48 protein-coding genes and 2 pseudogenes are annotated in these 48,531 nt (G+C 58.0%); 20 read left to right on the top strand and 30 right to left on the bottom strand.

The window, feature by feature from the left end; all coding sequences use genetic code 11:
* The first annotated feature begins 95 nt into the window (after positions 1-95).
* Positions 96-698 carry a DUF6088 family protein gene (locus tag IAE39_RS29670; RefSeq protein WP_328825612.1) on the top strand — a complete coding sequence of 201 codons (603 nt, stop codon included), beginning with the start codon at positions 96-98 and terminating at the stop codon, positions 696-698.
* A 380-nt stretch (positions 699-1,078) separates the two neighbouring features.
* On the opposite strand, the gene IAE39_RS13675 is transcribed toward IAE39_RS29670, so the two are convergent.
* The gene (locus IAE39_RS13675) at positions 1,079-2,173 is read right to left on the bottom strand and encodes an XRE family transcriptional regulator (RefSeq protein ID WP_236548558.1); all 1,095 of its coding nucleotides are present in this window, start codon (positions 2,171-2,173) and stop codon (positions 1,079-1,081) included.
* Positions 2,174-2,226: 53 nt separating this feature from the next.
* Positions 2,227-2,841, bottom strand: a complete 615-nt coding sequence (locus IAE39_RS13670) for a hypothetical protein (RefSeq protein ID WP_328825611.1) — start codon at positions 2,839-2,841, stop codon at positions 2,227-2,229.
* Between the two features lie 666 nt (positions 2,842-3,507).
* Between IAE39_RS13670 and IAE39_RS13665 the strand changes: the two genes are divergently transcribed.
* Positions 3,508-7,023, top strand: a complete 3,516-nt coding sequence (locus tag IAE39_RS13665) for an SIR2 family NAD-dependent protein deacylase (protein WP_201203182.1) — start codon at positions 3,508-3,510, stop codon at positions 7,021-7,023.
* A gap of 191 nt (positions 7,024-7,214) precedes the next feature.
* On the opposite strand, the gene IAE39_RS13660 is transcribed toward IAE39_RS13665, so the two are convergent.
* The 5 genes from IAE39_RS13660 to IAE39_RS13640 all read right to left on the bottom strand — a co-directional run bounded on the left by IAE39_RS13660 (position 7,215) and on the right by IAE39_RS13640 (position 12,423).
* Complete coding sequence (locus IAE39_RS13660; RefSeq protein ID WP_201203180.1) at positions 7,215-9,488, bottom strand: KAP family P-loop NTPase fold protein; 2,274 nt, start codon at positions 9,486-9,488, stop codon at positions 7,215-7,217.
* 67 nt (positions 9,489-9,555) lie between these two features.
* Complete coding sequence (locus IAE39_RS13655; protein WP_201203177.1) at positions 9,556-10,548, bottom strand: DNA-binding protein; 993 nt, start codon at positions 10,546-10,548, stop codon at positions 9,556-9,558.
* A 207-nt stretch (positions 10,549-10,755) separates the two neighbouring features.
* Positions 10,756-10,968 carry a DUF488 family protein gene (locus IAE39_RS30090; RefSeq protein WP_442968440.1) on the bottom strand — a complete coding sequence of 71 codons (213 nt, stop codon included), beginning with the start codon at positions 10,966-10,968 and terminating at the stop codon, positions 10,756-10,758.
* 339 nt (positions 10,969-11,307) lie between these two features.
* Positions 11,308-12,021 (bottom strand): DUF72 domain-containing protein, encoded by a 714-nt coding sequence (locus IAE39_RS13645; protein ID WP_201203194.1) that lies wholly within the window; start codon positions 12,019-12,021, stop codon positions 11,308-11,310.
* A 105-nt stretch (positions 12,022-12,126) separates the two neighbouring features.
* The gene (locus tag IAE39_RS13640; RefSeq protein ID WP_201203175.1) at positions 12,127-12,423 is read right to left on the bottom strand and encodes a hypothetical protein; all 297 of its coding nucleotides are present in this window, start codon (positions 12,421-12,423) and stop codon (positions 12,127-12,129) included.
* Positions 12,424-12,642: 219 nt separating this feature from the next.
* Here IAE39_RS13640 and cyoA point away from each other — a divergent pair, with 219 nt between their 5' ends.
* The 5 genes from cyoA (at position 12,643) to IAE39_RS13615 (ending at position 17,707) form a co-directional block, all read left to right on the top strand.
* On the top strand, positions 12,643-13,566 hold the full coding sequence (gene cyoA / locus IAE39_RS13635; RefSeq protein ID WP_442968439.1) for a ubiquinol oxidase subunit II: 924 nt from the start codon (positions 12,643-12,645) through the stop codon (positions 13,564-13,566).
* Between the two features lie 5 nt (positions 13,567-13,571).
* Positions 13,572-15,545, top strand: a complete 1,974-nt coding sequence (gene cyoB, locus IAE39_RS13630) for a cytochrome o ubiquinol oxidase subunit I (protein WP_201203174.1) — start codon at positions 13,572-13,574, stop codon at positions 15,543-15,545.
* 3 nt (positions 15,546-15,548) lie between these two features.
* Positions 15,549-16,160, top strand: coding sequence for a cytochrome o ubiquinol oxidase subunit III (gene cyoC / locus IAE39_RS13625; protein ID WP_201203173.1), 612 nt, complete (start codon positions 15,549-15,551; stop codon positions 16,158-16,160).
* Positions 16,160-16,480, top strand: coding sequence for a cytochrome o ubiquinol oxidase subunit IV (gene cyoD / locus IAE39_RS13620; protein WP_201203172.1), 321 nt, complete (start codon positions 16,160-16,162; stop codon positions 16,478-16,480). Before cyoC ends, cyoD begins: the two co-directional genes overlap by 1 nt.
* A gap of 102 nt (positions 16,481-16,582) precedes the next feature.
* Positions 16,583-17,707, top strand: a complete 1,125-nt coding sequence (locus IAE39_RS13615) for a mechanosensitive ion channel family protein (protein ID WP_201203170.1) — start codon at positions 16,583-16,585, stop codon at positions 17,705-17,707.
* Positions 17,708-17,863: 156 nt separating this feature from the next.
* Here IAE39_RS13615 and IAE39_RS13610 read toward each other — a convergent pair whose 3' ends face one another.
* Positions 17,864-18,388, bottom strand: a complete 525-nt coding sequence (locus tag IAE39_RS13610; protein ID WP_201203168.1) for a cupin domain-containing protein — start codon at positions 18,386-18,388, stop codon at positions 17,864-17,866.
* A gap of 144 nt (positions 18,389-18,532) precedes the next feature.
* On the opposite strand from IAE39_RS13610, the gene IAE39_RS13605 reads away from it, so the two are divergent.
* Positions 18,533-20,320, top strand: coding sequence for a thiamine pyrophosphate-requiring protein (locus IAE39_RS13605; protein WP_201203166.1), 1,788 nt, complete (start codon positions 18,533-18,535; stop codon positions 20,318-20,320).
* A gap of 51 nt (positions 20,321-20,371) precedes the next feature.
* On the opposite strand, the gene IAE39_RS29910 is transcribed toward IAE39_RS13605, so the two are convergent.
* The 7 genes and pseudogenes from IAE39_RS29910 to IAE39_RS29660 form a co-directional block, all read right to left on the bottom strand.
* Positions 20,372-20,500, bottom strand: coding sequence for a PSPA7_2676 family Cys-rich small protein (locus tag IAE39_RS29910; protein WP_268934150.1), 129 nt, complete (start codon positions 20,498-20,500; stop codon positions 20,372-20,374).
* A gap of 80 nt (positions 20,501-20,580) precedes the next feature.
* The gene (xth, locus tag IAE39_RS13600) at positions 20,581-21,378 is read right to left on the bottom strand and encodes an exodeoxyribonuclease III (RefSeq protein ID WP_201203163.1); all 798 of its coding nucleotides are present in this window, start codon (positions 21,376-21,378) and stop codon (positions 20,581-20,583) included.
* Positions 21,375-21,617: a hypothetical protein gene (locus IAE39_RS13595; RefSeq protein ID WP_201203161.1), complete on the bottom strand. Its 243-nt coding sequence runs from the start codon at positions 21,615-21,617 to the stop codon at positions 21,375-21,377. Before IAE39_RS13595 ends, xth begins: the two co-directional genes overlap by 4 nt.
* Before the next feature lie 292 nt (positions 21,618-21,909).
* Positions 21,910-22,182, bottom strand: coding sequence for a PepSY domain-containing protein (locus tag IAE39_RS13590; RefSeq protein ID WP_201203159.1), 273 nt, complete (start codon positions 22,180-22,182; stop codon positions 21,910-21,912).
* Positions 22,183-22,239: 57 nt separating this feature from the next.
* Positions 22,240-22,674: an NUDIX domain-containing protein gene (locus tag IAE39_RS13585; protein WP_201203157.1), complete on the bottom strand. Its 435-nt coding sequence runs from the start codon at positions 22,672-22,674 to the stop codon at positions 22,240-22,242.
* A gap of 222 nt (positions 22,675-22,896) precedes the next feature.
* Positions 22,897-23,127: pseudogene (locus IAE39_RS29665) on the bottom strand (hypothetical protein); the annotation flags it as partial.
* 554 nt (positions 23,128-23,681) lie between these two features.
* Positions 23,682-23,972 carry a hypothetical protein gene (locus IAE39_RS29660; protein WP_236548557.1) on the bottom strand — a complete coding sequence of 97 codons (291 nt, stop codon included), beginning with the start codon at positions 23,970-23,972 and terminating at the stop codon, positions 23,682-23,684.
* Between the two features lie 219 nt (positions 23,973-24,191).
* Between IAE39_RS29660 and IAE39_RS13580 the strand changes: the two genes are divergently transcribed.
* Positions 24,192-24,572: an NUDIX domain-containing protein gene (locus IAE39_RS13580; RefSeq protein WP_201203155.1), complete on the top strand. Its 381-nt coding sequence runs from the start codon at positions 24,192-24,194 to the stop codon at positions 24,570-24,572.
* A gap of 82 nt (positions 24,573-24,654) precedes the next feature.
* Here IAE39_RS13580 and IAE39_RS13575 read toward each other — a convergent pair whose 3' ends face one another.
* From IAE39_RS13575 to IAE39_RS13565, 3 genes are all read right to left on the bottom strand, one after another.
* Positions 24,655-28,797: a CheR family methyltransferase gene (locus IAE39_RS13575; protein ID WP_201203154.1), complete on the bottom strand. Its 4,143-nt coding sequence runs from the start codon at positions 28,795-28,797 to the stop codon at positions 24,655-24,657.
* A gap of 314 nt (positions 28,798-29,111) precedes the next feature.
* The gene (locus IAE39_RS13570; protein ID WP_201203153.1) at positions 29,112-30,209 is read right to left on the bottom strand and encodes a catalase family protein; all 1,098 of its coding nucleotides are present in this window, start codon (positions 30,207-30,209) and stop codon (positions 29,112-29,114) included.
* A gap of 76 nt (positions 30,210-30,285) precedes the next feature.
* Positions 30,286-31,368, bottom strand: a complete 1,083-nt coding sequence (locus tag IAE39_RS13565) for a M42 family peptidase (RefSeq protein ID WP_201203152.1) — start codon at positions 31,366-31,368, stop codon at positions 30,286-30,288.
* Between the two features lie 307 nt (positions 31,369-31,675).
* On the opposite strand from IAE39_RS13565, the gene IAE39_RS13560 reads away from it, so the two are divergent.
* Positions 31,676-31,885 carry a general stress protein gene (locus tag IAE39_RS13560; protein ID WP_051096970.1) on the top strand — a complete coding sequence of 70 codons (210 nt, stop codon included), beginning with the start codon at positions 31,676-31,678 and terminating at the stop codon, positions 31,883-31,885.
* Positions 31,886-31,983: 98 nt separating this feature from the next.
* Here IAE39_RS13560 and IAE39_RS13555 read toward each other — a convergent pair whose 3' ends face one another.
* Positions 31,984-33,327 carry a cation:proton antiporter gene (locus IAE39_RS13555; RefSeq protein WP_201203151.1) on the bottom strand — a complete coding sequence of 448 codons (1,344 nt, stop codon included), beginning with the start codon at positions 33,325-33,327 and terminating at the stop codon, positions 31,984-31,986.
* A gap of 167 nt (positions 33,328-33,494) precedes the next feature.
* Here IAE39_RS13555 and IAE39_RS13550 point away from each other — a divergent pair, with 167 nt between their 5' ends.
* Positions 33,495-33,911: a low affinity iron permease family protein gene (locus IAE39_RS13550; protein ID WP_201203143.1), complete on the top strand. Its 417-nt coding sequence runs from the start codon at positions 33,495-33,497 to the stop codon at positions 33,909-33,911.
* Here the strand turns inward: IAE39_RS13550 and IAE39_RS13545 are convergent.
* From IAE39_RS13545 to IAE39_RS13525, 5 genes are all read right to left on the bottom strand, one after another.
* Positions 33,908-34,345 carry a response regulator gene (locus IAE39_RS13545; protein WP_201203140.1) on the bottom strand — a complete coding sequence of 146 codons (438 nt, stop codon included), beginning with the start codon at positions 34,343-34,345 and terminating at the stop codon, positions 33,908-33,910. The two genes, IAE39_RS13550 and IAE39_RS13545, sit on opposite strands and share 4 nt — an antisense overlap.
* An 82-nt stretch (positions 34,346-34,427) precedes the next feature.
* Positions 34,428-34,868: a DNA methylase gene (locus tag IAE39_RS13540; RefSeq protein ID WP_201203139.1), complete on the bottom strand. Its 441-nt coding sequence runs from the start codon at positions 34,866-34,868 to the stop codon at positions 34,428-34,430.
* Positions 34,865-35,089 carry a DUF2188 domain-containing protein gene (locus IAE39_RS13535; protein ID WP_201203138.1) on the bottom strand — a complete coding sequence of 75 codons (225 nt, stop codon included), beginning with the start codon at positions 35,087-35,089 and terminating at the stop codon, positions 34,865-34,867. The genes IAE39_RS13540 and IAE39_RS13535 overlap by 4 nt, the downstream gene beginning before the upstream one ends.
* 16 nt (positions 35,090-35,105) lie before the next feature.
* Entirely contained in the window at positions 35,106-35,264 is a 159-nt protein-coding gene (locus IAE39_RS13530) for a hypothetical protein (protein WP_201203137.1), read from the bottom strand.
* A 37-nt stretch (positions 35,265-35,301) separates the two neighbouring features.
* Positions 35,302-35,595, bottom strand: coding sequence for a DUF6555 family protein (locus tag IAE39_RS13525; protein WP_201203136.1), 294 nt, complete (start codon positions 35,593-35,595; stop codon positions 35,302-35,304).
* Between the two features lie 201 nt (positions 35,596-35,796).
* Between IAE39_RS13525 and IAE39_RS13520 the strand changes: the two are divergent.
* Positions 35,797-36,076, top strand: a pseudogene (locus IAE39_RS13520) (SDR family oxidoreductase); the annotation flags it as partial.
* A gap of 254 nt (positions 36,077-36,330) precedes the next feature.
* Positions 36,331-36,870 carry a type 1 glutamine amidotransferase domain-containing protein gene (locus IAE39_RS13515; RefSeq protein WP_167057301.1) on the top strand — a complete coding sequence of 180 codons (540 nt, stop codon included), beginning with the start codon at positions 36,331-36,333 and terminating at the stop codon, positions 36,868-36,870.
* Between the two features lie 63 nt (positions 36,871-36,933).
* Here the strand turns inward: IAE39_RS13515 and IAE39_RS13510 are convergent, their stop codons facing one another.
* Positions 36,934-37,458: a hypothetical protein gene (locus tag IAE39_RS13510; RefSeq protein WP_201203190.1), complete on the bottom strand. Its 525-nt coding sequence runs from the start codon at positions 37,456-37,458 to the stop codon at positions 36,934-36,936.
* A gap of 196 nt (positions 37,459-37,654) precedes the next feature.
* Between IAE39_RS13510 and IAE39_RS13505 the strand changes: the two genes are divergently transcribed.
* Positions 37,655-38,512, top strand: a complete 858-nt coding sequence (locus IAE39_RS13505) for an SDR family oxidoreductase (protein ID WP_201203135.1) — start codon at positions 37,655-37,657, stop codon at positions 38,510-38,512.
* Between the two features lie 55 nt (positions 38,513-38,567).
* Here the strand turns inward: IAE39_RS13505 and IAE39_RS13500 are convergent, their stop codons facing one another.
* Both IAE39_RS13500 and IAE39_RS13495 read right to left on the bottom strand, forming a co-directional pair.
* Positions 38,568-38,729 carry a hypothetical protein gene (locus tag IAE39_RS13500; protein WP_201203134.1) on the bottom strand — a complete coding sequence of 54 codons (162 nt, stop codon included), beginning with the start codon at positions 38,727-38,729 and terminating at the stop codon, positions 38,568-38,570.
* 9 nt (positions 38,730-38,738) lie between these two features.
* A complete protein-coding gene (locus tag IAE39_RS13495; protein WP_201203133.1) occupies positions 38,739-38,972 on the bottom strand; it encodes a PLD nuclease N-terminal domain-containing protein in 234 nt (77 codons plus the stop codon).
* 196 nt (positions 38,973-39,168) lie between these two features.
* Between IAE39_RS13495 and IAE39_RS13490 the strand changes: the two genes are divergently transcribed.
* The 4 genes from IAE39_RS13490 (at position 39,169) to IAE39_RS13475 (ending at position 42,883) form a co-directional block, all read left to right on the top strand.
* Entirely contained in the window at positions 39,169-39,672 is a 504-nt protein-coding gene (locus IAE39_RS13490; protein WP_201203131.1) for a CinA family protein, read from the top strand.
* A gap of 12 nt (positions 39,673-39,684) precedes the next feature.
* The gene (locus IAE39_RS13485) at positions 39,685-40,191 is read left to right on the top strand and encodes a hypothetical protein (protein ID WP_201203129.1); all 507 of its coding nucleotides are present in this window, start codon (positions 39,685-39,687) and stop codon (positions 40,189-40,191) included.
* 9 nt (positions 40,192-40,200) lie between these two features.
* The gene (locus IAE39_RS13480) at positions 40,201-40,644 is read left to right on the top strand and encodes a DUF421 domain-containing protein (protein ID WP_201203127.1); all 444 of its coding nucleotides are present in this window, start codon (positions 40,201-40,203) and stop codon (positions 40,642-40,644) included.
* A gap of 421 nt (positions 40,645-41,065) precedes the next feature.
* Positions 41,066-42,883 carry a glycoside hydrolase family 15 protein gene (locus tag IAE39_RS13475; protein ID WP_236548556.1) on the top strand — a complete coding sequence of 606 codons (1,818 nt, stop codon included), beginning with the start codon at positions 41,066-41,068 and terminating at the stop codon, positions 42,881-42,883.
* Positions 42,884-42,940: 57 nt separating this feature from the next.
* On the opposite strand, the gene IAE39_RS13470 is transcribed toward IAE39_RS13475, so the two are convergent.
* The 3 genes from IAE39_RS13470 to IAE39_RS13460 form a co-directional block, all read right to left on the bottom strand.
* Positions 42,941-44,080: a glutathione-independent formaldehyde dehydrogenase gene (locus IAE39_RS13470; RefSeq protein ID WP_201203125.1), complete on the bottom strand. Its 1,140-nt coding sequence runs from the start codon at positions 44,078-44,080 to the stop codon at positions 42,941-42,943.
* Between the two features lie 107 nt (positions 44,081-44,187).
* On the bottom strand, positions 44,188-44,490 hold the full coding sequence (locus tag IAE39_RS13465; RefSeq protein WP_201203122.1) for a hypothetical protein: 303 nt from the start codon (positions 44,488-44,490) through the stop codon (positions 44,188-44,190).
* 90 nt (positions 44,491-44,580) lie between these two features.
* A complete protein-coding gene (locus IAE39_RS13460; RefSeq protein ID WP_201203121.1) occupies positions 44,581-46,179 on the bottom strand; it encodes a histidine kinase famiy protein in 1,599 nt (532 codons plus the stop codon).
* A gap of 195 nt (positions 46,180-46,374) precedes the next feature.
* On the opposite strand from IAE39_RS13460, the gene IAE39_RS13455 reads away from it, so the two are divergent.
* The gene (locus IAE39_RS13455; protein ID WP_201203120.1) at positions 46,375-47,187 is read left to right on the top strand and encodes an alpha/beta fold hydrolase; all 813 of its coding nucleotides are present in this window, start codon (positions 46,375-46,377) and stop codon (positions 47,185-47,187) included.
* A complete protein-coding gene (locus tag IAE39_RS13450; protein WP_201203119.1) occupies positions 47,180-48,364 on the top strand; it encodes a PAS domain-containing sensor histidine kinase in 1,185 nt (394 codons plus the stop codon). Before IAE39_RS13455 ends, IAE39_RS13450 begins: the two co-directional genes overlap by 8 nt.
* The last annotated feature ends 167 nt before the right edge of the window (positions 48,365-48,531 follow it).

Here is a 48,531-nt window from a genome sequence, read left to right as displayed (position 1 = left end):
ACCATCGCCCTTAAAGCTGGAGTTCGGAAGGTGAGTTCGCCGGACGCTTACTGAAGAAGCAGCTTAAAATCACTAGATGACATGAGGTGTCAGTCATATCTGTCTCAGAGTCTATTTCCAACCGTATCAAGTACATGCCTAAGGGTAAACCCTTTGTTGGCGCAGTTTTCGCGCCAGCCGGCTCCCGTTCTGCGGTTAACAAAGCGCTGGCTCGTATGGTCCTAAGTGGCTCCCTAGAGCGCGTTTTTCACGGCGTATACATGCGCCCCAGTAAGAGTGAGTACACTGGTAAACAGATACGAGCCAATCCGATTGCAGTTATGAAGGCGGTTGCAAGGGCTAGAGGCGAAACTATCCAGATCCATGGCGCAGAGGCCGTGCGCCGGCTTGGACTGAGCACACAAATGCAGGTTCAGCCGACTTATTACACCAGCGGATCGACGCGTGAGATCAAGGTCGGTAGCGCGGTGGTTCGGTTACGTCATGTGTCGCGGCAACGACTCCAGCTAGCTGGCACGCAAGTAGGAGTAGTACTGACTGCTTTATTTTATCTTGGGAAAACAGGGCTGACTGAGCAATCGGTAAGGAAGATGGCATACTCGCTTAGCCCTGAGGAACACAAGAAGCTCATGGCCTGCAAAATGCCTAAGTGGATGCGAGCTGCATGGACCAGCTCCGCTTTCGAGGGCGAGAGCTAAAATCGTACGCTCCCCCCTTTACCAAGCTGGTAACCGCGAAATCCAAAGCAACGATCTCTCTTGTAACCGCTTGCGAAGCCTCATAGATGATTGGTTCAGCTCACATGACTAGTGCGACAAATAGCGCGGACGGAGCCGTCATCGCCTTACAAGGATTCGACGCAGGGGTCGGTTGAGCGCAGCGAAGGAATTGATGACGCCGTCCAGGGGAAACGCGGCGACATAATCCATTGCGACTGAATGCTTTAATAGTTGCCAAACGGGGGCTGAGCTTTTCGTACAGGCTGGACACCTAGCGGCAGCGACCGCTGTCTGGGTATTCGACCCAAGGGACATGATCCTTCACAGGTTGAGGCATATTTGCCTAGCGACCAGAGCGCTTACCCTTTGACTAGACGCAGGTGAGCCGTGGAAGTCGGGCGCGAGATGTCGGCATCCCCGCCTTGCCCCTTCAAGACATTCAGCATCAGGCCAAAGGTCAACTCGTTGATCTCCTCAGGCGGAATGGCCAGCTGCGCGGCCACCGCCGATTTGCTCAGTCCCTCGGCCCGTAACGCCGCAAAAATCTTCTCGAGAACCACCGAGCGCTCATGTTGCATCGGCTGTGGCTCATTGGTGCGGTAGCCTTCCTGGGCGATCTGAATGCACAAGGTTCGATAGGTCCAATCCGAGCTGAGGCCCAGACTGTGCAAACGATAGTTCAATGCGGCAACCGAGACGGCCCATACCCGCTTGAACTTGATCAAGCTGTTCAAAGTAATCGAGCGCGGTGCACTCGCCAGTACGCTTGCGCGCGGCATCAGAAATGCCGACGCGAATGCGTTGGCTTCGCGCTCCAAATCGGGTCCCTGAGGATGGGCGTGTTGGTGCATAACCAGATGGCCCAATTCGTGGGCCGCATCAAACCGGCATCGTTCCGCTGACTTATAGGTGTTAAGGAACATGAACGGGCGCCCTCCGCTCCACATGGAGAACGCGTCGACCTCCTTGGCGTCGATGGCCAGGGAGTAGACTCTCACGCCCTTCGATTCAAGTAACAGAATGAGATTTTTAATCGGCTGCTCACCGAGCTGCCACTGCGCCCGCAACATTTCGGCAGCGACTTCCGGGGTTTGATCGGCCCCCGCCACTCCATCCACAAAGGTCTGTGCGCCGCGCTCGGTGCCCAAGTCAGGCACATTTACCGGTGGAAGATCGAAGCGTGATTCCAGCCACTCGTTGAGCAAAAGTGCAACCGCCCCGGCGCCTAGCGCACTGTCACGCAGGGCGGCTGACATTTTCGACAGCGAGCGAAAGCTGGCCACGTCAGGGGTGGGTATTTCCGGATCGTCTCCGAAGAAGAACGCTTCAGGAAAACCCAGTGCTTGGGCGATCCGCGCCATCGTGGCAGCTTCAGGTTCTTGTGTGCCACTTTCATAGCTCGATACCGAACGTTCGGTCACACCGATACGGGAGGCTAGCTCCCGTTTTTTCATACCGCGCCGCCGTCGGGCAAGCGCAAACCGCAGGGAGTTAAACATACAGGAAATCAGGCGTTCTTACGGCGGATGTCAATTTCGATTTCAGCACCGCTCGGCGTTGAGAGGGCAATGAAATCATCATTCAGGTCAATGGGAGACAACAGGATGCGTTCAAACCAGGCAGTAATTTTTCCGCCGCGGCCAATACTCGCTGGACGGGACAGCTCCAGGCGAATTTCATTTTTTACCGTGTCCGTGTGATGTAGCAAAATCCAGGTTTCGTGTCCGTCAGTGCCGTGGGTGCTGCTCAACTGCGGGAGCAGCTCGGCGAACATGTCCAATTGGCGGTTCTGCTGGACCGCATCGACGGTGCTCTTGCCCTTTTTCGAGCGATTGGTGGGCGTGCACGACGGATTCCCTACCCCGGCGTCAGCCGAGGCGACGGTGAGGGCAAGCAGAAGATCCGAGTGCACGGTCAGCGGATAATTGGCATTTTCGTGAGCCATCCAACCGAACGGGCGCAACTGATCACGAAGTGAGCTCACTATCCAGCCCCACATTTCCATACCCGGGAAAATCCCGGGGTGATTGGGGGTCAGCCTGACCCGGTGCAAGTGGCCTTGATAGACAGCTTCAGCGATCGCCTTGGCTGGCATGCGCAACTGGCCGAGACGGTCAGCCACTTCGACAACACCTTCGTAAACCTGACAAACCTGCATGCCAACTTCCTCCAGGGGACGCGCTTCCGGTTATCCTCCCTCATTTGAGGGATAAAAACAAGAAGTCCTGCGTAGCGCTGCTAGCCAGTACCACCATCTCAGCGCCGCCTTCACCAAAACCAAGGTCTGTACGTCCAGCTCACTTAACGCCTCCCCCGTTGCTGCACCCACTGCGTCCACAACCATACTCCCATCGATTGTGGCAGCTCACTCGCTACCATCAGCTTCGACGGGAAACGTCGTTGTCAGAAGTGACGTCAATGTAAAGGGTCGAGGGGCTTTGACCTGCGCTTCAGCCTGCCGAGCATTCACTGACCTGTTTGTGCGCCGCGATAGCGGTCTCGTATTTCGAGCAGAGCCGCATGCCTTGCTCATCAACCGCCCCATTGCCTACGCCGCAGCTGAACTTTCTCGGCAAGACATAGATGCTATTGCTGAGCGGATTGGATCCCAGAGTCGACGGTGGCACAATGCCTGCGGACGCCGCAGGGTTAGGCTGCCACAAGCATGAGCGCTTCGGTGGCGGATGACGTTGACGTGCTGCCGAGCAGTCTCGCGTAGCCACAAACAATATCTGGCACGGCAGCAGGCAGAAAACTTGGCCCGCTGGGAGCAATGGCACGAGGTGCAATGAACGTGGGTGTAAACCAATTGGCAGATTTCGCCGCGCTTAAGAAACTAGCTGCGGCGCTGTGGCAACAAGACGGCACATTCCACGGCGCTGCCATCATGGTCGGTGCGGGGTTTAGCCGGAGCGCCGCCATGAGCGGCAATCCAGCGCAAAAAATGCCCTTGTGGTTTGAGCTCTGCAAGCAAATGGGCGAGGAACTAGGGTCTTCGAGCTCCGACCCGCTACGCCTGGCGGAAGAGTATCAAGCGTTCTTTGGCCCCCAGTCGATGCATGACAACCTGAAAACGGCCGTCAATGACCAGGCATTCCAACCCGGCGCCCTGCATGATGACTTATTACGGCTGCCGTGGTCGGAGGTGTTGACCACCAATTGGGACACACTGTTGGAGCGCGCTGCAGCGGCGTTACCGGAAAGGGTCTATAACGTGGTGCGCAAGCAGGAGGACCTGGCAAGCGCCAGGTCTCCTCGCATCGTCAAACTGCATGGCACCATCGTGCTCGATAACCATCTGGTATTTACCCAGGAAGATTATCGGAGGTATCCCGCTCGGTATGCCGCTTTCGTCAACTACGCCCGGCAAGTGTTCATTGAAAACGAACTGTGTTTATTGGGTTTCTCCGGCGAAGATCCTAATTTCCTTGCCTGGGCGGGCTGGGTCCGCGATCACCTGGCTGGACATGCGCGTCGTATCTACCTGGTGGGCGCACTTGGGCTCAATGCGGCCAAGCGGAAATACCTCGAATCGATCAATATCGCTCCCATCGATTTGGCACCGCTGGTCGCCGATTATGATGATCGAGAGCTTGCTCATCGTGAGGCAACCAAGCTATTTCTCCAGGCCCTTGTTAGCCTCGAGCCGAAGGCCGAGAGCGCTTGGTCACCGGTTTATCTCAACCAGCCGATTCAACAGAACAAGCACATCGATGCGTTTCTGCGGGAACAGAATTACAAGTGGTTCGAAGACAGCCTTGCCACCTTGCAAGCGGACCGAAACAGCTACCCAGGGTGGTTAGTCTTGCCGTCCCGCCTACAAGACCGCGTTCTTGAACAGGCCAGTTTCCATGCTTTCTCAGCCAGTAATCTGCGGCGACTGCCGGAGCAACTGCGCGCCCGCCTGATCTACGAGCGTGTCTGGCGCGGATACCTGGCACACGATCCGCTCGATGCTGAGTTTTCCCAGCTGCTGCTGGACACCGTGCTCGACGAGCAAAGCACGCTTTCCAAACGAGAGCGCCTGGAGGGCGCGGTGTTGCTGCTGAAAAACCAGCGCTGGGCCGATGATATTTCCGACTCATGGAGTCGCGTGGAGGATTTCATTGAGTCCAATACCAAGCATTGGTCCGACGCGGCGAACGAGATGGCCTATTATCGGGCCATCCGTGCACGGGATGCGTTCGACTATGAAGCACTGCAGGTGCAATGTGACCGGATTTCCATCGACGAACCCTGGTGGAAGCTGCGCAAAGCCTCGCTGCTGGTAGAACTCGGCACGTTCAATGAAGCGAATCTGTTAGTCGCGCAGGCCTATCGCGAGCTTCTCGTACTTCATCACCAAAACCGGCGGTCACTGTTCCTGCTTTCTCGACTCGCCTGGGCCCACTGGCTTTATCATGTGCTGGACCTCGCAGGACACTCTTCGCCCTTCCCGTCCCTCTATCGGGAGCACCGGTGCGATCCTTGGGCGATCCTCGATGACTTGAGGGTCTGTATCGATGACGCGCTCGATCGGCAGCGCAAAGACAGCGCAGTAGTACCCAACTTTGCCCCCGGCAGCTACCGCGACGGATCCAGCCGCGTGACTTTCACCTCCGGTTTACATCCCCTGATCGTTATGACAGGGCTGTTGGACACGGTAGGCATTCCACTGCGCTGGCGACAGACAAACTTGTTTTGTCGCCAGGCGGAAAAGTTGGTCGAGTTGGACGGCGTGGACGGGCTCTACAGCTTCTCGCTTGCTGCGCGAGGGGCGAGTACAGAGACCGCTGAGATCATCAAGAAAACATTCAGCAGACTGCGAGTCGCCCGCTTTGCGTACTCGCAGGTCGAACACCTCGCCGATCAATGCGTGCGTGCGATCAATTACTGGAAAGCAAGAGCCGCCGAGCGAGCAGGCCCAGGCCGGCAAGCTGCGTTGCCAAACCTGCGTGTATTCATCGAAATCTTGGCGCGCATTAGCGTCCGACTGCCCCCTGAGCGGTCCCGGCAGTTATTCATATTGGCAACCGAGCTCAGTAAGCAACCCGCCCTACACGATCTCTGGTTGAAGGACGCCCTGGGCAATTTGTTGCGCTATTCGCTAGAAAGTGTTCCAGAGGATGACCAGGCCGGCTTGTTGCAGCATGCACTTGAGGTGCCATTGGCACACGAGATCGGTCTCAGTGCTAACAGCGATTGGCCGAACCCGGTGATTGAAAAACCCGGAGAACGCCTGGCGAACCCTGTCATTGATCGGCGGATCGCACAGATTATTCAGTCGGTGAACGCCAATAGTAAAGACACCGGCGCAGCCTTGATCAGACTGCTCCCGTTGCTTGATGCGAACTACCTCACGCCGTCAGAACGCGATAGCTTGCTCCAGCAAGTGTGGGGCAGCGACGCCGCCAATCCCAGCCTGCAGGGCGCCAACCGATTGTTCGCTCATGCCTTGCTCAAACTTCCGAACCATCAGCCTGAGACCTTCAAAGCTAGCTTGAGTGTTAAGCTATTTGAGGCAGGTGCCGAGGGGTTGTTCGAAGATGAATTGTTGGAAGATTTGATCAACTCGGTGGGGTCTGTCAGCGCAGATATCAGGCCCAGCGTAGAACAGGCCCTACGCTACTTCGAGCTGATGACACGCTGGCGGCCGAAAGCGCAAAGCCAGCTGGAAATGGCGTTCTTGCACGGTGGCGAGCAAAGGAAAGCGGCACTGATCAGCAAAGCGTTGGGTCTGGTGGTGGTGCCACACCTGGGAGGCCTGTCGAACAAAGCGATGTTTGCCCAACTCGACCAATTTTATCGAGAAGTCCAAGCACCAGGCGCTTTGCTGGCGTTCATCTATTTCGCCGACACCGATCCTGTTGCCTCTCTTGTCGAGAAGACTTTGCGGCATGCGCTGCAACACCAAGATGCCAAGTTCGTAAGCTATGCCGCTTATGCGATTCGCGAATGGCGCACGCGAGTCGACAGCCCGATCACCCGCCGCCTGGCGAATTTGCTTGTCATGTTTTTTGGCCCCCAGCGCCTGAGCACACTACCGGAGATAATCGAGTCATTGCGTACGTTGCTTGAGCGGGGTCGGCTCTCGGAAGAGGAAGCCGGGTCATTGATCGACATACTGCCGGTGGTGTTTGATTGCACCCGTTATGACGCGACCGGCGACCTCGGGCATGAGGCAGCTACTATTTCGATTGTCAGGACCAAGTGTGTGCAACTGGCCCGCAGCCTCAGCGCAAACCGCGCCGAACCCGGCGGGGAGCTCGCTCGCGTCATGGCCGAAGCCAAGGAGGATCCGTTGCCTGAAGTCCGGTTCGCCTAGGCAAGAGCGCACACCGAATAGTCTGGGCGATGCTGCCGCCGGCGCGGTACGCCCTTGGTCCGTTAGGCGGGCTACTGCGGTTTACCCCGAAGTGTGACTGCTAACTTCAGTGAGGTAGTGAGCTGCCGTCCATAAGCGTGGACCTGTATGTACTGAACGGCCCGGTTGGTTTAGGCGATGATTCGCTAGGATCAGTCACTCCAAGACTCTGCCTCTCCCTGGGCGTGTCGGGCCAAAGCATCTTCAAGCAGCCTACGCGTCTCCAACTCACAATTATCCATTGCGCCGACGTCGAGGCGATCAAGCCACTCAGCGCAGCGCGCCAATCCCATCATCTGTTCCAAGGCGCTTGATGAGATGTAGTCGGTGCGGGTCGAGCTACCACCACTGTGTGAGGTCCGGAAATTGACCTGTCCTCGTGCGAATAGGAGGAAGCGGGCTTGCGTGGTGACGTGGGACTCGACCCAGCGGCGCCCGTCATCTCCACCGACACTGTAACGGTTCAAGTCGATGAGATAGGAGGCATGGTTCTCATCAGCCAGGAACGCATCCGGGTCACGTTCTGCTAACTGTTGCAGAGCTTCGACATATAGGGTTTTTAACTGCTCAAATCCGGCATCGTCGAAATAGCCGACATCACCCTTGCGGCGCAGTCCAGCCTCCCCTCCCAGTAAATGATCCATAACGACCAGGCCTGGCCCCGCGGCGAAGGCCTCGATGACCAATTGGCTGCGGGTGCACTCCAGTTCATGGCGCTCAAGGAACAGTCTCAGCAGGCGGGTGACCTGCAGCCGCGGCGACCAGTTGGTGAACGACATGCGGCGTCCAACATGATCGCCCGCGCGCAGCAAAGTCTGGACCACTGCGAGCGACTGATCGAGAGGGAACTCGTCCACCAGGCCGAGAAGTCGCTGCAGGATTTCCGCCTGGCGCTCCTCTTCATGACTGATCAGTAGTGCGGTAAAGGCCACTGGATCGGTAATGCGTCTGCCAAGTTCGTGTAGCAACGAATTGGGGATGTCCGCCAGAGGAATTGAGAGCTCGAAATAGCGGTCGAAAACTTGATCGCAGCAGACCCGTGAGCGGGCCAACCAGCGCAGCTTTTCTGTTTGATCGTAGTAGGTGTTGGTCAATGCCCAATCCAGTGTGGGGAACATCTCTTGGAGCAATTGCCGTATGGCCAATTGATGAAGAGAAGGTGCCAGGTTGACCAGCTGATCGATTATTTGGTTTACGCGCGCTTGCTGTGGCTGATCCTTCCGCGCGAACGGCTCGCTGTCAGTCAACAACGCTTTGTAGCGTGGTAGCTCAGCGTAAGTCTCCGGGGCGAACACTCGTAGGCATTCCAACGCAAACAGATCGACCGCATTGACCTCTGCCACTTCGGTGCCGCGCAGCAGGCGACAGTGAAAAGCCAAGGTCGAGGTGTACCGGTAAACGTGACGTAGATTGCGAAAGAACGGTCGCATCCCGCGCTCGAACGTCTTCTCCCAGTACTCTTTGTCGAAGCGCTCCTGCAGTTGCGGTTCGTCGGTCAAGATAGCGTCCAATCGGCTAAACAAGATCGTCTGCAGCTGATTGTTTGCAATGGTCGGTACGCTGAGAGGGGCTTGGATGATCTTCTCCAGGTAATCTGCACCATTGAAGCCGACCTGGTTCAGTCCATTCTCGACCGTATCGCGCTGGAATAGCAGCAGGAACACGACATTGGCAAAATCCATGTGCGCCTTAATTAGCTGAAACATCGCCTTCATTTGATCGGCCGACAACCGATCCAGATCATCCAGCACGATCAATAGCGGCTTAGTACGCGCGCTCAAGAGTGTCTGCAGCTCAGTGCGAATTTCTCCGAGGGTCAGTTCATTGTCTTTTGCCTGCTGATCGAGACGTTTGGAGTGATTGGTCATCGCGCCGGCGAGCTTCTTCACCTGCGGCGCAAGGGTACCGAGCCAGCTAGCGGCGCTGAGGAGCCATACTGTCACCTTTGACGCGTCGCCTTCAGCCACACTGGCCAGCGCGGTAGTCACCAAAGCCGAACCGAGCAAAACCGGCGTCCATTTAGCAGTCGTGCTGAGCACACCGGCGCCGGTATTCAAGTACCGGCCATAATGACGCAACAGTTTGGCAAGCTTTTTATCGTTATCGCCGGCATCCTGGCGCCGTACGACACGGGAGATTTCTTCGAAGAAGGCGCTGCTCAACTTTTCTTGGCTAGCCCACTGCCAAGGATTGAATTCGATCACCTGGCAGCTCTGGTTTGCTTCGAGCTGCTCCAGAGCCATATTTTTGATCGAACTTTTGCCACTGCCCCAGCCCCCCGTCAGGCTGATCACCAAGCTTTCCTGATTCTTCCACGAGGTAATCGCTAGTGCCAGCCGCTGGGCAAACCCGGCGCGATCGAGCAGGTCGTGTTTCTTCAACAGAATTGGACGGTCATCGGCAAACTTCAAGTCATCATGGTTCATAGGGCGGCTTTCCGGCAATCGAGGCTATGGAGAGTGGTGTAGGCAGACGCGGGGCCCGGGTGGCATATCAGGGGCGGCTGCGTTGAGGCTTCTTCTTCAGCGCCTCTCGCAGCTGCTTGAGTTGTGCCTCCAGGGTATCGGCACGCGACTGCTGTGCTACGGCGCTGTGCTGAGTCTCGGCGAGCAAAGTCTGCATTTGTTGAAGGCTGTGCTGCAGGGCTTGGCTACGCGTCTCCGCTTTCGCAGCGGCTTGGCGCATCTGACTGAGATTCTGATTGAGCGCATCATTCTGTGCCTCCGCAGTAGCACGCTGCTCACGAGCTTCAGCCAGCAGTCGCTGCTCAGTTTGTAGCGACTGTTGCAAGGTGAGGATGCGGGCATTGGCGTCCTTGAGCTGGAGGGCCAGTCCTTTGCTCTCCTCGCGAGCCCGATCGATTTCACGATAGGCGCGATCCTCGACATCACGGGTGTAGCGCTGTTGTGCCTCACGAGCTTGCTCGGCCTGTTCGCGGGTTTCGTGCAGTAGCTGACGTACCTCGGCTACGTGAGCGCGAGATTCGTCACGTTGCGCCTGAAGTTCGTCGCGCTGCGCACGCAGGTCATCGATTTGTACCTGGCGCTCGGCCAACAGTTGTTCCAGGCCGGCCAGGCGGGTCTCCACGCTCTGCCGTGCGGTAACGGCCTCAGACGCCTGCTGGCGCGCCTGGGCTACGTCCAGCCGGGCACGGGCTTCCAGCGCCCCCAGCGCCTCGCGCTCTTCGTTCAGCACTTGGCGTTGGGAGGATAGCGCCTGCTCCGCCACGCCCTGGGCCAGGGTAGTGGCTTGCTGCCAAATCGCCCTGAAGGCTTGCGCTACTTCCGTCGGGAGGCCAGGCAGGCGCGCTTCGCCGCGCAGCCGTGCGGCTAGTTGCTCCCACCACTGATCCAGCAAGGTACCGACCCGGGCCGGGCTGCCGCGCCCGAGTTCCAGGCGCACCCGTTCCACTGTCGGCCGCTCGCCGCGGGCCAGAACCGCGTCTGCTGCGGCAAACACGTCATTTTCCGGTACGCCTACCGCCATGGCCTATCCTCCACCCATTTAGGTCTGATAATTAAATCTTATCCGACCTAATTGGCCGAAAAATTAATTTATATTACGTTGAACGTATCAAATAATACAGATCTGTCGAAAGTCAGCCGAACCACCGGATGTCTTTGACCCACGGCAGCCCTTTCGGTCGCGAAGGCGCTCGTTTTGCCGCGAAGACCCAGGCGCACCAGCATGTGCTTAGCGACTATTCGCCGATGGCAACGCCATCACCTCCACAATGCTTCGGCACAAATGATGGAGCAGCCGGCAGTATTCAATTAGGGCCGAGCGCAATAGCACCGACAGCACGTCAAGTTTGCATTGCGCCTTGGTGCACGACCGCGGCACGGCTCGGATATCCACCACCCTGCCAATCGCAAAGCTGTCCAGAAGAGCCACGAATTCATCGATACTTCGGATCGAATGGCCAAGGTGGACATCTCACCGCTGTCCACGTCATGGGCGGCGAGCTTTCACGTCGGCCTCGGCGAGATGCCGGCTGATCTGGCGCGCCTGTTCTTCCTGTTCCTTGATTGAAGTAGGCAAAACCTTGTTCACTGCCTCGGTATCCTGGTCCGGGCGCTCAAGCACCGGGTTTGGCACCCGTTCGCTTTGCCGCGTATCTTCAGAAGAAAGCGGTTATCGGACTTAGTCGCCGGTCTTGCCATCGTCAAGCTTCATGGGCTGCTCCTCGCAGTGCCATGCGTTTCAGAAGATCCCGACAGGACCAAAAATTTTGATCCGCCTGCATCAGCGCAGGTATTGCTCGAGTGCAAGCGCATTACCCGGTGCTGCACCGGAAGCGGTGTTGTCGAAGATGCACCAGGTTGCCGCTCCTGCAGCGTGGCTGCGGTGCAGCCGCTCAGCCAACTGTTGAAGGTGCTGTTGTGAATACTCGCTATGGTAGATCCGCGGCTCGCCGTGCAGGCGCCAGTAGACCAATCCAGGCCAGCCAGCAGGTTGCGCATCGGCAGCGAAGCGAGAAGGGCTTGCCGCTACCTGGGCAATACGCAAGTCGATCAGCATGGACTGCGCCCCTAGCCAACTGGCGTGCCTGGGCTCGACCGCCACTGGTCCGGCATGGCGTAAGCGCAGTAGTTCAAAGAAACGCCGGTCGCGGCTGGCATCATGGACGAGCGATGGCGGCAGTTGTAAGAGCAAGCAGCCCAGGCGATCACCCAATTGCTGGCATTGGCCGAGAAACGCATCTAGCGCAACCTCACAACCTTCCAGGCGTAGTTCGTGGGTGATGATCCTGGGCAGCTTGACGGCGAAACGAAAATACTCCGGCACCGAGATAGCCCAGCGGGCATAGGTGGCAGGCAGATGGGGCTTGTAGAACGAAGTGTTGATTTCCACGGCACCAAGCCGCGCGGCATAGCGCTGCAATTGGCTGCCCGCCTGCGGGAACTCATCGGCGTACTGGCGGGACAAGCTCCAGCCCGCGCATCCCACATGGATCATCATGGCACTCCATCGCACGCCGTTGTTGCAATGGAGTCGCCAGAGCCGGTCGTTGTTCCATTCACGCAATCTTCCACTTGAGGACCAGTCCGAGGGTTGAATCCGTCAATTGCTCGCCGGCTCGGCGCGGCTCGCCGTACCGTCAACCGCCACTCGCCTGGCATACCCCACGCCCCACACCAGCGCCCGGCTCATGCTCTCGCCGGCGCGCTGGGCATAGGCCCGTTCACATAGCGCAGTCCCATCAGCACGGTACACGCCGACGAACAGCTGCGTCGCACCCGTGCGCGACAGGCGCGTCTGCACCTCCAGGCAAGTCCCGTCGTCGAGTGTTTCTTCATGGGTCTGGTGATGGAGGATTGGGTCGCACCAGTTTCTGTAGGTCTTGCCTCTTCGTTTCATGTGTCTGCCTTCGCGGTTGTTGTCGACGGTAGATCTCATGATTCGCCCAGCCAGTCGAAATGAATCAGGGTGTTCAGACAGCCGGGCGCCTTGTACGAAACGAGGATTTTGTACATCCACCATTCGTCGTGATTACGCGATTTACACACAACCTTCCTGCTCAGGTCGTCCTTCTAACGGAACAAGTCAAACATTCAGCAACAATTACAGGACCGGCTCATGGCAAAGGGACCCCCTAAAGCCGCACGACTTCTCGGGCTGATGGTGCTGGGCGTCATCATGCTGCAGCTTTCGGGCTGCGACATGGTGCTATTCAATCCCAAGGGTCAGGTCGGGGTGGAACAACGCAACCTGATCATCCTGGCCACGCTGTTGATGCTGGTGGTGGTAGTCCCGGTCATGATCATGGCGCTGGTGTTCTCGGTGCATTACCGCGCCTCGAACGAAAAGGCGCGCTACACGCCAGAGTGGAGTCACTCGCGCGCAATCGAGGCGGTGGTCTGGGGCGTGCCGCTGATCATCATCATCGTGCTCGGGGTCGTGACCTGGCGCTCTACCCACGCGCTCGACCCGTACCGCCCACTGGATGCCGACAAGGCGCCGGTCACGGTGCAGGTCATCGCCACTGACTGGAAGTGGCTTTTCGTGTATCCCGAACTGGGCATCGCATCGGTCAATGAACTGGCCATGCCGGTGGACACACCCATGGATTTCCGGGTGACCTCCGATGGCGCCATTACCTCTTTTTTCATCCCTGCGCTAGGCGGGCAGATCTACGCGATGGCCGGCATGCAGACTCAGCTGCACCTGATTGCCAATGAGCCGGGCAGCTACGCCGGTATCGCCGCCAACTACAACGGCCCCGGCTTCTCCGACATGCACTTCAAGGCCCTGGCACTCGACCAGGCGGGTTTCGATGCCTGGGTGGCCGAGGTGCGCGGCTCGCGACGCCAGCTCGACCAGCACCGTTATGCGCAGCTGGCCAAACCCAGCATCGCCCACCCGGTAGAGCATTACGCTGCGGTCGATGCCGGCCTGTTTCAGTCATTGATCGACAAGTATCAGGGCATCAACCGGGTCCGGGACGTCGAGCAGCGCCTGAGTGCTCCTCAGGGTGAATCGCCGCAGGGCAGCAGGGAGTAGCGCACATGTTCGGAAAATTGACCTGGAATGCCATCCCTTTCGGCGATCCAATCATCATGTACACCCTTGCCGTGGTCGGGCTCATCGGTATTGCCATGATCGGGACCATCACCTGCAAGCGCAAATGGACGTACCTGTGGAAGGAGTGGTTCACTTCGGTCGATCACAAGCGCATCGGCGTGATGTACATCGTCGTCGCCCTGGTGATGCTGCTGCGCGGTTTCGCCGACGCATTGATGATGCGCACACAGCAGGCCATGGCCTCGGACGGCTCGCCCGGCTACCTGCCGCCGGAGCACTATGACCAGATCTTCACCGCCCACGGCGTGATCATGATCTTCTTCATGGCCATGCCGTTCGTGGTCGGCCTGATGAACATCGTGGTGCCGTTGCAGATCGGTGCCCGCGATGTGGCCTACCCGTTCCTCAACGCGGTGAGCTTCTGGCTGTTCGTTTCCGGCGCGGTGCTGGTCAACCTCTCACTGGGCATTGGGGAGTTCGCCCGCACCGGCTGGGTCGCCTACCCGCCTTTATCCGGCATCGGCTACAGCCCCGGCGTGGGCGTGGACTACTACATCTGGTCATTACAGATATCGGGGATAGGCACCTTGCTCACGGGGCTCAATTTCTTCGTCACCATCCTCAAGATGCGCACTACGGGCATGACGCTGTTCCGCATGCCAGTGTTCACTTGGACGGTACTGTGCACCTCGATCCTGATTCTGGCGGCGTTCCCCATCCTGACCGCCACCTTGTTCATGCTCAGCCTGGATCGATACCTGGGCATGCATTTTTTCACCAACGAGCTGGGCGGCAACCCGATGATGTACATCAACCTCATCTGGGCCTGGGGCCACCCTGAGGTGTACATCCTGATCCTGCCGGCATTCGGCATCTTCTCGGAGGTGGCTTCGACCTTCTCGGGCAAGCGGCTGTTTGGCTATTACTCGCTGGTGTGGGCGACCATCGTCATCACCGTGCTGTCGTTCATCGTCTGGGTGCACCATTTCTTCACCATGGGTGCCGGCCCGAACGTGAACGCGTTCTTCGGCATCATGACCATGATTATCGCCGTACCCACCGGGGTGAAGATTTTCACCTGGCTGTTCACCATGTACCGCGGGCGGGTGCGCTTCGAGACGCCAATGCTGTGGACCATCGGTTTCATCGTCACCTTCAGCATCGGCGGCATGACCGGTGTGCTGCTGGCAGTGCCAGGCGCCGACTTCCTATTGCACAACAGCCTGTTCCTGATCGCGCATTTCCATAACGTGATCATCGGCGGCGCAGTGTTCGGCTACCTGTGTGGCCTGACCTACTGGTTCCCCAAGGCGTTCGGCTTCAAGCTCTACGACCCGCTGGGGCGTGCCGCATTCTGGTGCTGGCTAGCAGGTTTCTATTTCGCTTTCATGCCGTCGTACTTCCTCGGCTTCATGGGCATGACCCGACGCCTGAATCATTTCAACGTGCCCGAGTGGCGGCCATTTCTGCTGCTGGAAATGTTCGGCGTGCTTGTCATCCTCTGCGGCGTGGCCTGCCAGGTGATGCAGCTGGTTGTGAGCATACGCAAGCGCCACGAAAACCGCGACCACACCGGCGACCCCTGGGACGGCCGCACGCTGGAATGGGCCACCGCGTCGCCGCCGCCATTCTACAACTTCGCCGAGCAACCGGTAGTGCATGGCATAGACGCCTATTGGGGCATGAAGGAACGCGGGGTCAAGACGCTGACCGAGGCGGATTTCCGCAAGATCCACATGCCGTGCAACACCAGCCTGGGCGTGGTGATCGGGGCGTTGAGCACGCTGCTGGGCTTCGCCTTGGTGTGGCACATCTGGTGGTTGGCGATCGCCGGCCTGCTGGCCACGGTGGCGACATTGATCGTGCGCAGCTACGACCCACATACCGAGTACTACGTGACGGCCGAGGAAGTCGAACGCGTGGAAACCGAACGCCGTCAACTGATGACAGAGGCTTGAGCCATGTCGCAGATCGTCCTGAATGAATCCGCCCGTCAGCAAGAGCAAGGTTACGAGGATGCGGGATCTCTGAGCCTGTTTGGCTTCTGGGTCTACCTGATGACCGACTGCATCCTGTTCGCCACGCTGTTCGCCACCTACGCCGTGCTGGGCCAGTCTGTGGCAGGCGGCCCAGGTGCGGCAGACATCTTCGAATTGCCCTACGTGCTCGGTGAAACCAGCCTGCTGTTGCTCAGCAGCCTCACCTACGGCTACGCCATGCTGGCCAATCACCGCAAAGACAAGCGCCGCGTGTTGCAATGGCTGGCTATCACCTTCGTGCTCGGGCTGGGTTTTATCGCAATGGAGTTCAACGAATTCCACCACTTGATCGCTGAAGGCTACGGCCCGCAGCGCAGCGCGTTCCTCACCGGCTTCTTCACCCTGGTTGGAACCCACGGCCTGCACGTGCTGATCGGCTTGGTGTGGATGATTTTGCTGATGATCCAGGTGCAGCAGCGCGGCCTGTGCTGCGTCAACTCCACACGGCTGAGCTGCCTGAGCCTGTTCTGGCATTTCCTCGACATCGTGTGGGTGTGCGTGTTTACCGTCGTCTACCTGTTCGGGGTGATCTGATGAGTAGCGAAAGCCAAGTTCACAGCAGCGCAGGGGCCAGCCAGTCCAGCCACAAGTCCTACAACATCGGCTTTGTAATGGCTGCACTGCTGACGCTCGTTCCCTTCGGGCTGGCCATGCATCCGAGCTTGCCGCGCACCGCCACGTTCCTGCTGATGCTGGCCTGCGCGGTGATCCAGATCCTGGTGCACGTGGTGTTCTTTCTGCACTTGACCACGGCGCACGAGCAACGTTGGAGCCTGGTGGCGCTGGTGTTCACCGTAGTGATCATCGTGCTGCTGGTGGGGTTGTCCCTATGGATCATGTACCACGTGCACTAAAACATGCTCGGTTTGTGAAATCGGATCGACCTATGACGCCCATGGGACATCCCATGAAAAGGACCTTCAAAACAATCCAGGCACCCGGGAGGCGCGCTGCTCATGAATGACCGCATCATAGCCCTGTTCACCGACACCACCCTGTTGGGCATTTCCATCCTCAATCTGCTGCTGGCCCTGGCTGTGGCCATCGGAACCTTCCTGGTCTCCCGCGCCGCCATCAGCTTCCTGCTGCACCGCATCCGTCGCTGGTCTGAACACGACGGTGTGCTCAGCCACGTGCTGGCCAAGGTGCTGGCTGGCACCAGCAATTTCTTGCTATTGCTCGCCTCCTTGCTGGTAGGCCTGAGCATGCTCGACCTGCCGGAGCGTTGGCTGACGCGAGTCAGCAGCCTGTGGTTCGTGGTCGCTGCTCTGCAAATCGGGCTGTGGGCCAACCGTGCCATTGGCCTGGGCCTGAACCGCTACTTTGCCCGCCACCGCACCGACGGCCTGAACCAGGGCAGCGCGCTGGCCACTCTGGCGGCGTGGGGAGCGCGGGTGCTGCTGTGGTCGGTGGTGGTGCTGGCGATGCTGTCCAACCTGGGCGTCAACATCACCGCTTTCGTCGCCAGCCTGGGTGTCGGCGGTATCGCCGTGGCGCTCGCTGTGCAGAACATCCTCGGCGACCTGTTCGCCTCGCTGTCGATCGCCGTGGATAAACCGTTCGAGGTGGGCGACTTCATCGTCATCGGCCCACTGGCAGGCAGCGTCGAACATGTGGGTTTGAAAACCACGCGCATCCGCAGCCTGGGTGGCGAACAGATTGTCATGGCCAATGCCAGCATGATCAGCAGCACCATCCAGAACTACAAACGCCTGCAGGAACGGCGCATCGTGTTCGAGTTCGGTCTGTCCTACGACACGCCAACCGAGGCGGTGAAAAAAGCCCCTGCTATCGTTGAAGAGGCTATCAAGGCGCAGCAGCAGGTGCGCTTCGACCGTGCCCATTTGCGCGGTTTTGGCAAGGAGGCGCTGGAGTTCGAGTGCGTGTACATCGTCAAGGGCCCTGGCTACAACCTGTACATGGATATTCAGCAGGCCATCAACTTTTACCTGCTCGAGCGCTTCTCCAAGGTGGGCGCCAAGTTCGCCGTACCGGTGCGGGCGATCAAGGTCACCGCGTTGCCGCAAGAGGCCAACCTCTCGGCACCAGGTCGAGAGGGCCTGGGCATCAGGGGCGCCTGACTTGTCGGCTGCTATGTCTACCGCATTACACGGACCATCCCTGGCAGGGAAGCGGCGGCAACCTTCAGGAAGATGATCCCCAACGTACCGTCGGCGCAAGCCAACGGGGTGGTCAAGGAGGCCATTCCACCGACATTAAATCTGACCGGATTCTGATCACTGCCAGAGTCTCATCAGAGCACCGTGAGCTCCGCTTACCGGGTCTTGCTCAGGATGTGGCACTCGGGCGATACGTGCCAGCGCCTGCTGGTGAGCGGCAACTTCTGGTCGTTGGATGTCGTAATCTTCCTGCCCTTGCGGATAGGCGCCCACGACCAGAAAGTCGTCGCTGGACGCCATGCAACGATGCCCCGTCCCTGCGGGTAAAACCAGAACATCACCCGCCTTGACCGTCAGCGCCTGACCCGCTGCACCGCCCAACATTATCCGAGCCTGGCCGCGGGCAACGCCAAGCACCTCGTGCGCATTGGGATGAAAATGGTGGTAATCGAAAATCCCGGCACGCCACAGCGGGGTCCATTGATGAGCGGCGAACAAGGTCTCGAACGCGCCGGCATTGTCATGCGCAGGCGCAAGTTGCAGCTGGTAGAGCAACACGGGGAAGCGGCTATTGGGCGTCGCACCATCGTCCTCGAACCGCAGGGCCTGCAGGGGCTGGGTGTTGCTGTCGATGGCATACATGAAGGCATCCTGATCAGGTGGGCAATGTCCTTGAGAAGCCATACCGGTGCCGAGGTTCCTGCGGGCTGACCACGTACAACCTGTTGAAACTTTCCCCTTCGCGGCCCAGTCCAGACCCTATCGATCACAGACAGGGAAAAGACGATGACAACGACAGTAGGCGACTTTTTGGTAGAGCGTTTGTACCAGTGGGGTGTTCGACGCATCTTCGGCTACCCTGGGGATGGCATCAATGGCGTATTTGGCGCATTGAGCCGAGCCAACGGCAAGATTGAATTCATCCAGGCCCGCCATGAAGAAATGGCCGCGTTCATGGCTAGCGCCCACGCCAAGTTCACCGGCGAGCTTGGCGTGTGCATCGCCACTTCCGGCCCCGGGGCCTCGCACCTGCTGACCGGTCTCTACGATGCACGCATGGATCACCAACCGGTACTGGCCATCGTCGGCCAACAGGCGCGCGCAGCGCTGGGCGGGCATTACCAGCAAGAACTGGACCTGTTGTCGATGTTCAAGGATGTTGCCGGTGCCTTCGTACAGCAGGCGTCGACCCCGGAGCAGGTGCGGCACCTGCTCGACCGCGCAGTGCGTACCGCCGTCGGCGAACGCCGCGTCACCGCCATCATCCTGCCCAATGACTTACAGGACCTGCCCTACCAGCACCCAGCACGGGCACACGGCACAGTGCATTCGGGCATTGGCTACAGCAAGCCCAAGATCGTGCCGTTCGACGCTGACCTGCAACGGGCGGCCGAGGTGCTCAATGCCGGGAAAAAGGTTGCGATTCTGGTCGGTGCCGGCGCCTTGCAGGCGACCGAGCAGGTCATCGCCGTGGCCGAAAAGCTCGGTGCCGGCGTGGCCAAGGCGCTGCTGGGCAAAGCCGTGCTACCTGACGATTTACCCTGGGTCACCGGCGCCATCGGCCTGCTCGGTACTGAACCGAGCTACCAGCTGATGAACGAGTGCGACACCTTGCTGATGATCGGCTCCGGCTTCCCCTATGCCGAGTTCCTGCCCAAGGAAGGCCAGGCCCGTGGCGTGCAGGTCGACCTGCAACCGGACATGCTCAGCCTGCGCTATCCAATGGAAGTCAACCTGGTCGGCGATGCCAGCGAAACCCTGCGCGCCTTGCTGCCGCTGCTCGAGCGCAAAAGCGAGCGGCGCTGGCGCGACAAAGTCGAAAGCTGGCGCGCGCACTGGGACAAGACCCTGGAGAAACGCGCACTGGTCAAAGCCGACCCGATCAACCCGCAGCGCGTGGTACATGAACTCTCCCCTCGCCTGCCTGACCAGGCCATCGTCACCAGTGATTCAGGGTCATGCGCCAACTGGTATGCCCGCGATCTGCAGATCCGCCAGGGCATGCAGTGCTCGCTGTCCGGCGGCCTGGCGAGCATGGGCGCGGCGGTGCCCTATGCCATCGCAGCCAAGTTCGCCCACCCACAGCGCAGCGTGGTGGCTCTGGTAGGCGACGGCGCGATGCAGATGAACAACCTGGCCGAGCTGATCACCGTGGCCAAGTACTGGCGGCAGTGGGACAACCCGCAGTGGATCTGCGCGGTGTTCAACAATGAAGACCTGAACCAGGTGACCTGGGAGCAACGCGTCATGGAGGGAGACCCCAAGTTCGAAGCTTCGCAGTCGATCCCCGATGTGCCTTATCACCTGTTCGCGATTTCCATCGGCTTGCAGGGCATCTATGTAGAGCGTGAAGAAGACATTGCCAGCGCCTGGGAACGCGCGCTGGCGGCTGACAGGCCGGTGTTGATCGAATTCAAGACTGACCCGAATGTGCCTCCCCTTCCGCCACACATCAAGCTGGAACAAGCGAAGAAGTTCGCCAGTACCTTGCTCAAGGGCGACCCGGATCAGGCCGGGGTCATCGTGCAGACCGCCAAGCAGGTACTCAGCTCGGTACTGCCCGGCAAAAAATAGCGATAGCAGGAGCCCGCGCGCAGGCGCGGGTTGCACGTTATCCGGCGTGCTTCAACGTTGTTCGCGCTGGCAGTAGCGCCACGCGCCGCAACGTTCGCAGCACTGGCATGTCAAGCCGGTGAATTCACCATCAGGCATCACATGCCACAGGCAGCCACGCAGCAGGCAGACAATGTGCATCTATCACCTCCATGGCCCGAAAACGCTGGGCTCCTATTGGTAGTGACTGCACCTGTGCGTGAAGGTTTGGTTGAAGTGCCTTAGCGGCGCTGGCGGCGCTCGCTCAACTCGATCCAGACGGGCGCATGATCGCTGGCCTTGGCTTCGTTTCGCACCCACGCATCGACGCCTGCCTGTTTCAGATACGGGGCGAGGTCCCGGTTGAGCAACAGATGATCGATGCGCAACCCGGCATTGCGGGCCCAGTGGTTGCGAAAGTAATCCCAGAACGTGTAGATGCGCTCGTCAGGGTACAGATGGCGAATGGCATCGACCCAGCCTTGCGCCAACAGTTGATCGAAACACGCCCGGGACGCAGGCTGAAGCAGCGCATCATTGGCCCAGGAACGTGGATCGTAGATGTCCATGTCCGTCGGCACCACGTTGAAATCTCCGGCCAGTAACATGGGATGGCCGCTGCCGTAGAGCACTTGCGCATGCTTGAGCAGGCACTCGAACCAACGCAGCTTGTAATCGAATTTCGGGCCGGGTTGCGGGTTGCCGTTCGGCAGGTACAGGCAGGCCACGAGCACCCCGTGTGCCGCGGCTTCCAGATAACGGCTCTGGTCATCGTCCTGCATGCCAGGCAGGCCGCGACGGACTTCGATCGGCTCGCTGTCACGCGCCAAGATGGCCACCCCGTTCCACGCCGGCTGCCCCTGGTACAGGCAGCCGTATCCCACGGCCTCGATATCCTCGCGCGGAAACTGCCGATCCGCCGCCTTGAGTTCCTGAAGGCAGGCGATGTCGGGCCGCTCGCGCTCCAACCAAGCCAGCAAAGCCGGCAGGCGGCTTCGGATTCCGTTGATGTTGAAGGTGGCGATTTTCAGCGCTTTCATGCGTCCGGGTCGCTCACATGGGCCTTCACTGCATCCTCCAGCGCCCCCACGTGCGCTTGGTCGGCCAGAGCCTTGAGCGCCAGCCAGTCGTCCCAGTCGATGGCGCCGTCGTCGCGCAGGGCCTCGGCCGTGCGGATCAGTTCATGGTGGTAGGCATCCGGCGACTCGCGCCGGTAGCTGATGTCGTCGTACTGTGCGTACCAGGCCTCAAGCTCGGGGATGCTGCGTTCGATGCTCATGGGAACGTCCTCGCATTACCAATACAGGTCAGAGCCTTGGCATAGCGTGATGTTCAACTCCAGTGTGCGGCTCAAAAGCCAATGCGGAGGTAGCCCGTCGCCCCCCAAGCGTCTTCACGGCTTTTTCACATGCAGTATGGGAGCGTTAGCTATCCCTACGTGTGATAGACCTTGCCCGCCTAGCAGCGGGCTTTCTTTTGCCCGACTTATCAGGCCTGGCTTGCATAATTGATAGCTGAAAAAAAGCCCGCGCAGAAGGCGCGGGCCGCTCAAAGAGCAACACCCGCCCTGATCAGTTATCCAGCTCGTCTTTGATGATTTTCCCGTCGTGTGGATCGACCTGGAACTCATACTGCTTACCATCAGCTTTCATGCCCTCACCTTCCCAATGCCCATCATCGGCCTCGATCTTGGTGATCTGCGTGTAGCCAGCACCTTTCAAGGTGGCTTCGGCCTGATCCTTGGTAACCTTCCAATCTGCGCCGGGCTGATCCGCCCATGCTGTCGTGGCTCCCAAGGTCCCCACCAGAGCCAAGCCGGTAAACAGTCGAGTCATCGCTTTCATCCCTAACGTCCTTTCCCATGGCATTTAACGATCCGACCGGCTCAATGACCTCGCCGTTCAGTTTGTGTCGGATGCCAATTCCAAGGCAGCGGGATCATCCCGATGGACAAGCGCTGATAGATCTCGGGACAGCAAAGCAGCGGCTGTAGGTTTCAGCATGGTTGAGCTCAAGTCCTCCCAGCCGATCCACTTACAATCGACGATGCCTCTGCCAAGCGAAACACTGCATCCGTCAGTAAGGTCCGCGGTGAAGATATGGTGGAGAACCCTGCCAACCTCGAGGGTGCCCACGGCGTTCAGCCGCGAGCAATGCAACGATAGCGCCTTCCAAAGCTCTCTAGCAGCAGCCATGATTGGGGACTCACCTGCCGCAAGAAGAGCGCTTGGAAACTTCCATTTGGCACCCTTTCTGCGAACCAGAAGAACCTGGTCATTGCGAGAACAGATGATCGTTACCTTTGCGCTGGTTGGGCGATGCTTGATGACGCTCATGAGGGATCGCACCTGGAAAATGGGCGACTTCCTGAACGTTGACGTTGGCTTCCTTATGGTGAAGACCCGCACGTTCGAAAACGAGTTCCGGACGCCTGTCCGGACCTAACCTTGAGGTCGTTTCGGGAATGATCGCTCGGGTGCAAGTACGCCCCTTTAGCCATGCCCTGCGAACCTGGAACCTCGCCCTTCAGGGCTCGACTCGCGTCCCACGCACCTTGATCCCGCTTCTGCATTGCTCGACCCGCTCGCGCTGTTCTGGCCGTTACGACGGGCACATTCGTAATCCGCCTCGGCACGCGTGGGGCAGTTCAAGGCAAGCCGTATCTTGCAATGGGTATCGTACAGGTCGAATCCTGCCCCAGAAGCGCCGGTGTAGCCGATTGGACGCGGGAAGGTCTCTTTTTCCATGGGTACAGCGGGAACGACAACGAAGCGTGTCTGCATGATGATCCCTCTTCCGGCAGACCTAAGTATTAGTCTTTTTATATATAACCATCAAGATAACTCATGTTTATTTGCACACCAGAATTTTGGGTACCCAATGACGCCAATGAGGTCAACAGTAACTTGCCCGGTAGCGCCTAGCCGCCTGTCGGTATAGGGTCGAGAGAACGAGAAATTTGTCCGATAACTGTTAGTGTGGACAGGACTGAACCCGAATCGCTTAGCCCTCTGGAGGCATCTGAAAATGACTAAGGCGGACTCGATTCGAATAACGGCACAGCTGAACGCCTGCAGCCAGGCCATGAGATCGCTACGAGCCTATGAAAGGGGAGTATCAGACAGCTGTTGTACGGATCTTCAGAAACTGCGCATCCGAGCGGAGTTCCAGTTCAATGCCTTGAAAGCGTTGGACGACGCTGAGAGACCAGGTGACCCCACCGCCGCTGGATGGGCTTGGCTTCTAGAAAAATTAGAGTGAAGACCAAGTGAGTTGCTTTGAGAACAGCGGTCGGTGTTACCTGATGACAACGACCGCCCTTGAAACCCTGTGCTTGTAAAAGCTACGCAACCTGTCTCACTGCAGGCTGCTGATCTGTCGCCAAGCGCCTTGCCCGCTCCACGCCCCAAGCCAAAGCTCGAGTCATGGACTCGCCTGGTCGAGAGTCGAAGGCTTCTTCATGACGGGCCATTCCACAGCCTGCATAGACCCCGATGAACATCTGAGTCTGGCCCACCCTTGAAAGCCTGACCTGCACGTCGATTGACGTGCCATCATCCAACTTCTCGCCATGAGACCGATGATGAAGCACTGGATCCGCCCAGTCCCAAAAAACATCACCACGAATGCGCATTCCGGCCTCCTACGACGTTAGTCTTATAGTTGTGAAACCTCACCATAGCCCATTAACGCGACCATTCAATGACATCGGCAATGATTCAGCGCAGAAGGGTTCAGGTGGGTCATGACATCGTGTATTTGCGGCAGGCGCTTGGCCTAGTTGAACCGTTCACCGTGCGACATGAACTTTGGCGTGCGGTTCTGGCCTTCCGTTCATATCGGAGGAACTGCCATGAGCCAATCGAGAGAGTTGCATGCCACTGTCATTTGCCTGCAAGCCGGCAAAATTCTGATGGTGCGTAAGGAAGCCCCTGAGTGGTCACTGCCCGGCGGGAAAATTGATCCCGGCGAGACCCAGCTCGAAGCGGCCTGTCGAGAATTGCGTGAAGAAACCAGCCTCCAACTTACCGATGCTCAGTTTCTCGGGCACAGCGTGCTTACTGGAGAGGAGCACTGGCTCTATCGCATGAACGTTCCAGCGTCCCTGCATCCTCGACCATCTCACGAGATCGTGGAATGCCGATGGTTTTCTGTCGCAGAACTCAGTCACGTGGCGGTAAAACCTACGAATGTGGAATTACTCAGACGAGAAGGCTTCCTGGAACTCAAATAAGTGAGGCCTTATCGTCATCAAGCCGCAAGCCAGCTCACCCTCAGCCCTGAAAGCTCAGCACTGAGGGCTCGCTGCTAGGTGGTCAGGACGATGGGCTTTTACACAACGACTCGATGGTACCCACCAGGTCGTCATACTGCACGGGCTTGGTGAGATGTCGGTCGAACTGCATGTCCTTGCCTTTGTGAGGATCCGTCGACACGCCATAACCGCTCAACGCAATCGCAGGCGTGTACTGATGAACCTTGCCGGCCCTGAGGGCACTGATCAGCTCATGCCCATCCATCTCCGGCATTCCGATATCGGTAAGAATAACATCGAAGCGCTCCTGGAGTGAATGCTTGAGCGCTTGGGCAGGATCACTGTAACTCTTCACCTGGGCACTCTCCATTTCAAGCAGCATGCGCATCACTTCCAGCACTTCTGGCGAGTCATCAATCAGCAAGACCTTGAGCCCCTTCAGTCGTCCTTGGGGCTCGCCGGGTTCGTTCCCATCCTTCGGCTCTTTGATCAGCTCCTGAGAAAGCGGCAGCGAGAGACTGAACGTACAGCCATGACCAATACCCGCAGACCTGGCAACGACCGAGCCTCCATGCGCCTGTACCAGCTGGCGAACCAGCGACAGCCCAATGCCCAGGCCGTCTCGCTGGTGGGTGGCATGCTTGGGTTTGGCCTGCTTGAACAGGTCGAACACGTTTTCCAGGTCGGCAGTAGGCAATCCGACACCGTTGTCGATGATATCGATGTGGGCGTGCTTGTCCGCCTTGCTGAGCACAATACGTACCTTGGCCGCTTCACCGCTGAACTTCAGCGCATTTTGCAGCAGGTTCCAGATCACTTGTTCCAGGCGGGTCGGGTCGCCGTCGATGATCATCGCCGGCACTTCCGCGCTCGGTTTCTCTAACGTGATCTCTGCGTTGGGATACTCTTCAATAACGATTGAGTGGATTTCACTCAGCATTGCACCGATATCAAGCAGGCGGGTCTTCAACTTCAGCTTGCCCGTGCGAATGCGAGCCACATCGAGCAAGTCATCGATGATTCGAGCCTGGCTGGTAACAGCCTCGCCGATGGCGCCGACCGCCTTGCTGGCATTCTCCGTGTTGCGAACGGCCGGGAGCCTTCGAAGAATTTCTGCGTTGAGCTGAATCAGGTTGAGCGGGTGCTTGAGTTCATGGGACATGACCGCAAAGAACTCGTCCTTCATGTGGATGGTGCTCTGGGTCTCGGCGAGCTTTTTGCTCTGCTCATCGTGCAGCCGTTTATGGCCCGTAAGATCACGCGCGATCTTGACGTAACCCAAGGCACTTTCGGCACGCAGCAACGCAATTTCGCCGCTGCAGAAGAACCGACTGCCGTCCTTACGCACGTGCCAACGCTCATCCTCACCACGCCCATGCTCACGGGCATTGCGCATTTCGGTTTGCGGAACACCCGCACTGCGATCTTCAGCGGAGAAAATCAGCTCGTAGGAGGAGCCGATGACCTCTTCAGCGGTGTAGCCAAAGATCAGTTGTGCGCCAGTGTTCCAGTCGGTGATCTTGCCGTGTTCATCCAGGATGATGATGGCGAAGTCGTGGGTGCTTTCAGCGACCAGGCGCATGCGCTCCTGGCCCAGGCGCAGATCTTCCTCAGCCTCCCGACGCTTGGTGATATCGATGAACGTCAGTACCGTCCCATCGATATGGTCTTCGCTGGAGCGGTATGGCAAAAGCCGGGCAATGTACCAACGGCCATCCGCGCTGCTGACTTCACGCTCCAGCATGGTCAGCGACTCGTACACGGACGAAGCGTCTTCGGCCAATTCCGGATAGTTGAGGCGATGGGTGATATCCAGCAGCGAGCGCCCGGTATCCACCGGGAGCATGCTGAAAATCTCTTTGGCGCGGGGCGTGAACCAGCGGATATGCATGTTGCGGTCAACGAACACCGTGGCGATATCCGTGGAGGCAATGAGGTTCGCCAGATAGTCGTTGATCTTGTCGGTTTCTTCGACCTTGGTCTTGAGCTCGTAGTTGACCGTGAGCAGCTCTTCGTTGATCGACTGGAGCTCTTCCTTGCTGGTTTCCAGCTCCTCCGTCGCGGAGCGCAGCTCCTCGTTGATGGCCTGCATTTCTTCGTTGGACGCCTTGAGCTCTTCGCTCGAGACTTCCGATTGCTCGATGGTTTCCTGCAGGTGGGTCTTGGTTCGCTGCAGCTCGTTCTCCAGACTGGCCAGCACCTTGTTCTCGGTTTGCAGATCCAGGTCGAGCAGTTCGGTGCCCGGTTCGATGGAGGTGACATTGAACACGATGGTGCGCACATCCTGATCGGTGGCTTCGTCTTTGAACGGACGCGCCGTGATATCGACCAGATAGTCACCTTCGTGATCGCTCACCCGGATCTTGCGGGACAGCGTGGCTTTGCCACTTTGCTGGGCCTGGTACAGCGTGGTGCGAAGCTCAAGGCGCAACTGCGGCATGATCAGCACCAGAACGTTTCGCCCAACCTCCCCCGTTACGTAACGCAGGAATCTGCCAGCACCCTCATTCATGTGCAGGATGTCGCCATTGGGGTCGACAATCATGCTCGGCGGCATCTGCTCGGCCATCGCCCGTTGATGGATATCGGCATAGGAAAACTTCCGCGCGGGCGGCAGCATGGGTGGCGGCGCCGCAAGACTGGACAGGGCAAAGCCGCCGCGGGGCATCGAAGGCGCCCGGCGATTGATATTGGCACCTGCCCGCGCACGGAAAATCCGGTTGCGCTTGTCAACCGGTGTGAACAGATCAGGGCAGGCATCGGCAGACTCGGACGAGCCCATGAACAGATAACCGCCAGGCTTCAGGGCAAAATGGAACATCTGCAGCATTTCTCGCTGGATGTCGCGATCCAGATAGATCAGCAAATTGCGGCAGACGATGAGGTCGATTTGCGAGAATGGCGGGTCGGACAACAAACTGTGCTTGGCAAACAAGACTTTTTCGCGGACTTCCTTACGGACGCGGTAGTGCTCACCTTCTTTCAGGAAATACTGCCGCAGACGCGTGGGTGGCACGTCGGTGATGATCGCTTCCGGGTACGCGCCAGTCCGACCTACCGCAATGGCACGCTCATCGATATCCGTGGCAAATACCTGGACTTTGACCGGGTTGACCTCAAGTTTCTGATGCTCAGTGCACAGGATTGTCAGGCTATAGGCCTCCTCCCCTGTCGAACATCCAGCCGACCAGATGCGCACCTCATCGGGGCGAGCTTTATCCTCGCCTGTGGACATCAAAGGGCTGAGCACGTGGCGCTCCAGCGCCTCGAAGGCCTCTCGGTCACGGAAGAAGTTGGTCACGCCGATCAGCATGTCCCCCAGCAACTGCTTGGCTTCGTCGGGCGTGTTTTCCAGGTACTGGTAATACGCAGGCAGGTCGGGTTGAGCCGTCACCTGCAGGCGCCGCTCGATACGCCGGAGCACCGTCGCTCGCTTGTAGTGCTTGAAATCATGCCCGGTGCGGGTTCGCAGCAGCAGCAAGATATCCAGCAGAACCCGCTCCGCCACCTCTCGCTCCAGTTCTGGAGACGTGGATGCGACCTTCATGTCGTGCGGTGCGGGGATCTTGATCGTCTTGGTATTACGCCAGATTTCGAGCAGCTTGTTGGGTATCTCGGCTGCCGGCAGCACAGCGTCGACCATTCCAGTCGCTATTGCCGCCAGCGGCATCCCGTCGAATTCAGCATCATCCGGGCTCTGCACGATGGTGATACCACCCTGCTCCTTGATGCGGGACAGGCCCACGGCACCATCACTGCCCGTGCCGGTCAGCACCAGGCAGTAGGCGAACTCCTTGTGCACGTCAGCCAGATCACGGAAAAACAGGTCGATAGCCACATGGCTACCCGCCGGGCGATTGGCTGCCGTAACCCTCAAGTAGCCATCGTTCATAGCCAGCTGACTGGCGGGCGAGATCACATAAACGCTGTTCTGCTCAATAGGTGCGGTATCGGTTACCTGCATCACTGGCATCGACGTACATGCCTGGATAATCTTGTCGGCCACACTTTCGTGGTCTGGCGACAAATGCAGAATAATGACGAACGCCATTCCGCTGTCAGCAGGCATCTGCTCGAAAAATGTCTTCAGCGCAGCCAGACCGCCCGCAGAAGCACCTATACCGACCACAGGAAACCGCAGGTGGCTGGGCAGAATGCCCTCTCGCTCCGGCAGTGAGGTGGGACGTCTTGTTGTCGGTTTCATGGGAATCTCGAATCTGATCGTGAGCTGAGGTTTGACGGTTCAGGCTGCAGATGGCCGTGTCCTGATCGACGCTATCGGCAGAGTAGATGGGCACCGGTAGGCATGCACTTCTGAGGAAGCAAGAAAGACAACTAGACGACGATTGTGAAACGCCATCATGTCGATCTTTAAGAGCACATTCCCAAAGTATAGTGCCTACCATTCGCAAAGTGGCCACAGCATACCTCACCTCTGCTCATGATCGGATCAATCCTGCTCTTGGAAAGATCAGTCAGCTGATCCACCTTAGTTCTCTGCCCGCTCATGACCACCCTCTAACGGGGCTCATGGATGGGACAGCCATTATGAGTAGCGCGAAAGTCGGATGACATTTCATAAGAAGGCTTGCGCACCCGCATGATGCCGCCAAGCGGTCGATGTGCAGCCAAGCCATGCCAGGGGCTGAACGCCATGCCATCTTCAATTTGCACAATTTTCTCCCCATCCCAGGATGGCTGGGGGTCTACGGTCAATCGGGCCACGGTGAGGTAGGGACTGAGGTTTTCCGGCCATTCAACGGAGGCATCTTCGATAGGCATTTTCTCGATATTGGTTGCCAGCTGAACCCGTACCTCCCAGATGCCACCATGCCGTTGAAAATGCTCAGCGACAATCGTGCGCAGGCCGTCGGGATCTTCACCCAGGTCGACCTTGAGGTCAGTCAATGCCTTCAACGACGGCGACACCGGTACGACGGCCAGCTTTGCGTAATAGGGCCCATACAGGATAGGCACGACGGTGCTGAAGGTTTCACCCAGAATATGCGTCTGCGGATGGCCGCCAAGGTCTTTCAGGGTACCGCTCTCGCCCCCAAGGGCTTCGACCATCGACTCGACCCCACGCAGCACTGCTGACAATGCCTTCTTCATGCCAGGCGCTTTATCGGTGGTTTTGGCCAGTAGCTTTAGGGTCTTGAGAAATGCCTTGGGCGTTGCCGAGGTGAAGGCCTTGGCGTTCACCATTACAAAGTCCTGCGTGATATCACCCTCGCTCCCAGGAAGGCGGGGGCCCTCTACGCCCACGATCTTCAAAGCGAGCCCTCGTGGGGTCGATACCTTGTCGTCCAGGATATCGCCGGGGTTGGTCGAGAAGCGCAGGAACACCGGCAAGGTACCTGGCTTGGCAAATGCACCCTGGGCAAGCTCAGTCGGCAAATCGTCCAGCATCGTTATCTGGCCGCGTAACAAACCGTGGGCTTTGGCATGCACGCTACGACTGGCGTGCCCGTTGTCGGCAAAGGTTTTTTCCATGATGCCGTGAAGGGTTTCGGCTAGCTCTTTGCTGGTCTCGGCCTCGTCATCCGGGATTTGCTCGAACGACGGCTGAAAACGCAGTGGCGTGACCACAAGGGAGGTATACGGCTGGTCAGTCATGGGTAAGCGCTCCTGAGGCGAAGACACAGGTTTCGTCACCTGTCTTTAACTCAGGGTCAGTTATCCAGAGCAGCGTTCATCTCGCTAACGAAGCGTCGGACAGATGGCCTGGCCGCGGATCTATCAGATATTCGACGAGCGTAACGGCACAGGCCGAGATCCCCTCCATAAGGGCCATCTCGAAACCATGGGTATTTTCGGTCGGGATCGCTATGCATCCCGCCTTGGCATCGATACCTGTGCTCAACACCGCGCTGGCATCGGAAGCAAAATCCACCAGTAATGCCGCTTGGGGGATATACCCTGCCCGCCGAGTGGCAGCCATCAGCGCCTGCACCACTGTGCGACTGTAGTATCCCTTCTGATCGCCGGTATTGATGATCGGATTGGCCGTAAGCTCCGTACCATACTCTTCAAGCACCGGCCCAACCTCGACTGCTATGGTGGTCTCTCCCGGTAACCTGGCAGCAGCGTACAGCGCACCGGCATTGGATTCCTCTTCCAGCGTGGTCAAGACGAACCACACATCCTGGTGCAATTCGTCACGCCTTGCTCGCAGCAAGCGGGCGCAATCGATGACCGCAGTGAGTGGTGCACGGTCATCCAGAAAATGGGCAGCCACACAGTCATGAACACTGAAAGGTTTACGCCAATGCTGACTGAGTACCACACGGGTGCCGGGGCGCACCCCAGCGCTTTCCAGCTCAAGCTTCGCCATGCGTGTGACCACATACACATCTTTCCACTGAATATTGCCTGCCAGCACATCTCGCCCATTGGGAGTCCGGCCGCTGTTGTGCATCGATCCATAGGACAGAACACCGGGCAGAGTTTTTCCATCGCCGAGGATCTCGACCGGGCAAACACCGAAGCTGATCGGCTGAGCACCACCCAAGGCCAGAACTTCCAACGTTCCATTCTCGTGGACGTTCTTGACGATCATTGCGATCTCATCAAGGTGCGCCATGACCCTGATGGCATCTTCTGGATCGCAGGAGTGTCCAGCGCGAACGACTCCAATTACATTGCCTGCCCGGTCAACATGCGCATCGTCGCAGTGAGAGGCCAACTCCCGCAGACAAATGGCCTGCACCTCATCTTCCTGGCCGCCAGGGCCGCGAGCATTCAGTAGCTCCGTCAGTAACGCGTCAATTTGCACAGTTCTCCCTCCTCGCTCCTGCGTCAGCTATTGACCCGATCCCGGCAACCTGCGTTCAGCCGGTTCGCTGGTCAAACCGCGTGGGGGATTTGTTTGAGCGGCCACCTTTGGCGGAACCAATGCCAGAGAACTGATGGATGCCAATCCAAGCTGCTTGCGGCGCAGGCTCTAGGACGCATGAAGTAAAGCGCCAAATACTTCATGCGTTTCGTCCGGTGAATGGGATTTTGTGGGAGTGATTGCCCTTGGCCTAGCAGTCGGACTTGAACACAGACTTTCCTGTGTGACTGACATGAGGTGAAAGATCATGGCTAACAACCAAACCAATCGCGGGCATCAAGGCGGCACTGCACAGAACAACCCAGGCAATTTTGCCAACGACCGGGAGAAAGCCTCCGAAGCGGGGCGCAAGGGTGGCCAATCCTCAGGCGGCAACTTTGCCAATGACCGTGAACGCGCCTCAGAGGCTGGCCGCAAAGGCGGACAGAACAGCCATGGCGGCGGTCGCAACAGCTAAGGCCGCTGGCCTACGTTGAATGTGCCAGGGCGAAGGATCGCCCTGGCATTTTTATGAGCGAGCGTTGTTCACAAGCACTCGACCGAGACAACTGGAGGTCACCGAGCGCTCCGTTTCCACGCCTCGTAACGCGCAAGCAGCGGCTGCACGCTGAGCCCGTGCAGCAAAATGCTCAACGCCACAACTGACAGCACCAGATTGCTGACTTGCACTGCAGAGCCCGGCAACAGGCCGTGATTGATGGCATAAAACAGGTAGTAGAAGCTACCAATGCCTCGAATGCCGAACCACCCCAACAGCCCACGCTGCCTCGCATCCAGCATTCCCCGGAACGGCATCAGCATGACGCTCAAAGGCCGAATCACCAGGAACAGCGCCCCCGCAATGATCAGGGCTCGCCAATCCCAATGGGCGACGAGCACAACGCCGAGCAAGGTCACCAGAAAGACCTCCAGCGCCCGTTCAACCAGGCTGCCAAATGCGAGCATGTCTCCCAGCATGATCCCGGCAGCCACCTGTGAATCCTCAAGCCCTTCCACATCTCCTTTTACGGCCAACTCTGGCGCCACGTGCTGGTGCCCCACCACAGGCTGCACCAAATGCTCCGCAGCCGGGGCATCTGGGTTGGTAGAGGTCTGCACTTCGGCCTGGCGCAGGCCCAGCCCGGCAGCGAACACCGCCAGGAACCCATAGGCCTGGATCGACTCGGCGATCACGTAAGCGAGCGCGATCAGTGCCAGGGCCAGGTAATCGTTGGGTGACACCGTACTGTCGTCGTTACGCAGGCGCAGGAATAGCGTGAGCTTGCCCAGACCACGCCCCATCCAGTAGCCGCAAAACAGGCCAGCAGCCACGGCCCATAACATGTCTTTGAGTAGCCAATCACCCAGCCACGACGCCCCGGTGTTCTGCTGAAGGAACAACCCGAGCATGACGAATGGAAAAGCCACCCCATCGTTCAGCCCGGCCTCGCCAGACAAACTGAAACGAACAGCATCATCATCCTGAGCATCGACCACCTGTACCAGGGTCGCCAGGACTGGGTCGGTAGGCGCGAGAATAGCCCCGATCATTACCGAGATACCCCATCCCAAATTCAGGCCGTAGTGCGCCACCAGTGCTACGCCAGCGATGCAGATCACCATGACCGGCCCAGCCAGGTAGAAGGCCCCCCACCATCTGCGGTTACCCAAGGGCAGCCGCAACTTCAGGCCGCTGAAGAACAGCGAAAACAACACGGCGACTTCGGTCAGATGCTCCATCCAGCCACTGGACTGGGCGACATCAAGCTGCAGGAAGCTCAGCCCGGGCGAGCCCAGCGCAATGCCTAGACCAAGGCATACCACCGAGGACGTAACAGGTATCCAACGCAAATAGGAAGATGAGAGCGCGAGTAGCAACAAGACTGCGCCCAGCATGGCGAACCAGACGATGAAGGTCATGTGCGCAGGGGCCTGCAAAATAGGTATCGACTGAAATTCGACGTTTCGTCACTTCACGTCGTTCCGCTGCGCTTATCCTGTTCGCCGGTCACACTGACGAAATGTAAAAAAAGATTTCAGCGCTTCGCTGTGGTCAGAGTTTCTAGACCGCGGTGGAGATGCAAAAAATGAAATTCGCACAATTTTGCCAATGGCTATCCAATCACGCGGGCAAGCCAAGCACTTTTCTGATCGCCGTGGTGTTGATCGCCATGTGGGCGGCCTCCGGGCCCTGGTTCCACTACAACGATACTTGGCAGCTCATCGTCAACACGTCCACCACCATCATCACGTTCCTCATGGTGTTCCTTATCCAGAACACCCAAAATCGTGATAACGACATCATCCATGTGAAGTTGGACGAGCTGATCAGGGCAACCAAATCGGCACACCAGTCGGTGCTCGATCTCGAAGCGCTCGACAATCAGCAAATTCATAAGCTACGCAAGGAATACCGAGCCATGGGCAACCAGTGCGAAGCCCATCCTGAAAAGCCCGTCGAGCAACTGGGAGAGGATGCGACGCGTGACAATCAGCAGCGCTAGATCGGCTTATGGCCAGATGGATTTAGCGAAGCTCTAAAGGGCGTCGAGGACTGAAGGGCCTTACCGATAGCCTCTGCGAGCTCTTCGATAGACCACGGCTTGAAAAGGAATGTAACGGGAGGGGTAACCTCTGAAGCGTCCAGCTGATGTCCCGAAGTGAGAATCGCCGGTAACCCAGGCCACCTTGCATGAACCATGGAAATGAACTCCATGCCCTTGATACTTCCCGGTACACCGTGATCGACAACGACCAGGGAGCAGCCATCGTGGCTGCCCATCATGGAAATCAGCGCATCTTCCGAATTGCTGAAGCCATCGCAGGCGGCTCCCATTTCGGTGAGAATATCCACCAGAAGTATCCGTAGTGTCTCATCATCTTCGACAACCACGACTGCCATCCCTGACAGTGACACGCTCTCGACATCGAGCTTCATGAGCTTCTCCAGTCCATAGTGGATTTCCGAGTGTTTCACTCATGGGTGGAAACGTCGATGGCGGCATTAAGCCACGTCCCAGCTACCTTTCCTCGCATAGTGCCGATAACAGCGCTGATGCCTCGCGCATGAAAATCTCAACCGTCTTGGGCCCAATCCCTTCAAATGACAACAGCCACTGTTGAAATCCATCAATGTTCTGTTCGCCGTTTTGAAGCACGCCAAGTTGATGGTCGAGTTCAGCTTCCAGCTTGTCGCCCAGCCTATGTAGTCGTCGAGCCGTAGACTCGTCATATCGGGTGTAACCCGCTTGGCCCAGTAGACGAACGAGCAAAGAATGGGGTGCACAGCCTAGCTTTCTTGGAGTGTCCAAGCCTTGCTGATCTATCAGCACCTGGTAGGCGGTAACCGCCACGGTTGAGCGGATCCTCTTGCCCATTAGAAAGCTGGCTAGCAACCAAAGATACAAGCCGCTTGTGCCCGCGACGTCGATGCCGAGATCACGGGCGCTAATCGTGTTCAACCCTTTGTACGGCGTGGGTCAGCAGAGCGTGGATAGGTACGCTCCTCCTCGAGGGTACCGTCGGCCTTATGGACTTTTACCGATACGGTTTTGCCGGCGAAGAACTCCTGCAACGAGCTCAGCAATTCCTGCTTGGTTGCAGCTCGCTTCGCGGCCCGGTCAGCGCCTGCTTTCTTCAGCTCCCACCCTTCCGAAGTCGGGCTGAGGTGATAGTTGTCCATCACATGCTCCTTCTACTCAGAGAGATTGGCCATCGTCTTCGATGTCTTCCTCAACTTCTGCGGCATCCGTGGCATCAGCGTCATTCAAAGGAGGTGAGGTAGGTTTTTCCGGATCGTTGATGAAAGGCACACCACTTGGGCCGTGCTCCTCATGACCTTCGGTTTTTGGTTGCATAGCGAAGCCTCCAGTCAATTGGGTCAGCTGCAGGCCGCTAACCGCCCACACCCTTTCCCGAAAATTTTTCGACAGCGATAGGCGGCGCAATGAACTCCGGCCCATCTCCAGCCAACCGCCACTTCACATTCGCGACCCCGTAGCGCTCGGCCATGGGCCGGCTGACCATCTTGATGTTCTGCTGAGAAAATCTTGGAATGATGCCCACCCCTGCGTCGCAGCTTGCCCAATGCCACGCAACGGCGTTGTCCATTTTTTCCAAACGGATAATGAACGTTCGGCTTTCGCCATGGAGCGTGTAGTCGATTACGTACAGTTGCTGTCCAGCCACGTGATTCTCTCCTTTTTACTCATGCGTCTGTGAGGGGAGATGGAAGAGAAAAATTCAATTGAAAAGCCAGGCGGCAAAATACGACGTGAAAAAGGCAAGCACGCCTGTGAAGGTTCAAATTCCTACCCATTGGTCAGCCGTTCGGAACAGGCCTGATCTATCCAACCTCCATCGCTATACCAGTAAATGGAGGTCTTGCTCATGATTGATCCCACAACAGGCATGAAAGCCGGTGAGCGTTACGCGGTAGAGAACATCGAACGCGCTCACCAGTTTCCAGGCTTCTTCCTTGATGGAAAATACTTCCTCGGCCCCGAGCTACTCACTGCCGTTGGCTGGCTGGAGGGCAAGCGCTTCATTTACGACAACCTTGATGCTACAGGCGAACCAATTTTCCCGGGTCGCGCGGCAGGAAACATCGAAGACCTGACGCTGACCTTGGTGGATGGCACGGCATTGAAGCTGTCCAGACTGGAAGTGAGCGCCATGGCCGACGACATCAATGCAGAGGATCAACCGGCCAGAGGATTCAGCCGTAATACCGAGACCTCGGGCAGCCTGGTGTTAACCCGTAAAGACAGGATCCCGCTTTTGCTGAGCGCGGCTGTGATCGGGTTCCTCGCCGGGTTTGTAATCACCCATGCGCAACGCAGGCGCCACTGAAACGTCGTCTTTTGAACTTTGCGCCTACCACTGGCCTCCCCTTTCATGTCTATCGAAAACGGAGATTCAACGATGAGTGCACAATTGAGCGGCAAACGTGTGGCCTTCCTGGTCACCGATGGTTTTGAACAGATCGAACTGACCGGCCCTCGTGAAGCCTTGGAAAAAAATGGCGCCGTGGTCGACATCCTGAGTGACAAGGAAGGGACTGTACGCGGGTGGAACCATGACAAGCCCGCCGACGAATTTGCCGTGGATGCGACGTTCGACAGTGCCCACCTGGATCTCTATGACGCCATTGTGCTGCCGGGCGGCGTGCAGAATTCTGACACCATCCGACTGATACCCGGCGCTCAGAAGCTGGTGAAAAGCCATAACTCGGCAAGCAAGCCATTGGCGGTCATCTGCCATGGTGGCTGGCTGCTGGTGTCCACCGGCCTAGCCCAGGGCAAACGGATGACCAGCTACAAGACGCTGCAGGACGATATTCGCAACGCGGGCGGTAACTGGGTTGATGAAGAGGTAGTGGTGGATGGCAACCTGATAACCAGCCGCAAACCGGACGATATTCCAGCCTTCAATGAGCAGTTGATCAAGGCGCTGGCTGGCTGACCCTTATTTCTGCACATCGGCCCCCTTTTCCAGGGGGCCATACTTTCGCCGAGTGAGGCGTTATCACGCCAATTGGATGTACACGGAATAGATCCCCAACAGCAACCAGAACACCAGAAAAATCCACGGTGTGCGTAGCGAAAACAGCAGCGACTTTCGATGCCCTGCTCGGGAAGTCTCAGTTTCGCAGAACAGCGGCGACTCATCGTATGCCAACCCCATCATGGGCTCGCTTTGTAGCAAGTGGCTTTGCTTCAGTTGCCAGTGATCGATGATGTTGTACGCCGCTCGGATCCCAGGCCAGGCATTGAGCGAGCTCAATACCCCGAGCAAGGCGAGGAACGCTGGCACGATCAGCGTGAACATTTCTCCCCATCCCTGGTTGAGGTTGCCCATGGAGGACACGAACGCGATGACCAGAAAGGACTGGGCAGCCAGGTAGGCGTCGGTGCGGTTGGCCAGGATGCTGGTTTCGTACTGGATCTCACGCCGGTAGAAGTCCAGACGCTCTTTGGGAGAGCCGAACATCCTGGCGTTGTGTTCGCTGATTTCATGTTCCGGGGTCGTGGGGGTAATGATTCGAGGCACTTGTTCCTCCTGCAATACGGCTCCCGGCGAGAAGAACGCGAGGAGGTCAGGTCGGTAGAACAAACGATGCGACCTGAAATTCAATTCGCATTCGAGTAGGGCACCGCTCGTCGTGCCGGGTGCATATTCAATCCAACGCACAGGCATCCGATGCTTCGAAACGGTAAGAACGTTCTCAACTGCAGGAGCTTCTACCATGCGCGATTTCCCTACTCCGCCCTTCCCGTCCCAGCCGCAAAGCGTTCCCGGTTCACAACGCAAGATGGAGCCTTATCCAGACTGCGGCGAGCAGTCATATACCGGCCACAACCGCTTGGAAGGCAAGATTGCCCTGATCACTGGTGCTGACAGTGGCATTGGCCGTGCGGTCGCCATTGCCTATGCACGCGAGGGTGCTGACGTTGCCATCGCTTACCTCAATGAACATGAAGATGCGCAGGAAACCGCGCGCTGGGTAGAAGCCGCGGGCCGACAATGTCTCCTGCTGCCCGGCGACCTGGCCCAGAAACAGCACTGCCATGACATCGTCGAAAAGACCGTCAACAAGTTCGGCCGCATTGATATCCTGGTCAACAACGCCGCCTTCCAGATGTCCCATGAGACGCTGGAGGAAATCGAAGATGACGAATGGGTGAAGACCTTCGATACCAACATCACCGCTATCTTCAGGATCTGCAAGGCAGCACTACCTTCCATGCCAAAAGGCAGCTCGATCATCAACACAAGTTCGGTCAACTCTGATGATCCTTCTCCAAGCCTGCTGGCCTATGCAACGACCAAGGGTGCCATTGCCAACTTCACGGCGGGTTTGGCTCAGCTGCTAGGTAAGAAGGGAATACGGGTCAACAGCGTTGCGCCTGGCCCCATCTGGACGCCCTTGATCCCGGCCACCATGCCCGATGAGGCGGTTAAGAACTTTGGCTCCAGCTACCCCATGGGACGACCAGGGCAGCCGGTGGAAGTCGCGCCAATCTATGTACTGCTGGGCTCCGATGAGGCCAGTTACATCAGCGGTTCACGCTACGCTGTCACTGGCGGTAAACCGATCCTTTGACGAAAGAGAGGCTCGTCCGAAAGGCGAGCCTCAGTCCAGATTCTAGAAACGGAGATCAGGGTTTTCGCTGCCCATGATCACGTGCTGTTTTTTGCGCCGTAGAGTCATGAGAAGTACCGGACGAACCATCCGGACGATGAGCATCGTTATCGCGCTCCTCTTCGCCACCAGACTTCGATTGTGAGCCAGGCTTCTTCTGTTGGACTTCTTTCGTCATGCTGCTCTCCTACCCTTTACTGTGTTCCGGTGAGGTCGGCCCGGTGCCGCGCTTGATGCCACGAGGCCCGGCCACGCCCCAGATGGCCAGCCCGACGATGGGCAGTACCACCAGCATCAACGACCACATAACTTTGGTTGCATCAGACTTGTCGCTACGGAAAACGCTGACGATTGCCCATAGGTCAACCAGCAGGATGATTGCCGCTACGGCTATCCAGAAATACGTGACAGGATCATTCATGATCGATTCTCCCTCTTCCCAGGTGAATTGGCCGCATCGCTGACACGATGACTGCCGGCCCTGTACACAAGGGAAGCCAGAGTGATGAGCAAAGTTCAGGCTAGATTTACTGCATGGGATGGATGGACAAAGATGCGCTGAACCAATCACCGCTTGATTGCGTCCACCGCACAAGAACAAGCGAGTCGATTCTTTTATGGCAAGCGAACCGGTACTGGCCGCCCTCGGCTATCTCAAAGACAACCAATTGATCCTGACGACGGCGGAGTCATGCACGGCGGGTTGCATGGTGGCTCTTCTGGCAGCGGTGCCCGGTACCGGAGAGGTGCTGGAAAGTGGCTATGTGGTCTACTCTCCCAGCGCCAAGAAGCGCTTGCTTGGCGTCAGCGCCGAAACCATCGAACGTTACGGTCTGACCAGCGAGGCAGTAGCGTGGGAAATGGCCCTGGGAGCGTTGAGAGACAGCAATGCCAATGTCGTGATCGCTACCACTGGCGTAGCTGGGCCCGCGCCCGAGTCTGGTGTACCGCCAGGCACAATGTGCTTTGCCTGGGCTTTTGCCGGGGAGCCAGTAGCCGTCTTTACCCGTACCCAACGGTTCTTCGGTGAGCGGGCTGATGTCATGCGCCAAGGGGCGTTGTTCGGGCTGACGCGGCTTTCCCACTACCATCAACGCTGGCTTCGCGGCGAGCGCGCCTGAGGGCAAGTGATCATGCCGGAAGACGAATGGGCGTCCAGGCGCAATCCTGTTCAAGAAGACATGTCGATGCAGCAACGCGTCTGGCGTTTCGAGCGCGTTGGCTGGTATCTGCTCGTCATTGTCGTCCTGCTCGCCTTGGCAGGGCTGTTTGGCAACGGCCCGCTCAGTGATGCTGAAGTGGTAAGCCAGGATGGTCGTGTCAAAGTCGAGTATCAGCGCCTCAGTCGCAGTGGCACGACCGACAACCTCTATATAACGGTTCAAGGAGAGCCCGGTCAGCCGGTCAAGGTAGAGCTTGAGGGCTCTCTACTGCGCGCAGCCAGTATCGAGACGATGCAGCCGGAACCGCAACTTTCGATGTCGCATGGCCCTGCCCTGTTGCTGCAACTGGGTACCAGCAATGACGGTGTGGCCACCTTGTACCTGACGCTTCGAAGTGATCACGTGGGTACCTTGGAGGGCGTCGTCAGAACAGGCCCCCAAAGCGCAGTTCACTTTTCCACATTCCTCTACCCCTAGGGACGCGTCATGGATTCGATACTCCGCGCAGCCGGGATGTATGTGGCCCTCATGCTACTGTTCCGCGTAGCCGGACGCCGCTCATTGGCTGACCTGACCACCTTCGACTTTGTCTTGCTGCTGATCATTGGGGAGGCGACTCAGCAGGCACTGCTGGGTGAAGACTTTTCGTTCACCAACGCCATGCTGGTCATTGCTACGCTGATCGTCCTCGACGTGGGGCTGTCGTTGGCAAAGCTCAACTCCAAGCCCTTGGCGCGGCTTCTCGATGGGCACGCTACCTTGGTCGTGGAGAACGGGCAATTTCTGCATCACCGAATGCGCCGCGCTCGCCTCACGGAAGACGACATTCTCGAGTCGGCAAGGAACAGCCAAGGTATTGAAAACATCCAGCAGGTCAAATTTGCCATCGTCGAGCGCAATGGCAAGATCTCGATCATTCCCGCCGATTAGAGCATCAATATAGCCTGACCATGATCAATGCTGGGAACGGGCATCACATCGCGCCGGGACACAAGCCATTCCCGCATCCGCTCGGTATCAAAAATCTGACCCTCTTCCATCATCAGCAGAATGAGCGACTGTGACATCCGGTAGCAACCGCATAGGGAGCAGCTTCGCTCTTCCCAGCCACTGGTACATTCGACGGACTCAGCGTTTCCGGCGCAGATCAAACAACTCATACAGGCCCCCTATTGTTCTTGTTCAGTCGAGGGTGGTCAAAGGGATCAGATGGATCCCATGTCTCTCGCTTTGTATGAGATTCCCATGACAATCCTAAATTCCCTCCATTTTCTCTGCTCCCGTATCCCAGACGAACTAGGCGCTCTACAGGTGTGTCCCACACTGTACAAGACATCTGGGAGGCATGCCGATGGAGAACGAACCGGTCGATGGGGTGCAACAAGGTGTTCCTCAGCGAGATGAAGGTGGCTGGCTACCATTGGAGGAATACGGCGCGCTAGGAGATGGCCGCTCCGTTGCGCTCATCGGCCTGGACGGATCTATCGACTGGTGGTGTGTGCCCCACATGGACTCCCCACCCCTGTTCGACAAACTGCTGGCCCCGCAAACAGGCGGCTTCTTCTCCATTACCCCCAGCGAGCCGTTTGTTGCCGAGCGCCGTTACCTTCCTGACAGCAATGTTCTCGAAACGACATTCATCACCGGTGCTGGTCGGGCTCGGCTCACAGAGTCCCTGAACAGCGGCCCTGCTGGCCGGCTGCCTTGGGCCGAACTGGCCAGGCGCGTCGAAGGCGTCGAGGGGCAGATGGATTTGCAGATTGCCATCGACTTCGGAACCCAGGCCGATACGGTCAGCCCCTATGTAGCGCCGAATGACAACGCCTGCGTCTTTCATGCTGGCCGCATACTTGGCATGTTCCTGCACGACGACCGAGTACAGATTGAGCGCAAGAACGATATGGGCGTGCGGGCATCCCTCCGCGTTGCCGCTGGGCAGCGATCAGTGGTCGCAATAATCGCAGGTCGTGATGAGCCGCTGGTGGTACCGCCATTGGCCCTGATAGATGAACGAATCGATGGCTCACACAGGGAGTGGTGCCAATGGTCTAAGAGTCTTGTCTACGACGGGCCCTACAAGCACTTGGTCGTTCGGAACGCTTTGGCCCTCAAGCTGCTGCTGTCCTCCCCCAGTGGGTCGATCATGGCGGCAGCCACTTCATCACTTCCTGAGCGAATTGGTGGCAGCAAAAATTACGACTATCGATTCGCCTGGATCCGTGATACCGGCTACACCATCGAAGCCTTCCTGAGCATCGGCGCACAGCCTGAAGCCAAGGCTGCCTTCACCTGGTTGCTGCGGAGGCTGGATGAACATGGGCCACGGGTGTTCTACACACTGGACGGGGCAATAGGTGATTGCGTGCGCCCGGTCGACCTCCCTGGCTACAAGCATTCGCCCCCCGTCGTCGGCAACGATGCCCGTGACCAGCTGCAACATGGCGTATTCGGCGATATTTTCGAAACCGCCCGCTGCTTCATCGACAGCGGCAATATTCTCGACTCGCCAAGCGCCATGATCCTGTCTGGCCTTGCCGACCAATGCGCCGATTGTTGGAGACAGCAAGACGCTGGCATCTGGGAGTTGCCGGAAAAGCAGCATTACACAATGTCCAAAATAAGCTGTTGGCAAGCCTTGAGCCGGGCCATCGAGTTGGCGGACGGCGGTCACCTCCCCACCACATGCCGGGAACGCTGGGATCGCGAGCGGCAACGCATTCAGGGATGGATTGAAGCCCACTGCTGGAGCGAGGCACAGCAGGCTTACCTGTTTTACCCAGGCAGTGAACGATTGGATGCTTCGATAGCATTGGCTGCCCGATTTGGATACCCCAGCGTGGATCGACTACGCCATACGCTGGATGCTGTTCAAAATGAGCTGGGGGCCGGCACTTTCCACTATCGCTACAGCCAGGCTCAAGAGGAGGAAGGTTGCTTCCTGGCCTGCACATTCTGGCTCATTGAAGCCTGGGCAATCTTAGGCCAGCAGGAACGTGCCGAAACTGCGTATGGCGAGGCATTGCGGGGGCTATCGCGGGGGGTGGGTATCTACTCGGAAATGATCGACCCAAATAACGACCAATACCTTGGCAACCTTCCGCAGGGCCTGACCCACTTGGCTGCTCTTCGGGCAGCGCTGGCCATCGGAGGCTGCCACCCTGATCGATGATGCCAACCTTCGTGAGGGTTGCCCAAGCTTCCGTCCCTGGAAGCGAATCTGAGGGGATCAAGCGGCTGGCTTGAGTACCACCTTGGTCCAACCATCATCCCGTGCATCGAAGTGCTTATAGGCATCCGGGCCTTCCGCCAGCTTGAGGCGATGAGAGATGATTTGCGAGGGCTTGGCACGCCCATGATGAATGAGCTCCGCAAGACGACGATTGTAGGCCTTCACGTTCGCCTGGCCTGTGCGGATCTGCTGGCCCTTGAACCAGAACGCGCCGAAGTCGAAAGCCATCTTGCCCTTTTTCGCCAAATCGTTTTTCGCACCCGGATCCTCAGGCACGAACACGCCCACCACGCCTATGCCACCGGTCGCCTTGGTTGAAGCGACCAGGTTGTTCATTGTCAGGTAGTTCGCTTCATGACCATGCTTGTCGCAGCATTGGTAGCCGACACATTCGCATCCCCGGTCGGTGCCTTTGCCATGGGTAAGGTTCATGATCTCTTCCACAGCCTTCTGCTCGACAGCATTGATCGGCGTTGCCCCCAGTTGCGCGGCTAACTGCAGGCGATCCGGCTGGTTGTCGATGACGAACACCTGGGACGCCCCTTTGATGATTGCCGAGTGCGCCGCCATCAGCCCGACCGGGCCTGCGCCATAGATGGCGATGCTCTCGCCCGGCTGCAGACCCGCCAGCTCGGTTGCATGCCAACCGGTAGGGAAAATGTCTGAAAGCATCACGTAGTCATCTTCTCGCTCCTGTGCGTCCTCCGGCAGTACGAGACAATTGAAATCCGCGTAGGGAACGCGCAACAACTCCGCCTGGCCACCTTGATAGGGCCCCATCTCGGCGAAGCCGTACGCGGCACCGGCAGCGCCTGGGTTGGCCGTGAGGCAGAAACCTGTGAGCCCTTTTTCGCAGTTCTCGCAGAACCCGCAGCCGATATTGAATGGCAGGCAGACCCGGTCACCGACTTTGACCCGGTCGACCCCGGCGCCCACCTCGATCACTTCACCCAGGTTTTCATGCCCGAACACACGCCCGGTTTCGAAGGAGGTGCGACCTTCATACATGTGCAGGTCGGAGCCGCAGATGTTAGTGGTGGTGATCCGCACCAGCACGTCTGTGGTTTTTTCGATTCTTGCGTCCGGTACATCTTTGACCGCGACGTCACGTGGACCGTTATACACAATGGCTTTCATGCTGAACTCCCTAAAGTCAGGGGCGACAGAAAAGTGCCCTACCCTGTTCAGGTGTTCACTGAGCATCGCGTGTTCAATGCATCGCATCTTGAGCCGGATCAGTGGCGCTAATCACCATTGCTACGGGCATCGCAAACTTCCAAATCGACGCAAAGGCCTTGAACGTGATGGTAGTCCGCGCCGGCTATGGCTTTGAGAAAAACCCGGTCGGCGAGACGCCGCAGGTCTCGCCATTCGCGCCAGTCAATGATCCCCAAGCGGTCCATCTCGTCAACCTGGCGAAGCAACTCCTCGTGGTGGCTACTTGGGCAATCACGTCTGCGCTCGACATCGTCATACAGCGCAAACCAACGGTTCATTGCAGCCAGTCGACGCTGCTCCTGGGTGATCTGCCAGGTGATCGCATTCATGTCGCAAGCCCTCGCACGCTTTGACTGTCGAGCCTGCAGCCGCGGCTAGGTTCACTTGCAAAAGGTTAGCGGTAGGACAGCCTCGCAGCCTCAACCTACACCGGTCGGGCCATCGAGGACTTGCCTTACCCTGCGGGCAAGGTCGTGGGGTTGGCAGGGTTTGGAAATGACCTCAAACTCAGAACCGCCGATATCCGTGCGTTCTATCGAGTTTTCCGCGTAACCGGTGGTCAGCAGCACCTTGATCTGCGGTTGCAAGCGGCGCACCTCTCGGGCAAGCATGACCCCATTCATCCCGCCTGGCATGATCAGGTCGGTGAACAACAGGTCGTAGCGCTCCCCTGCCTGTATCAGCTTCAAGGCCTCACGCGCGTTGAGCACCATGTCGGCAGCATAGCCGTAGTCTTCCAGTACCATCTTGGCCAGCTCCGCGACATCCGGCCGGTCTTCGACGATAAGGATGCGCTCGGTGCCGGCGCTACGCTCAGCCACCTTCATGGGCTTTTGCTGGACGATGTTAGCCTCGTCTACAGGGAAGTACAGTCGCAGCGTCGTGCCCTCGCCTTCTTCGGTATAGATGCGCGCAGCCCCTCCGGACTGCTTGGCAAAGCCGTACACCATCGACAAGCCCAGGCCGGAGCCTTTGCCCTCCTCCTTGGTGGTAAAGAAAGGATCCATTACCCGGTCACGGATACTGGCCGGCATGCCAATACCATTGTCGGTGACCGACAAGCTCACATAGCTCCCAGGCAACAGGCCATCGAAAGAAAGGTTGATGTCATTGACCTGGACATTACGGGTTTGAAGGAACACGTGCGGGCGCTTGCGTCCGATGAGCGCGTCCCGCGCATTCATGAAAATATTGAGTAACGCCACTTCGGCCTGTGTTGCATCGATGCGGCAATTTCGCAGGCTTGTTTCAAGGTCGAACTCCACCACCACCTCGGCACCAAAGGTGCGCTCCATCAACGGCCGCACATCATCGACCAGGTGATTAAGATTAAGGACCCGCCCATGCAGCTTCTGCTTGCGGGCGAAAGCCAGCAACTGCTTGGTCAAGGTACTGGCGCGCTCAACCGCCGTCTGGGCGTGGCCGACACTGCGCCGCACCCGGTTGAGATCGAGTTGGGACTTGTCTGCTTCGCTCGCGATCAAACCCAGATACCCGCCCATGACCTGCAGTAGATTGTTGAAATCGTGGGCAATCCCCCCCGTCAGTTGCCCCAAAGCTTCCATCTTCTGCGCCTGGCGCAGTGCGTCTTCAGCGTCACGCCGACGGCTGACGTCCAATTGCGAGGCGAAGTAGTAAACAAGGTCGCCGCGCTCGTTGAAAATGGGAGATATGAACAGCGCATTCCAGAAACTGGACCCGTCCTTGCGATAGTTGAGAATCTCAGTGGCAATATCGACACGTTGTGCGATGGAATCGCGTAGGGTGTCTACGATCGAAGCATCGGTCTCAGGGCCCTGCAAGAACCGACAATTGCGTCCGATGATCTCCTCAAGGCCATAGCCAGTCATTTCCAGGAACGCTCGATTGGCGAAAATGATAGGGTTGTCGTCACGGTTGGGGTCGGTGACGATCATTGGCATGCGGGTAGTTTCAACGGCTGCGAAAAACATGTCGTGCGGCAGCTGAGTGATGTCGCCTGATGCCTGGTTACTGACGCGCGCCTTTTTGCTGGTCACGCAGACCTCCTTGATGACTGTGATACTGACCGATCTGCATAGCGGTAACAGGTAAATTGCTCGCCCTTCACCGTTGCGCTTGAAACTTTGATCGGCGCAGTACTGTCGACTCGCTCTCGCTTCGCTTAGTTTCACTCTCTGTTATTTGCCTTTGAATTTTTGCCTGGCAGGCTGCTGCACACCAACGGGACGGGTATGGATATCGGAAAGCGCAACAACGTGAACCTTTCGGGCAACGGCAGCGCGACACTGATTTTTTCGCACGGTTTTGGCTGTGACCAATCCATGTGGAATTACCTGCTGCCCCATTTTCAAACGCGTTTCCGGCAGGTCACCTATGATCTGGTGGGTGCTGGCCGCTCGGACCTCACGGCCTATGATCGCGAAAAGTACGATACGCTCGCAGGTTATGCCGCTGACCTGAACGAAGTCATCACCGCGTTCGCCGAAGGCGCCGTCATTCTGGTAGGCCACTCGGTCAGCGCAATGATCGGCGTACTGGCCGACCGTTTGCACCCTGGGCGCATCGCCGCGCACGTCATGGTCGGCCCCTCGCCGTGTTATATCGACTCGGGTGACTACCAGGGCGGCTTCAAGGAGCAAGACATCCATGCCCTGCTCGACACCCTCGACAGCAATTACCTGGGCTGGTCCAGCAGCATGGCCCCAGTCATCATGGGTGCCCCTGGACAGCCGGCGCTCAGCGAGGAGCTGACCAACAGCTTCTGCCGCACAGACCCGGAAATTGCCCGGCAATTCGCCCGAGTGACCTTTCTGTCGGACAACCGCCAGGACGTCAGCGGCCTGCAGACACCCACGTTGATCCTGCAATCCAGTGAAGACCTGATTGCCCCCTTGGCGGTGGGCCAATACCTGCACAGGGTGCTGCCGAACAGCCAGCTGTGTTTGATTGACAACATCGGCCATTGCCCGCACATGAGTGCTCCCAGCACCTGCGCAGCCGCCATGGACGCGTTCCTGGCAACCTGGGTTGACAGCCATGAGTAAAGCGGCGCTGCCCGATGCCGACGCGCTGTTCGAGCAGGCGCCTTGTGGGCTGGTGATCACCACCGAAGAGGGGACCATCCTGCGCAGCAACCAGACATTCGGCAACTGGCTCGGCCATGCACCGACACAATTGCTGGCAAGGCGCTTCCAGGACCTGCTCACCGTTGGCGGTCGGATCTTTCATCAGACGCACTGGGCGCCGCTGATGAAAATGCAAGGTTCGGTCGCGGAAGTTAAGCTCGATCTGCTGCACAGCCAGGGTCATGTCATCACCATGCTGCTCAATGGGGTTCGCCGCGAGCGACCTGAAGGCGTGTATTACGAATTGGCACTGTTTGGCACGATCGAGCGGGATCGCTATGAACGTGAGTTGCTTGCCGCGCGCCGCCGTGCCGAAGAGCTACTAACCCAGACAACCGCCGCCGAGGCCGCGTTGAAACAGGCCAAGGTCGAATTGGCAGCTGCTTACAAGGACGCCCAACGACGCGCGGCATTTGCCGAGCAAATGGTGGCCGTTGCCAGCCACGATCTGAAAAATCCGCTGACCGCGATCAGGATGGCCGCACAGCTGCTGGAGCGCGGTGAGCGCAGTGACAAGGAGCGGCGCTTGCTGGGGAGTATCAACAGTTCCTCCGAACGTGCCCAACGCATGATCGCCGACCTGCTCGACTTCGCCTCGGTGCGCATCGGTCAGGGCATCGTTATTCGTCAGCGTTCGGTAGACCTGTTAAAGACCGTGGACCAATGCGTGAGTGAACTCAGGGTTGCCTTCCCCCACGCCCTTATTCGTCACTTGTCCCGATGCTCTGGCTCGGTCGAGCTCGATCCGGACCGCTTGCAACAGATGATCGGCAACCTGGTGGCCAATAGCGTTGCCTACGGCGATCTGCATCACCCCATCACGCTAACTACCGAACTGGTAAATGGCGCGGCTCACGTTGCCGTGCACAACCATGGCACTTGCATCCCCGAGTCGTTGATTCCCAAGCTGTTCGAGCCCATGACTCGTGCCAGCGACCGTGATGACCCGGTACGGTCGGTGGGGCTCGGTCTATTCATAGTGCGGGAAATCACCGAGGCTCACGGGGGCACGATCACCGTCGCTTCAAATGCGGCCTGCGGAACCACCTTCACACTGCGGCTACCTGATAACCAGGCCGAGGATAGGTCTCGCTAACAGCAAGGCCTAGCATCCTCGAAGTCCCCCTTTGTCACTGCAGAACACACATCATCTGGATTGAACCCTTCCGCTTGTAGCCCACTCCACCCAGAGCAAACGTGATTTTTCCCAGCCCCTGAAGAGGTGTCCCATGAACGCAATCGAACTGCTGATCCAGGACCATC

Origin of the sequence: Pseudomonas sp. S37 (assembly GCF_016658545.1) — a bacterium.
In the GTDB taxonomy this organism is placed as follows: domain Bacteria; phylum Pseudomonadota; class Gammaproteobacteria; order Pseudomonadales; family Pseudomonadaceae; genus Aquipseudomonas.
This window is presented reverse-complemented; position numbering and strand designations above follow the sequence as displayed.

Bases quoted from the DNA above. Each gene is read 5' to 3' on its own strand.
- IAE39_RS29660 (WP_236548557.1), bottom strand. From the start codon at position 23,972: ATGCGCATTCGTGGTGATGTTTTTTGGGACTGGGCGGATCCAGTGCTT.
- IAE39_RS13655 (WP_201203177.1), bottom strand. From the start codon at position 10,548: ATGGCGGTAGGCGTACCGGAAAATGACGTGTTTGCCGCAGCAGACGCG.
- IAE39_RS13490 (WP_201203131.1), top strand. From the start codon at position 39,169: ATGGCAAGCGAACCGGTACTGGCCGCCCTCGGCTATCTCAAAGACAAC.
- IAE39_RS13560 (WP_051096970.1), top strand. From the start codon at position 31,676: ATGGCTAACAACCAAACCAATCGCGGGCATCAAGGCGGCACTGCACAG.
- IAE39_RS13585 (WP_201203157.1), bottom strand. From the start codon at position 22,674: ATGAGCGTCATCAAGCATCGCCCAACCAGCGCAAAGGTAACGATCATC.
- IAE39_RS13640 (WP_201203175.1), bottom strand. From the start codon at position 12,423: ATGAAACGAAGAGGCAAGACCTACAGAAACTGGTGCGACCCAATCCTC.
- IAE39_RS13660 (WP_201203180.1), bottom strand. From the start codon at position 9,488: ATGAACCATGATGACTTGAAGTTTGCCGATGACCGTCCAATTCTGTTG.
- IAE39_RS13605 (WP_201203166.1), top strand. From the start codon at position 18,533: ATGACAACGACAGTAGGCGACTTTTTGGTAGAGCGTTTGTACCAGTGG.
- IAE39_RS13465 (WP_201203122.1), bottom strand. From the start codon at position 44,490: ATGAATGCGATCACCTGGCAGATCACCCAGGAGCAGCGTCGACTGGCT.
- IAE39_RS13470 (WP_201203125.1), bottom strand. From the start codon at position 44,080: ATGAAAGCCATTGTGTATAACGGTCCACGTGACGTCGCGGTCAAAGAT.
- IAE39_RS13505 (WP_201203135.1), top strand. From the start codon at position 37,655: ATGCGCGATTTCCCTACTCCGCCCTTCCCGTCCCAGCCGCAAAGCGTT.
- IAE39_RS13530 (WP_201203137.1), bottom strand. From the start codon at position 35,264: ATGCAACCAAAAACCGAAGGTCATGAGGAGCACGGCCCAAGTGGTGTG.
- IAE39_RS13595 (WP_201203161.1), bottom strand. From the start codon at position 21,617: ATGAGCATCGAACGCAGCATCCCCGAGCTTGAGGCCTGGTACGCACAG.
- IAE39_RS13665 (WP_201203182.1), top strand. From the start codon at position 3,508: ATGAACGTGGGTGTAAACCAATTGGCAGATTTCGCCGCGCTTAAGAAA.
- cyoD (WP_201203172.1), top strand. From the start codon at position 16,160: ATGAGTAGCGAAAGCCAAGTTCACAGCAGCGCAGGGGCCAGCCAGTCC.
- IAE39_RS13645 (WP_201203194.1), bottom strand. From the start codon at position 12,021: ATGATCCATGTGGGATGCGCGGGCTGGAGCTTGTCCCGCCAGTACGCC.
- IAE39_RS13515 (WP_167057301.1), top strand. From the start codon at position 36,331: ATGAGTGCACAATTGAGCGGCAAACGTGTGGCCTTCCTGGTCACCGAT.
- IAE39_RS13480 (WP_201203127.1), top strand. From the start codon at position 40,201: ATGGATTCGATACTCCGCGCAGCCGGGATGTATGTGGCCCTCATGCTA.
- IAE39_RS29910 (WP_268934150.1), bottom strand. From the start codon at position 20,500: ATGCACATTGTCTGCCTGCTGCGTGGCTGCCTGTGGCATGTGATGCCT.
- IAE39_RS13535 (WP_201203138.1), bottom strand. From the start codon at position 35,089: ATGGACAACTATCACCTCAGCCCGACTTCGGAAGGGTGGGAGCTGAAG.
- IAE39_RS13590 (WP_201203159.1), bottom strand. From the start codon at position 22,182: ATGAAAGCGATGACTCGACTGTTTACCGGCTTGGCTCTGGTGGGGACC.
- IAE39_RS13545 (WP_201203140.1), bottom strand. From the start codon at position 34,345: ATGAAGCTCGATGTCGAGAGCGTGTCACTGTCAGGGATGGCAGTCGTG.
- IAE39_RS13550 (WP_201203143.1), top strand. From the start codon at position 33,495: ATGAAATTCGCACAATTTTGCCAATGGCTATCCAATCACGCGGGCAAG.
- IAE39_RS13675 (WP_236548558.1), bottom strand. From the start codon at position 2,173: ATGAAAAAACGGGAGCTAGCCTCCCGTATCGGTGTGACCGAACGTTCG.
- IAE39_RS13495 (WP_201203133.1), bottom strand. From the start codon at position 38,972: ATGAATGATCCTGTCACGTATTTCTGGATAGCCGTAGCGGCAATCATC.
- IAE39_RS13555 (WP_201203151.1), bottom strand. From the start codon at position 33,327: ATGACCTTCATCGTCTGGTTCGCCATGCTGGGCGCAGTCTTGTTGCTA.
- cyoB (WP_201203174.1), top strand. From the start codon at position 13,572: ATGTTCGGAAAATTGACCTGGAATGCCATCCCTTTCGGCGATCCAATC.
- xth (WP_201203163.1), bottom strand. From the start codon at position 21,378: ATGAAAGCGCTGAAAATCGCCACCTTCAACATCAACGGAATCCGAAGC.
- IAE39_RS13455 (WP_201203120.1), top strand. From the start codon at position 46,375: ATGGATATCGGAAAGCGCAACAACGTGAACCTTTCGGGCAACGGCAGC.
- IAE39_RS13450 (WP_201203119.1), top strand. From the start codon at position 47,180: ATGAGTAAAGCGGCGCTGCCCGATGCCGACGCGCTGTTCGAGCAGGCG.
- IAE39_RS13575 (WP_201203154.1), bottom strand. From the start codon at position 28,797: ATGAAACCGACAACAAGACGTCCCACCTCACTGCCGGAGCGAGAGGGC.
- IAE39_RS13500 (WP_201203134.1), bottom strand. From the start codon at position 38,729: ATGACGAAAGAAGTCCAACAGAAGAAGCCTGGCTCACAATCGAAGTCT.
- cyoA (WP_442968439.1), top strand. From the start codon at position 12,643: ATGGCAAAGGGACCCCCTAAAGCCGCACGACTTCTCGGGCTGATGGTG.
- IAE39_RS13485 (WP_201203129.1), top strand. From the start codon at position 39,685: ATGCCGGAAGACGAATGGGCGTCCAGGCGCAATCCTGTTCAAGAAGAC.
- IAE39_RS13610 (WP_201203168.1), bottom strand. From the start codon at position 18,388: ATGTATGCCATCGACAGCAACACCCAGCCCCTGCAGGCCCTGCGGTTC.
- IAE39_RS13615 (WP_201203170.1), top strand. From the start codon at position 16,583: ATGAATGACCGCATCATAGCCCTGTTCACCGACACCACCCTGTTGGGC.
- IAE39_RS13580 (WP_201203155.1), top strand. From the start codon at position 24,192: ATGAGCCAATCGAGAGAGTTGCATGCCACTGTCATTTGCCTGCAAGCC.
- IAE39_RS13570 (WP_201203153.1), bottom strand. From the start codon at position 30,209: ATGACTGACCAGCCGTATACCTCCCTTGTGGTCACGCCACTGCGTTTT.
- IAE39_RS13475 (WP_236548556.1), top strand. From the start codon at position 41,066: ATGGAGAACGAACCGGTCGATGGGGTGCAACAAGGTGTTCCTCAGCGA.
- cyoC (WP_201203173.1), top strand. From the start codon at position 15,549: ATGTCGCAGATCGTCCTGAATGAATCCGCCCGTCAGCAAGAGCAAGGT.